Annotated in this window: 55 protein-coding genes and 1 tRNA gene (2 of these 56 running past the window's edge); 37 read left to right on the forward strand and 19 right to left on the reverse strand. The window is 70.4% G+C overall.

Going from position 1 to position 55,477, the window contains the following annotated elements; translation table 11 throughout:
- Together VPH61_RS18020 and pth are read left to right on the forward strand one after the other, a co-directional pair.
- Positions 1 to 529 carry the 3' portion of a 50S ribosomal protein L25/general stress protein Ctc gene (locus VPH61_RS18020; RefSeq protein WP_332064898.1) on the forward strand. The gene continues 104 nt to the left of window position 1, outside the view, so 529 of the gene's 633 nt are visible here — the last part of the coding sequence; the start codon falls outside the window, past its left edge; it ends in the stop codon at positions 527 to 529.
- Positions 530 to 685: 156 nt separating this feature from the next.
- Positions 686 to 1,270 (forward strand): aminoacyl-tRNA hydrolase, encoded by a 585-nt coding sequence (gene pth / locus VPH61_RS18025; RefSeq protein ID WP_332065021.1) that lies wholly within the window; start codon positions 686 to 688, stop codon positions 1,268 to 1,270.
- Between the two features lie 18 nt (positions 1,271 to 1,288).
- Here pth and VPH61_RS18030 read toward each other — a convergent pair whose 3' ends face one another.
- Positions 1,289 to 2,011 (reverse strand): RNase H family protein, encoded by a 723-nt coding sequence (locus VPH61_RS18030; protein WP_332064899.1) that lies wholly within the window; start codon positions 2,009 to 2,011, stop codon positions 1,289 to 1,291.
- Between the two features lie 178 nt (positions 2,012 to 2,189).
- On the opposite strand from VPH61_RS18030, the gene mfd reads away from it, so the two are divergent.
- On the forward strand, positions 2,190 to 5,921 hold the full coding sequence (gene mfd, locus VPH61_RS18035; RefSeq protein ID WP_332064900.1) for a transcription-repair coupling factor: 3,732 nt from the start codon (positions 2,190 to 2,192) through the stop codon (positions 5,919 to 5,921).
- On the opposite strand, the gene VPH61_RS18040 is transcribed toward mfd, so the two are convergent.
- From VPH61_RS18040 to VPH61_RS18050, 3 genes are all read right to left on the reverse strand, one after another.
- On the reverse strand, positions 5,918 to 6,214 hold the full coding sequence (locus VPH61_RS18040) for a hypothetical protein (protein ID WP_332064901.1): 297 nt from the start codon (positions 6,212 to 6,214) through the stop codon (positions 5,918 to 5,920). The two genes, mfd and VPH61_RS18040, sit on opposite strands and share 4 nt — an antisense overlap.
- A 145-nt stretch (positions 6,215 to 6,359) precedes the next feature.
- Positions 6,360 to 8,195 (reverse strand): sialidase family protein, encoded by a 1,836-nt coding sequence (locus tag VPH61_RS18045; protein WP_332064902.1) that lies wholly within the window; start codon positions 8,193 to 8,195, stop codon positions 6,360 to 6,362.
- Positions 8,196 to 8,496: 301 nt separating this feature from the next.
- Positions 8,497 to 9,696, reverse strand: coding sequence for a Na+/H+ antiporter NhaA (locus tag VPH61_RS18050; RefSeq protein ID WP_332064903.1), 1,200 nt, complete (start codon positions 9,694 to 9,696; stop codon positions 8,497 to 8,499).
- A gap of 167 nt (positions 9,697 to 9,863) precedes the next feature.
- Between VPH61_RS18050 and VPH61_RS18055 the strand changes: the two genes are divergently transcribed.
- The 12 genes from VPH61_RS18055 (at position 9,864) to VPH61_RS18110 (ending at position 20,965) form a co-directional block, all read left to right on the forward strand.
- On the forward strand, positions 9,864 to 10,508 hold the full coding sequence (locus tag VPH61_RS18055) for a LysE family transporter (protein WP_332064904.1): 645 nt from the start codon (positions 9,864 to 9,866) through the stop codon (positions 10,506 to 10,508).
- 15 nt (positions 10,509 to 10,523) lie between these two features.
- Entirely contained in the window at positions 10,524 to 11,177 is a 654-nt protein-coding gene (locus VPH61_RS18060; RefSeq protein WP_332064905.1) for a MazG family protein, read from the forward strand.
- An 80-nt stretch (positions 11,178 to 11,257) separates the two neighbouring features.
- A complete protein-coding gene (locus tag VPH61_RS18065) occupies positions 11,258 to 11,698 on the forward strand; it encodes a DUF6841 family protein (RefSeq protein ID WP_332064906.1) in 441 nt (146 codons plus the stop codon).
- A 68-nt stretch (positions 11,699 to 11,766) separates the two neighbouring features.
- Positions 11,767 to 13,035 carry a histidine--tRNA ligase gene (hisS, locus tag VPH61_RS18070; RefSeq protein ID WP_332064907.1) on the forward strand — a complete coding sequence of 423 codons (1,269 nt, stop codon included), beginning with the start codon at positions 11,767 to 11,769 and terminating at the stop codon, positions 13,033 to 13,035.
- Between the two features lie 101 nt (positions 13,036 to 13,136).
- Positions 13,137 to 14,417: a phosphopyruvate hydratase gene (gene eno / locus VPH61_RS18075; protein ID WP_332064908.1), complete on the forward strand. Its 1,281-nt coding sequence runs from the start codon at positions 13,137 to 13,139 to the stop codon at positions 14,415 to 14,417.
- A gap of 76 nt (positions 14,418 to 14,493) precedes the next feature.
- Positions 14,494 to 15,255 (forward strand): FtsB family cell division protein, encoded by a 762-nt coding sequence (locus VPH61_RS18080; RefSeq protein ID WP_332064909.1) that lies wholly within the window; start codon positions 14,494 to 14,496, stop codon positions 15,253 to 15,255.
- Complete coding sequence (locus VPH61_RS18085; protein WP_332064910.1) at positions 15,252 to 15,824, forward strand: DUF501 domain-containing protein; 573 nt, start codon at positions 15,252 to 15,254, stop codon at positions 15,822 to 15,824. The genes VPH61_RS18080 and VPH61_RS18085 overlap by 4 nt, the downstream gene beginning before the upstream one ends.
- Positions 15,824 to 17,152: a S8 family serine peptidase gene (locus tag VPH61_RS18090; protein ID WP_332065022.1), complete on the forward strand. Its 1,329-nt coding sequence runs from the start codon at positions 15,824 to 15,826 to the stop codon at positions 17,150 to 17,152. Before VPH61_RS18085 ends, VPH61_RS18090 begins: the two co-directional genes overlap by 1 nt.
- Before the next feature lie 49 nt (positions 17,153 to 17,201).
- Entirely contained in the window at positions 17,202 to 18,608 is a 1,407-nt protein-coding gene (locus tag VPH61_RS18095; protein ID WP_332064911.1) for an NAD(P)/FAD-dependent oxidoreductase, read from the forward strand.
- Between the two features lie 52 nt (positions 18,609 to 18,660).
- Positions 18,661 to 18,734, forward strand: a tRNA-Leu gene (locus VPH61_RS18100).
- A 132-nt stretch (positions 18,735 to 18,866) separates the two neighbouring features.
- Positions 18,867 to 19,976: a flavohemoglobin expression-modulating QEGLA motif protein gene (locus VPH61_RS18105; RefSeq protein WP_332064912.1), complete on the forward strand. Its 1,110-nt coding sequence runs from the start codon at positions 18,867 to 18,869 to the stop codon at positions 19,974 to 19,976.
- Positions 19,973 to 20,965 carry a glutathione synthase gene (locus VPH61_RS18110; protein ID WP_332064913.1) on the forward strand — a complete coding sequence of 331 codons (993 nt, stop codon included), beginning with the start codon at positions 19,973 to 19,975 and terminating at the stop codon, positions 20,963 to 20,965. Before VPH61_RS18105 ends, VPH61_RS18110 begins: the two co-directional genes overlap by 4 nt.
- Before the next feature lie 40 nt (positions 20,966 to 21,005).
- On the opposite strand, the gene VPH61_RS18115 is transcribed toward VPH61_RS18110, so the two are convergent.
- Both VPH61_RS18115 and VPH61_RS18120 read right to left on the reverse strand, forming a co-directional pair.
- Positions 21,006 to 21,446, reverse strand: a complete 441-nt coding sequence (locus VPH61_RS18115; RefSeq protein WP_332064914.1) for an iron chaperone — start codon at positions 21,444 to 21,446, stop codon at positions 21,006 to 21,008.
- 174 nt (positions 21,447 to 21,620) lie between these two features.
- On the reverse strand, positions 21,621 to 22,547 hold the full coding sequence (locus VPH61_RS18120; RefSeq protein WP_332064915.1) for a Ppx/GppA phosphatase family protein: 927 nt from the start codon (positions 22,545 to 22,547) through the stop codon (positions 21,621 to 21,623).
- Between the two features lie 85 nt (positions 22,548 to 22,632).
- On the opposite strand from VPH61_RS18120, the gene VPH61_RS18125 reads away from it, so the two are divergent.
- The 6 genes from VPH61_RS18125 to VPH61_RS18150 all read left to right on the forward strand — a co-directional run bounded on the left by VPH61_RS18125 (position 22,633) and on the right by VPH61_RS18150 (position 28,678).
- Positions 22,633 to 23,229 carry a TetR/AcrR family transcriptional regulator gene (locus VPH61_RS18125; RefSeq protein WP_332064916.1) on the forward strand — a complete coding sequence of 199 codons (597 nt, stop codon included), beginning with the start codon at positions 22,633 to 22,635 and terminating at the stop codon, positions 23,227 to 23,229.
- Positions 23,226 to 24,506, forward strand: a complete 1,281-nt coding sequence (locus tag VPH61_RS18130; protein WP_332064917.1) for an MFS transporter — start codon at positions 23,226 to 23,228, stop codon at positions 24,504 to 24,506. The genes VPH61_RS18125 and VPH61_RS18130 overlap by 4 nt, the downstream gene beginning before the upstream one ends.
- Complete coding sequence (locus tag VPH61_RS18135; protein ID WP_332064918.1) at positions 24,506 to 25,753, forward strand: amino acid deaminase/aldolase; 1,248 nt, start codon at positions 24,506 to 24,508, stop codon at positions 25,751 to 25,753. Before VPH61_RS18130 ends, VPH61_RS18135 begins: the two co-directional genes overlap by 1 nt.
- 93 nt (positions 25,754 to 25,846) lie before the next feature.
- Positions 25,847 to 27,160 carry a D-arabinono-1,4-lactone oxidase gene (locus VPH61_RS18140; RefSeq protein WP_332064919.1) on the forward strand — a complete coding sequence of 438 codons (1,314 nt, stop codon included), beginning with the start codon at positions 25,847 to 25,849 and terminating at the stop codon, positions 27,158 to 27,160.
- Positions 27,161 to 27,184: 24 nt separating this feature from the next.
- A complete protein-coding gene (locus VPH61_RS18145) occupies positions 27,185 to 28,024 on the forward strand; it encodes a helix-turn-helix domain-containing protein (RefSeq protein WP_332064920.1) in 840 nt (279 codons plus the stop codon).
- 63 nt (positions 28,025 to 28,087) lie between these two features.
- Positions 28,088 to 28,678 (forward strand): dihydrofolate reductase family protein, encoded by a 591-nt coding sequence (locus VPH61_RS18150; protein ID WP_332064921.1) that lies wholly within the window; start codon positions 28,088 to 28,090, stop codon positions 28,676 to 28,678.
- A gap of 29 nt (positions 28,679 to 28,707) precedes the next feature.
- Here VPH61_RS18150 and VPH61_RS18155 read toward each other — a convergent pair whose 3' ends face one another.
- Genes VPH61_RS18155 through VPH61_RS18165 form a run of 3 tightly spaced genes read right to left on the reverse strand, consistent with a single transcriptional unit; the run spans position 28,708 to position 30,910 of the window.
- On the reverse strand, positions 28,708 to 29,442 hold the full coding sequence (locus tag VPH61_RS18155; RefSeq protein WP_332064922.1) for an ABC transporter permease: 735 nt from the start codon (positions 29,440 to 29,442) through the stop codon (positions 28,708 to 28,710).
- Positions 29,439 to 30,257, reverse strand: a complete 819-nt coding sequence (locus tag VPH61_RS18160) for an ABC transporter ATP-binding protein (RefSeq protein ID WP_442879126.1) — start codon at positions 30,255 to 30,257, stop codon at positions 29,439 to 29,441. The genes VPH61_RS18155 and VPH61_RS18160 overlap by 4 nt, the downstream gene beginning before the upstream one ends.
- 32 nt (positions 30,258 to 30,289) lie before the next feature.
- Positions 30,290 to 30,910 carry a TetR/AcrR family transcriptional regulator gene (locus tag VPH61_RS18165; protein ID WP_332064923.1) on the reverse strand — a complete coding sequence of 207 codons (621 nt, stop codon included), beginning with the start codon at positions 30,908 to 30,910 and terminating at the stop codon, positions 30,290 to 30,292.
- Positions 30,911 to 31,042: 132 nt separating this feature from the next.
- Between VPH61_RS18165 and VPH61_RS18170 the strand changes: the two genes are divergently transcribed.
- Positions 31,043 to 31,609 (forward strand): LemA family protein, encoded by a 567-nt coding sequence (locus VPH61_RS18170; protein WP_332064924.1) that lies wholly within the window; start codon positions 31,043 to 31,045, stop codon positions 31,607 to 31,609.
- Between the two features lie 9 nt (positions 31,610 to 31,618).
- The gene (locus VPH61_RS18175; RefSeq protein ID WP_332064925.1) at positions 31,619 to 32,494 is read left to right on the forward strand and encodes a M48 family metalloprotease; all 876 of its coding nucleotides are present in this window, start codon (positions 31,619 to 31,621) and stop codon (positions 32,492 to 32,494) included.
- A 63-nt stretch (positions 32,495 to 32,557) separates the two neighbouring features.
- Here the strand turns inward: VPH61_RS18175 and VPH61_RS18180 are convergent, their stop codons facing one another.
- On the reverse strand, positions 32,558 to 33,766 hold the full coding sequence (locus VPH61_RS18180; RefSeq protein ID WP_332064926.1) for a winged helix-turn-helix domain-containing protein: 1,209 nt from the start codon (positions 33,764 to 33,766) through the stop codon (positions 32,558 to 32,560).
- Positions 33,767 to 33,871: 105 nt separating this feature from the next.
- Here VPH61_RS18180 and VPH61_RS18185 point away from each other — a divergent pair, with 105 nt between their 5' ends.
- Both VPH61_RS18185 and ilvA read left to right on the forward strand, forming a co-directional pair.
- On the forward strand, positions 33,872 to 35,092 hold the full coding sequence (locus VPH61_RS18185; protein ID WP_332064927.1) for an AI-2E family transporter: 1,221 nt from the start codon (positions 33,872 to 33,874) through the stop codon (positions 35,090 to 35,092).
- 5 nt (positions 35,093 to 35,097) lie between these two features.
- Positions 35,098 to 36,348: a threonine ammonia-lyase gene (gene ilvA / locus VPH61_RS18190; protein ID WP_442879127.1), complete on the forward strand. Its 1,251-nt coding sequence runs from the start codon at positions 35,098 to 35,100 to the stop codon at positions 36,346 to 36,348.
- Between the two features lie 41 nt (positions 36,349 to 36,389).
- On the opposite strand, the gene greA is transcribed toward ilvA, so the two are convergent.
- Together greA and VPH61_RS18200 are read right to left on the reverse strand one after the other, a co-directional pair.
- Positions 36,390 to 36,881 carry a transcription elongation factor GreA gene (gene greA, locus VPH61_RS18195; RefSeq protein WP_332064929.1) on the reverse strand — a complete coding sequence of 164 codons (492 nt, stop codon included), beginning with the start codon at positions 36,879 to 36,881 and terminating at the stop codon, positions 36,390 to 36,392.
- A gap of 84 nt (positions 36,882 to 36,965) precedes the next feature.
- Positions 36,966 to 37,376 (reverse strand): DUF4307 domain-containing protein, encoded by a 411-nt coding sequence (locus VPH61_RS18200; protein ID WP_332064930.1) that lies wholly within the window; start codon positions 37,374 to 37,376, stop codon positions 36,966 to 36,968.
- 97 nt (positions 37,377 to 37,473) lie between these two features.
- Here VPH61_RS18200 and VPH61_RS18205 point away from each other — a divergent pair, with 97 nt between their 5' ends.
- The gene (locus tag VPH61_RS18205; protein WP_332064931.1) at positions 37,474 to 37,785 is read left to right on the forward strand and encodes a hypothetical protein; all 312 of its coding nucleotides are present in this window, start codon (positions 37,474 to 37,476) and stop codon (positions 37,783 to 37,785) included.
- Positions 37,786 to 37,848: 63 nt separating this feature from the next.
- Here the strand turns inward: VPH61_RS18205 and trhA are convergent, their stop codons facing one another.
- On the reverse strand, positions 37,849 to 38,652 hold the full coding sequence (gene trhA / locus VPH61_RS18210; protein WP_332064932.1) for a PAQR family membrane homeostasis protein TrhA: 804 nt from the start codon (positions 38,650 to 38,652) through the stop codon (positions 37,849 to 37,851).
- Between the two features lie 73 nt (positions 38,653 to 38,725).
- Here trhA and VPH61_RS18215 point away from each other — a divergent pair, with 73 nt between their 5' ends.
- The 3 genes from VPH61_RS18215 (at position 38,726) to VPH61_RS18225 (ending at position 42,271) form a co-directional block, all read left to right on the forward strand.
- Positions 38,726 to 39,511, forward strand: coding sequence for an isoprenyl transferase (locus VPH61_RS18215; RefSeq protein WP_332064933.1), 786 nt, complete (start codon positions 38,726 to 38,728; stop codon positions 39,509 to 39,511).
- Positions 39,512 to 39,593: 82 nt separating this feature from the next.
- Positions 39,594 to 40,712 (forward strand): aminotransferase class V-fold PLP-dependent enzyme, encoded by a 1,119-nt coding sequence (locus VPH61_RS18220; RefSeq protein ID WP_332064934.1) that lies wholly within the window; start codon positions 39,594 to 39,596, stop codon positions 40,710 to 40,712.
- Between the two features lie 200 nt (positions 40,713 to 40,912).
- Complete coding sequence (locus VPH61_RS18225) at positions 40,913 to 42,271, forward strand: PhoH family protein (protein ID WP_332064935.1); 1,359 nt, start codon at positions 40,913 to 40,915, stop codon at positions 42,269 to 42,271.
- A 114-nt stretch (positions 42,272 to 42,385) separates the two neighbouring features.
- On the opposite strand, the gene VPH61_RS18230 is transcribed toward VPH61_RS18225, so the two are convergent.
- Positions 42,386 to 43,012: an MSMEG_1061 family FMN-dependent PPOX-type flavoprotein gene (locus VPH61_RS18230; protein WP_332064936.1), complete on the reverse strand. Its 627-nt coding sequence runs from the start codon at positions 43,010 to 43,012 to the stop codon at positions 42,386 to 42,388.
- Between the two features lie 95 nt (positions 43,013 to 43,107).
- On the opposite strand from VPH61_RS18230, the gene VPH61_RS18235 reads away from it, so the two are divergent.
- The 4 genes from VPH61_RS18235 to VPH61_RS18250 all read left to right on the forward strand — a co-directional run bounded on the left by VPH61_RS18235 (position 43,108) and on the right by VPH61_RS18250 (position 45,558).
- Positions 43,108 to 43,458 (forward strand): PadR family transcriptional regulator, encoded by a 351-nt coding sequence (locus tag VPH61_RS18235; RefSeq protein ID WP_332064937.1) that lies wholly within the window; start codon positions 43,108 to 43,110, stop codon positions 43,456 to 43,458.
- Positions 43,455 to 44,573, forward strand: a complete 1,119-nt coding sequence (locus tag VPH61_RS18240) for a hypothetical protein (RefSeq protein WP_332064938.1) — start codon at positions 43,455 to 43,457, stop codon at positions 44,571 to 44,573. The genes VPH61_RS18235 and VPH61_RS18240 overlap by 4 nt, the downstream gene beginning before the upstream one ends.
- Positions 44,574 to 44,646: 73 nt before the next feature.
- On the forward strand, positions 44,647 to 44,859 hold the full coding sequence (locus tag VPH61_RS18245) for a KTSC domain-containing protein (protein WP_332064939.1): 213 nt from the start codon (positions 44,647 to 44,649) through the stop codon (positions 44,857 to 44,859).
- A gap of 48 nt (positions 44,860 to 44,907) precedes the next feature.
- Positions 44,908 to 45,558: an HAD family hydrolase gene (locus VPH61_RS18250; RefSeq protein WP_332064940.1), complete on the forward strand. Its 651-nt coding sequence runs from the start codon at positions 44,908 to 44,910 to the stop codon at positions 45,556 to 45,558.
- 75 nt (positions 45,559 to 45,633) lie between these two features.
- Here the strand turns inward: VPH61_RS18250 and VPH61_RS18255 are convergent, their stop codons facing one another.
- From VPH61_RS18255 to xseA, 5 genes are all read right to left on the reverse strand, one after another.
- Positions 45,634 to 47,049, reverse strand: a complete 1,416-nt coding sequence (locus tag VPH61_RS18255) for a class II fumarate hydratase (protein ID WP_442879128.1) — start codon at positions 47,047 to 47,049, stop codon at positions 45,634 to 45,636.
- Between the two features lie 80 nt (positions 47,050 to 47,129).
- Positions 47,130 to 47,786 (reverse strand): carbonic anhydrase, encoded by a 657-nt coding sequence (locus VPH61_RS18260; protein WP_332064941.1) that lies wholly within the window; start codon positions 47,784 to 47,786, stop codon positions 47,130 to 47,132.
- A gap of 11 nt (positions 47,787 to 47,797) precedes the next feature.
- Positions 47,798 to 48,439 carry a DUF4245 domain-containing protein gene (locus VPH61_RS18265; protein WP_332064942.1) on the reverse strand — a complete coding sequence of 214 codons (642 nt, stop codon included), beginning with the start codon at positions 48,437 to 48,439 and terminating at the stop codon, positions 47,798 to 47,800.
- Positions 48,439 to 48,687, reverse strand: coding sequence for an exodeoxyribonuclease VII small subunit (locus VPH61_RS18270; RefSeq protein WP_332064943.1), 249 nt, complete (start codon positions 48,685 to 48,687; stop codon positions 48,439 to 48,441). The genes VPH61_RS18265 and VPH61_RS18270 overlap by 1 nt, the downstream gene beginning before the upstream one ends.
- A 1-nt stretch (position 48,688) precedes the next feature.
- Positions 48,689 to 49,990, reverse strand: coding sequence for an exodeoxyribonuclease VII large subunit (gene xseA, locus VPH61_RS18275; protein WP_332064944.1), 1,302 nt, complete (start codon positions 49,988 to 49,990; stop codon positions 48,689 to 48,691).
- Positions 49,991 to 50,078: 88 nt separating this feature from the next.
- On the opposite strand from xseA, the gene VPH61_RS18280 reads away from it, so the two are divergent.
- The 4 genes from VPH61_RS18280 to VPH61_RS18295 form a co-directional block, all read left to right on the forward strand.
- Positions 50,079 to 51,119: a 4-hydroxy-3-methylbut-2-enyl diphosphate reductase gene (locus tag VPH61_RS18280; protein ID WP_332064945.1), complete on the forward strand. Its 1,041-nt coding sequence runs from the start codon at positions 50,079 to 50,081 to the stop codon at positions 51,117 to 51,119.
- 170 nt (positions 51,120 to 51,289) lie between these two features.
- Entirely contained in the window at positions 51,290 to 51,976 is a 687-nt protein-coding gene (locus VPH61_RS18285) for a TetR/AcrR family transcriptional regulator (RefSeq protein ID WP_332064946.1), read from the forward strand.
- Entirely contained in the window at positions 51,970 to 53,703 is a 1,734-nt protein-coding gene (locus VPH61_RS18290; protein WP_332064947.1) for an ABC transporter ATP-binding protein, read from the forward strand. The genes VPH61_RS18285 and VPH61_RS18290 overlap by 7 nt, the downstream gene beginning before the upstream one ends.
- A protein-coding gene (locus VPH61_RS18295) for an ABC transporter ATP-binding protein (RefSeq protein WP_442879129.1) crosses the window boundary here: on the forward strand, positions 53,700 to 55,477 show its 5' portion. Its footprint extends 361 nt past the window's final position; the window shows 1,778 of its 2,139 coding nt (coding positions 1-1,778); its start codon is at positions 53,700 to 53,702; its stop codon lies off the right edge, out of view. The genes VPH61_RS18290 and VPH61_RS18295 overlap by 4 nt, the downstream gene beginning before the upstream one ends.

Below are 55,477 nucleotides of genomic sequence, written 5' to 3' on the forward strand. Positions count from 1 at the left end.
CCACGGCACCGAGCCGCGTCACATCGCGCTGCCCGCGCACCAGATCGGTCTGATCCTGCGCAAGGCCAACGCCGTGCTCGACCTGCAGATCGAGGGCAAGAGCCAGCTCGCCCTCGTGAAGGACGTGCAGAAGGACCCCGTGCACCAGGTCATCGAGCACCTCGACCTCATCGTCATCAAGAAGGGCGAGAAGGTCCAGGTCGAGGTTCCCGTGCACGTCGAGGGCGAGACCGCGCCCGGCACGATCGCCGACCTCGACCAGCACACGCTGTCGCTCGAGGCGGAGGCCACGCACATCCCCGAGAACGTCGTCATCAACGTCGAGGGCCTCGAAGAGGGCACGCAGATCCTCGCGGGCGCCGTCGAGCTGCCCAAGGGCTCGACGCTGCTCTCCGACCCCGAGGCGCTCGTCATCAACGTGCACACGCCGCAGAAGGTCGACCTCGGCGAGGAGGCCGCTGAGGCCGAAGCCGAGGGCGAGGCCACCGAGGAGGCAGCCGAAGCTGCTGCCGAAGAGGCCGCCGAGTAGATCTCGCAGCACCGCGACGAGGCCCCGCCTCCCGCATCCGGGTACGCTCGGAATGCGGGGCGCGGGGCCTCGCCCGTTCCATCTGTACAGAACCACCCGCTTGGAGGTCGCATGGGAATCCTCGACCTGCTGCGCCCGCGCCGGAAGGACGACGCCATGCCCCAGAACACCTGGCTGGTGGTCGGCCTCGGCAACCCGGGCGCCCAGTACGCCGGCAACCGGCACAACGTCGGCCAGATGGTCGCCGACGAGCTCGCGAGCCGCGTCGGCGCACCATTCAAGAGCCACAAGACGCCGTCGCGCGTGGCCGAGGGATTCCTCCGCCCCGGCGGGCCGAAGCTCGTGATCGCCAAGCCCAACAGTTACATGAACACCTCGGGCGGGCCGGTCTCGGCGCTCCTGAAGTTCTATTCACTGAGCCCCGAGCAGCTCATCGTCGTGCACGACGAGCTCGACCTGCCGTTCGACACCGTGCGCCTGAAGCAGGGCGGCGGCCACGGCGGGCACAACGGCCTCCGCGACATCCAGAAAGCGACGGATGCCGCGCCGTTCCTGCGTGTGCGCGTCGGAATCGGCCGCCCGCCCGGACGTCAGGACCCGGCCGACTTCGTGCTCAAGGACTTCTCGGGCGCCGAGCGCCAGATGCTGCCGAATCTGCTGTCGGATGCTGCGGACGCCGTCGAGGCGGTCGCGAGCGACGGGCTCGTGGCGGCGCAGCAGAAGTTCCACGCGCCGAGCTGAGCTCACGGCGGGAGTCGGTCAGATCAGCCCGCGGAGGAACTCCTCGGGTGAGAGGCCCTCGGCCTGCGCGCGAACCCGCAGCCGCTCGATCTCCTCGGTCGACAGCTCGAGCGTGATGCTGTGCCACGCCTCGGCGTCCTCGTCGAGGCTGAACAGGGCGTCGTCGACGTCGGAAGCACCGACGGCGAGTTCGGGGGCGCCGAGATCGGCTGGTTCGAGCGGCGCGGGCTCGGCGGCGGCCGGTTCGACGGCAGCGGATGCCGCGGAGTCGGACTCCACCCGGGCGTTCCACCCCGGCCCCGTGGGAATCTCTCGCCCGCGCTGATACGCCTCGGCGACGGCACGGGCGCGCGCGTCGGCCGCCTCGTTGAGTTCGTGGCCGATGTGGCCCTTCACCCACTCGAAGCGGTAGCGCCGGCCCGCGATGGCCTCATCGATCTCCTGCAGCAGTTCGACGTTCATGACGGCCTTGCCGTCGGCCTTGCGCCAGCCCTTGCGCTTCCAGCCGGGCATCCACTTCGTCACCGAGTTGATCACGTACTGGCTGTCGCACTGCACGAGGAGCTCGTCGTCGAGATGCGCCGTGGCGCGGAAGAGCTCGAGCACCGCCTTCAGCTCACCCTGGTTGTTGGTCGCGTGCTTCCAGCCGCCGGCAGCCCAGCAGGTGTCGTCGACGTACCAGGCCCAGCCGGCCGGGCCGGGGTTCCCGAGGGCGGATCCGTCGGCGGCGGCGATGATCATGTGCGGGGGCCTCCTGGCGTTTCGTCTGCGGCGCCCATCGTATCGGCCGATGGGTTTCGAGACGGCGCTGGCGCGCCTCCTCAACCCGCTCGACGTTCGTCTCGCGGTTTCGAGACGGCGCTGGCGCGCCTCCTCAACCCGCGGGGAGCGTGTCGGATGCGCCGCGTAGACTCGACGGGTGAACCTCCAGGGCTTTCTCACGGCGCTTTCGCGTGCCGAAACCATCGATGCGGCGCTCGCCGAAGCCCAGCGGAACGCAGACTTCTCGGCCCCCGCAGGGCTCGACGCGCCGCTCCTCGCCGGCCTCCTGCAGCGTCGAGCCGACGCCGGCCTGCCGCCCGCGCTCCTCGCCATCACCGCCACGAGCCGCGAGGGCGAGTCGCTGCGTGCGTCGCTCGCGCCCTATCTGCCGGATGCCGAGCTCATCGAGTTCCCCGCATGGGAGACGCTGCCGCACGAGCGACTGAGCCCCTCGGCCGAGACCGTCGGCCGACGGCTCCATGCCCTGCGGCGCATGCACGACTGGGCAGCAGAGGGCTCGCGGCATCCGCTCGTCGTCGTCGCCTCGGTGCGGGCCGCACTGCAGCCGCTCGCCGACAACCTCGCGTCGCTCGATCCGGTCGAGCTCGTCGCCAGCGGGCGCGGCTACAACCTCGCCGAACTCGCCGTGCGCCTCGTCGACCTCGCATATGCACGAGTCGACATGGTCGCGCGGCGCGGCGAGTTCGCGGTGCGCGGCGGCATCCTCGACGTCTTCCCGCCGACGGCCGACCACCCGGTGCGCGTCGAGTTCTTCGGCGACGAGGTCGAAGAGCTGCGCGCGTTCTCGGTCGCCGACCAGCGCTCGCTGCCTGACGTGGTCGAACGGGTGACGCTCCCGCCGAGCCGCGAGCTGCTGCTCACCGAGCCGGTGCGCCAGCGGGCCCGCGAGATGGTGCACGAGTTCCCGAGCCTCTCGGGCCTGCTCGAGAAGGTCTCCGAGGGCATCCCGGTCGAAGGCATGGAGTCGCTCGCCCCCGCGCTGCTCGAACGCCTCGTGCCGCTCGCGCACTACCTGCCGACGGGCGCTGCGGTCGCGGTGCTCGAGCCCGAGCGGGTCGCGGGGCGTGCGGTGAACCTCGGCGAGACGAACCGCGAGTTCCTCGCGGCAGCCTGGAACGCCGCGACGGTCGGCGCCGCTGCGCCGATCGACCTGGCCGCCGGTGACTTCCTGACGGTGCGCGAGCTTCGCGACGCCGTGCTGTTCAGCGCCCCGGGCCAACCCGACCCGCAGCGCGTGTGGTGGAACTTCTCGGGCTTCGACATGGGCGACGCCGCCGAGGTCGTCGCAGCGGCCGGCGGAGGAGCGGCCGGCGAATCGGCCGAGTCGCACCTGACGAGTTCGTCGGCGACCGTGCGACTCGCCGCGAACGCGATGCCGAGCTTCCAGGGCAACGTCGCCGGTGCCGTCGACCACGCCGCCGAGCGCCTGCGCGACGGGTGGACGCTCGTCGTGGCATCCGCCGGTCACGGTCTCGTCGAGCGCGCACGCGACGTGCTCGCCGAAGCCGGCCTCGCGGCGCGGCTCGTCGACGACGTGCCCGACGAACTCGAACCCGGCGTCGCGTACCTCGTGCAGGCCGACGCCGCACACGGCTACGAGGTGCCGGGCATCAAGCTCGGCCTCCTCGCCGAGTCCGAGTTCTACGGCCGAGCGGCGGGCTACGATGCCCGTCAGGGCAAGAAGCTCGCGAGCCGCCGCCGCAACGTCGTCGACCCGCTGCAACTGAAGGCGGGCGACTTCGTCGTGCACCAGACGCACGGCATCGGCAAGTTCATCGAGATGGTGCAGCGCGAGGTCGCGACCGGGGCTCGGCCGACCGGGCCGAGCCGCACCGCGGGCATCCAGCAGCAACCGACGGCGGTGCGCGAGTACCTCGTCATCGAGTACGCGCCTTCCAAGCGCGGTCATGCCGGCGACCGGCTCTTCGTGCCGACCGACCAGCTCGACCTGCTCTCGCGCTACGTCGGCGGCGAGGCGCCCTCGCTCTCGAAGATGGGCGGCAGCGACTGGGCGCAGGCCAAGGGCAAGGCCCGCAAGGCCGTGCGCGACATCGCCGTCTCGCTTGTGAAGCTCTACTCGGCCCGCATGGCGTCGAAGGGGCACGCGTTCGGGCCCGACACCCCGTGGCAGCGCGAGCTCGAAGAGGCGTTCCCCTTCACCGAGACGCCCGACCAGCTGCAGACGATCGACGAGGTCAAGGCCGACATGGAGCGGTCGATCCCGATGGACCGCCTGCTCGCCGGCGACGTCGGCTTCGGCAAGACCGAGGTCGCCGTGCGCGCCGCGTTCAAGGCGATGCAGGAGGGCAAGCAGGTCGCGATGCTCGTGCCGACGACGCTCCTCGTCAAGCAGCACCTCGAGACGTTCACCGAGCGCTACGCCGGGTTCCCGGTGCACGTGCGGGCTCTCAGCCGGTTCCAGACCGACAAGGAGGCGCGTGAGACGATCGCCGGGCTCGCCGACGGCACCGTCGACATGGTCATCGGCACGCACCGCATCCTCACCGAGAAGGTGAAGTTCAAAGACGTCGGCCTCGTCATCATCGACGAGGAGCAGCGATTCGGCGTCGAGCACAAGGACGCGCTCAAGAAACTGAAGACCAACGTCGACATCCTCGCGATGAGTGCGACGCCGATCCCGCGTTCGCTCGAGATGGCGGTCACCGGCATCCGCGAGATGTCGACGCTCGCGACGCCGCCCGAAGACCGCCACCCGATCCTCACCTTCGTGGGGCCCTATTCCGACCAGCAGGTGGCCGCCGCCATCCGGCGCGAGATGCTCCGCGAGGGGCAGGTCTTCTTCGTGCACAACCGGGTGTCCTCGATCAACCGGGTCGCGGCCCAGCTCGCCGAACTCGTGCCCGAGGCGCGCATCGCCGTCGCCCACGGGCAGCTCAACGAGCACGTGCTCGAGCAGATCGTCGTCGACTTCTGGGAGCGAAAGTTCGACGTGCTCGTCTCCACGACGATCATCGAGACCGGCCTCGACATCACGAACGCGAACACGATCATCATCGACCGGGCCGACAAGTACGGGCTCAGCCAGCTGCACCAGTTGCGCGGTCGGGTGGGTCGTGGTCGCGAGCGGGCCTACGGCTACTTCCTCTACGACCCGGCCAAGCCGCTCTCCGAGACCGCGCACGACCGGCTCTCGACGATCGCCGCCAACAACGAGCTCGGCAGCGGCATGCAGGTCGCGCTGAAAGACCTCGAGATCCGCGGCGCGGGCAACCTGCTCGGCGCCGAGCAGGCCGGTCACATCGCGGGCGTCGGCTTCGACCTGTACCTGCGCATGATCGGCGAGGCGGTGTCCGCGTTCCGCGGCGACGTCGCGACCGGCCAGACCGAGCTGCGGCTCGAGCTGCCCGTCGACGCGCACATCCCCGACGACTACGTCGACTCCGAGCGCCTGCGACTCGAGGCGTACCAGAAGCTCTCGGCCGCGAGCGGGCCGGCGGCGAAAGACGGCCAGATCGACCAGGTCGTCGAGGAGCTCGCCGACCGGTACGGCGAACCGCCCGAGCAGGTCAAGCACCTCGTGGCGATCTCGCGCCTGCGTCGCGAGGCGCAGCGGGCGGGGCTCTCCGACGTCATCGCGACCGGTTCGAAGCTGCGCATAGCGCCCGCGAACATCCCCGACTCGCGCCGCGTGCGGCTCGAGCGCATGTACCCGGGTGCCAAGCACTTCGCCCAGAACGACGTGATCCTCGTGCCGTTCCCCGTGACGAACGGCGAGCTGCCGAGCGACGCCGACCTCATCGACTGGGTGTCACGGCTCATCATCGCGATCTTCCCGGTTCCCGAGGCTCCGGCGACGGATGCCTCGGACGGCGCCGGTTCCGCGGTCGTCGACGGAGCCGCGGGTTAGACCTTCAGGTGGCCCCACTCGGCGAGGAACTCCTCGACCGACATCCGCTCGAGGTCGGCATTGATCGCACGGAGCAGCGCATCGGCCTCGTCGAGCGAACCCGCCCGCGTGCGGATCACCGGCGCGTCGGTCTCGGCGCGCACGACGACGAGATCGGCGATCGACGGCCCGCCGAGACCCGTGGCCTCACCCGCGATGAGCAGTGCGGCGTGCCAGGCCTTGCCGAGCCCGCGGCGGCGGGTCTCGCGGAGCTCTGCGCGGAGGAATCGGGCGGCGGGCGTGCTGTCGCTCATCGTTCGAGTCTGGCATGGGCGCGGATCGCGAGCGCGCGCCGCCACCGTTCCCGCCACGCTGTCGCGGTGACCACCGCGACGCGTGATGCGCTTCGGAGCGCCTGACGCCCCCCGAAGCGCATCATGCGCGGTGATGTACCGAGCGTCAGCCGCAGGCCAAGGCCGCGTACTCGGCCTCCACGACACCGGCATCGGGCACGGCGGCGCTGGCTGCCCCGCCCTCGAATGCGGCTGCGCGAGCGGCGAAGACGTGGAACGCCGACGCACCCGGCGCGACCGCCGCGAAGCTGCGTTCGCCGAACGGCGTCTGCAGGGTGAGGTCGACCGACTCGTCACCGGCATTCACGGCACGCACGGCAAGGTAGGCCCTGGCGCCCAGGCAGCGACCGCTCGCGGTCACCTCGACCGGTGCGGGCGCCGCGGCGAACGCGACGGTTTCGCCGGTGTGCTTCACGACGATCACGTTCGCGCCCGACGTCGACGTCCAGGTCGTGACGGGCGTGAAGCTGCCGGCATCGAGGTCGGCCTGCGTGATGGTGTGCTGGGCGGAGGTGCAGGTGTACGACCCATTCGCCGGGAGGTCGCGGTAGCGGCAGTTCGGCGCTCCGCCGGCCGGGTCGAAGCGCTCGAGGTTGCCGGTCGGGGAGACGGTCGTGACCGCGCTCGAGAGGTTGGCGACCCGGTACGTGTAGTTGAGCACGTCGCCGACCGCATAGCCGTCGGTCTGCGGGTTCGTCACGTTGCCGCCGGTGACCTCGATGGCGCCGGCATCGTTCGTGGGTGCCGAGAGCAGCCAGTCGAGGTCGAACTTGGCGAAGCGGATGCCGCCGCTGCCGCCGTTGGGCTCGTAGAGCAGCCCGACCTTGCCGTCGGGCAGGGTCGCGAGCGTCGAGTAGGCCATTCCGGCCGGCTGGAAGACCCGGGCCTTCGGCCAGGTGGCGCCGTCGTCGTAGCTGATACGGACGACGCCGTTGCTCCGCGACGACGAGGAAGCGGCGTTGGAGAACAACAGCACCTTCGCGGCATCCGACCCCTGCGGGGCATTGGGGTAGGCGCGGACGATCGCGGCGTTGTTGGTCGGGTCGGGCAGTTCGGTGTCGATGGTCACCGGCCCGTACGTGACGCCGCCATCGGTCGAGTACGCGACCTTGCGGAAGCCCGAGCGGGCGGAGTCGCGGGAGTTCAGCATGATGCGGCCGTCGGAGAGTTCGACGGTCTTGTTCTCGTCCATGCCGGTGCCGACCGGCGTGCCGGCATGCCAGGTGGCGCCGTGGTCGTCGGAGTACACCGAGACGGCCTGGAACTGGCCCGCCGCGTTGATGATCGTGTACTGCTGCAGCAGGCGGCCCGCATGCTCGCCGTAGGCCAACTGGATGCCCTGACCCGATGCGGCGAAGCGCGAGCGCCACCCGAGATCGGGCGTGATGTCGGCGGTGATGGTGCGGTGCGACCACGTGCGACCGTCGTCGGTCGAGGATGCGACGTTGGCCTGGATGACGTTTCGCGCGGTCGGGTCGACGCCGGGCTGGGAGCCGCCGAAGCCCGCGTCGAACGACTTCACGTGGAAGTTGAAGACGGTGCCGGTCTCGCGGTCGACGATGTAGCTCGGGTCGGAGTAGCCCTCGATCGGCGCGGTCGTCTTGCCGGCCGCGACGACCTCCTGCGGCGCCCACGTGGCGCCGTCGTCGGTGGAGCGCCGCTGCAGGATGAAGTTGGGCCCGGGGGAGTCCGCCCCGGTCGGGCGCCCGTCGTAGGAGGCGAGGACGTCGCCCGAGTTCGTGACGGTGAGCGCCGGGATGCGGTAGTTCGGGAACCCGCCCTGCCCATTGGTCGCGAGCTGCTGCTCGGTGTAGGTGCCGGCGCCGCCGGTCGCCGGGGCGACGTCGTAGTTCGGTGCGGGCGTCGAGTGATCCGCGGAGGCGGCGGTCGCAGGTGCGAGCACCCCGCCCACGATCGCGATGGCGGCAGCCAAGGTGATCATGGGCCGCGTGGCTCTACTCAGGTGTCCGGTCATTCCGTTCCTTCCGGTCGGTGCGGGCTCGATTGGTGCCGGCGGTGCGGTCGACGATTCGATGACTGGACATTCCGGCGGCATTGCCGAGCTGAGAGCGGACGTCTGATGTCTCACGTCCGATTTCAGACACTAGCGGCTGCGCGCGGAGACGGTCAAGGGTCGTCTCGCCTCAGGACGCGAGCTATCCCCGGGGTCGACGAAGGTGCGCGGCGACGGCCGAGCAACGCAGTGTGCCGGCCGCCCTACCCCGCCGCCGCGGCACCCGGCCTCAGCGCGAGAACGCCCCGCCGACGCCGGCATGACCGCCGCGCCGCTTGTACTGACGCGAGCGCAGGGTCACGACGATCGCCGAGACGACGATCGCGACGCCAGAGCCGAGCAGCACCGCGAGCGTGCCCTCGTCGGCGACCTCGGGCAGCCCGGCGAAGGCGAGCTCGTTCATGAGCAACGACACGGTGAAGCCGATGCCGCCGAGCGCGCCGACGACGAAGAGGTCGCCGAGCGTGAGCGGGGTGCCCGATCGGCGCCGGGCGACGAGGGCGCCGAGTCCGCCGGCCAGCATGATGCCGACGATCTTGCCCACCGGCAGCCCGATCAGGATGCCCCAGAAGGCCGGGTCGAGCTCGCTCGGCTGCACCTGCGGCACGGCGACCATCGCCGCCGAGAACGCGAACAGCGGCAGGATCACGCCGTTCGACCACGGCTCGAGCGAGTGCACGGCGCGCCCGCCCGGGCGGCGCGCCATCACGAGACCGAGTGCCACGCCCGCGATCGTCGCGTGCACGCCCGACTGGTAGACGAAGTACCAGGCGAGCGCGCCGAGCGCGATCAGCACGAGCACGATCGGCCATTGCGGCCGGCGCGAGAGGATCCAGCTCGAGCGCGGCTTCATCATGCGGCTCACCGCGCCGAACAGGGCGATCGCGATGCCCGCGAAGCCGATCGACGCGAGATTCGCGTCGGCCGTGAAGAAGAAGGCGATGATCAGGATCGCGATGAGGTCGTCGAGCACCGCGAGCGCGAGGAGGAACACCCGCACACGGGTCGGGATCCACGTGCCGAACATGGCGAGCACGCCGAGGGCGAAGGCGATGTCGGTCGCGGTGGGGATGGGCCATCCGTCTGCCGTCTCGGTGCCGGCCGTGAAGGCGAAGAAGATGAGGGCGGGCACGACGACGCCGCCGACCGCGGCGATCGCCGGCAGCAGGGCCTTCGACAGGCTGTTGAGCTCGCCGATGACGAGCTCGCGCTTCAGCTCGACCGCGACGATGAAGAAGAAGATGGCGAGCAGGCCGTCGCTGACCCAGTGGCCGGCCGACAGGTCGAGGCCGAGCCACGGCAGGTCGAGGTGGGCGTTCTTCAGGTCGATGAGCGCGGGCCCGAACGAGAGGTTCGCGACCAGGAGGCCGAGCACGGCGGCGATGAGCAGGAGGGCGGCGGCCCAGCGCTCGGAGCGGAGGAAGTTCATATCGGACTCCAGGAAGTCGCGTGCACGAGCTGCGTGAGAAGCGCGTGCGAGGTCGGTGGCACGGTATCGACGGTCTCCCGCCGGCCGACCAGACTTCCCGGCACTCCTCGGGCCAGTCTACGGGTGACGCGCGTTCGGGGGCGTGACGCCGCGCCTACGCTGGTGCCGTGCCACTCTCGCTCTGGGCGACGCTCCTCGCCGCCTGCTTCGTCATCAGCTTCACTCCAGGAGCGGGCGCGATCAACACGATGGGCAACTCCCTGAACGTCGGCTTCCGGCGTTCGATCTGGGGCATCCTCGGCCAGCAGGCCGCACTCGTCGTGCACATCCTGATCGTCGCCGCCGGCCTCGGGGTGCTCGTCGCCGGCTCTCCCGTCGCCTTCGAGGTCATCCGCTATGCGGGCGCCGCCTACCTCGTGTACCTCGGCATCCGGCAACTGCTCGCGAAGCCGCAGGCGCCGGCTGAGGGCGAGACGGATGCCGCGCTGCGGGCGCCGAACCCGGGCGCCGAGCCGCGCTGGTCGATGTTCCGCCGGGGCCTCTGGGTGAACCTCCTGAACCCGAAGGCGATCGTGTTCTTCCTCGCCTTCCTGCCGCAGTTCATCCGCCCCGAGCTGCCGCTCCTGCCGCAGTACCTGATCGTGGGGCTGACCGTCGTGGTCGTCGACGTGATCGTGATGTGGGGCTTCTTCGCGGTGGCGGCGCACGGCATGCGGCGCTTCACCCGTTCGGTGCGCGGCCAGCGCATCATGAACGGCGTCTTCGGCGCGCTGTTCATCGCCGTGGGCGTGCTGCTCGCCGTCGTGCACTGAGCCTAGGCTGCCGGTATGGGCGCAGCGCACTCCGGACTGAACGAACTCATCGACACCGTGGCCCTGCTCCGTGCTCCGGGCGGCTGCCCGTGGGACGCGGATCAGACGCACGAGAGCCTCGTGCAGTACCTCGTCGAGGAGAGCTGGGAGCTCATCGATGCGATCGAGTCGGGCAGCCGTGAGGAGATGATCGAGGAGCTCGGCGACGTGCTCTACCAGGTGCTCTTCCACGCCGACCTCGCCGCGAACACCGACGGCGAGCGCTTCGACATCGACGACGTCGCCCGGCACATGACGGCGAAGATGGTGTCGCGGCATCCGCATGTCTTCGGTGATCGCGAGGCCGAGACGGCCGCCGACGTCGTGGCCTTCTGGGATGAGCTGAAGGCCGACGAGAAGCCGCACCGCACGAGCGTGCTCGACGGCATCCCGCGGGGCATGCCGGCGCTCGCACTCGCGCAGAAGGTGCTCGGCAAGGCCGAGAAGGTCGGCGTGACGGATGCCTCGGTGCACGTCGCACCCGCAACGGAAGAGGAGCTGGGCCGGCATTTGCTCGGGCTCGTGGCATCCGCTCGCTCGCAGGGCCTCGATGCCGAGCGGGCGCTGCGCGCGGCCGTGCGCGCCCTCGAGGACGAGGTGCGCAGCGCCGAGGAGTCGCGCGCCGGCTGACGCGCCGGATCGGGTCTCGCGGAAGCCTCCGCGCGGGCGTAGCGTCGGACGCGAGGAGACGGCTCGTCGGAGGGGGACGCATGGGCATCGAGGACTGGCGGCTCGAGGAGTTCTTCGACGTCTACGCCGAGGCGCAGCGCGATTTCGACGCCGATGCGACCGCGCGCCTCTGGGGGCTGCCGGGCATGGTCATCACCGACGACTTCGCGGGCGCGCTCGAGAGCCGTGCCGACATGGCAACGGGCCTCTCGTCGTCCTACCCGCTCTACCGCCGGCTCGGCTTCGCGGGCATCGTGCCGGAGCTCCGGGCCGTGAGCTCGCTCACCGATGTCATCTCGACGGTTCGCGTGCGCTGGAGCTACCTCGATGCCGACGACCAGCTCATCGTGACGAGCGACGTCGAGTACCTCGTGCGAGACGACGCCGACGGGTTGCACGTCTACGTCGCCGTCGGCATCGACGAGGCCGACGCGCTGCGCCGGGCTGCGGCGGCGAGGGGCGTCGACCTCGACGCGGGCTGAGAGGGCCGGGTCGGCGCGCGACGGCCGTGCGCAGTACCCGGCGCCCGCGTGCTGGAAGAATGGTCGACATGGCTGCCTCCGTCACTCCTCCGCGCGGCATGCGCGACTTCCTCCCGGCCGAGAAGGCCCGTCGCGAGCACGCCCTCGGCGTGATCCGCGGGGTGTACGCGGTGCACGGCTTCGACGAGATCGAGACGCCCGTCATGGAGGACTCCTCGCGCCTGCACGCGGGGCTCGGCGGCGACAACGAGAAGCTCGCCTTCGCCGTCATGAAGCGCGCGCTCAGCGCCGACGATCTCGCGCGCGCCGCGGCATCCGGCGACGCACTCTCGCTCGCCGATCTGGGGCTGCGCTACGACCTCACGGTGCCGCTCGCCCGGTTCTACGCGACGCACCGGGCGGCGCTGCCGCCCGTGTTCCGCTCGATCCAGATCGCGCCGGTATGGCGTGCCGAGCGCCCGCAGAAGGGCCGCTACCGCCAGTTCGTGCAGTGCGACATCGACATCATCGGCGAGGCAGGGCCGCTCGCCGAGCTCGAACTGCTCACCGCCACCGTCGCGACGCTCGAGGCGCTCGGCCTTTCGGGGTGCACGATCCGGCTGAACGACCGGCGCATCCTCGCCGGCATCCTCGGCTCGTGGGGCGTGCCCGACGAACTGCGCGAGCGAGCGCTCATCACGATCGACAAGCTCGACAAGATCGGCACCGGGGGCGTGGCCGCCGAACTCGTCGAGCTCGGCATCGTCACGGGCGATGCGGATGTCGCGGCGGAACTCGAGGCGCTGACCACCGCCGACTGGCACCTGGCTGACGGCGTCGTTCCGCCGCCCTCGTGGCTCGACGGCGACGCCTACGCCGACCTCCTCGCCCTCCGCGAGGCGCTGCCCGGCGCAGCGATCGAGTTCGACCCGACGCTCGTGCGCGGCATGGGCTACTACACGGGCACGATCTTCGAGATCGCCCACCCCGACCACGGCTACTCGCTCGGCGGCGGAGGCCGCTACGACGGCATGATCGGGCGCTTCCTCGGCCAAGAGGTGCCCGCGTGCGGCTTCTCGATCGGCTTCGAGCGCATCGTCGACCTGCTCGCCGTGCGCGACGAGGAACGCCCGCGCGCCGTCGTGCTCGTCTATGACGCGGATGCCTCGCCGGCACGCCTGCTCGAGCTGAAGCGCGAACTCGTGGCATCCGGAGCCCGCGTGCGCCTCGAACGCCGGGTCAAGAACCTGCGCGCCCTGCTCGACCGCGTGACCGCCGACGGATTCGACGCCTTCGCGCAGGTCGGCGCCGAGACGACGGATGCCGCGTCGCTCGCGTTCCGCGAGCTCGGCGAGTAGGACCGCACCGGAAAGCACGAGGCATCCTCGACCTCTAGACTGGCTGGCGGATCACGACGGGGTCATCCGCTGCATACCCACCCATCACAGAGGAGTTCACTGTGGCAATCATCGAAGCTGTAGGCGCACGCGAGATTCTCGACTCGCGCGGCAACCCGACCGTCGAGGTCGAGGTGCTGCTCGACGACGGCTCGCTCGCCCGTGCCGCAGTGCCCTCGGGCGCATCGACCGGCGCCTTCGAGGCGTACGAGCTGCGCGACGGCGACAAGGACCGCTACCTCGGCAAGGGTGTGCAGAAGGCCGTCGACGCCGTGCTCGACGACCTCGGCCCCGCCATCGAAGACCTCGACGCCGCCGACCAGCGCCTCGTCGACGCCGCCCTCATCGAAGCCGACGGCACCGACAACAAGAGCCGCCTCGGCGCCAACGCCATCCTCGGCGTGAGCCTCGCGGTCGCGAAGGCCGCCGCCGACTCGGCCGACCTGCCCCTCTTCCGCTACCTCGGCGGCCCCAACGCCCACGTGCTGCCCGTGCCGATGATGAACATCATCAACGGCGGCGCGCACGCCGACACCGGCGTCGACATCCAGGAGTTCATGGTGCTGCCGATCGGCGCGCCGAGCTACTCCGAGGGCCTCCGCTGGGGCGTCGAGACCTACCACGCGCTCAAGAGCCTGCTGAAGGCCAAGGGCCTCTCGACGGGTCTCGGCGACGAGGGCGGATTCGCCCCCGACTTCGCGTCGAACCGCGACGCGCTCGACTTCATCTCCGAGGCCGTGCAGAAGGCGGGCTTCACGCTCGGCACCGACATCGCCCTCGGCCTGGATGTCGCGGCGAGCGAGTTCCACGAGAACGGCGTCTACAAGTTCGAGGGCAAGGACCGCACGTCGGCCGAGATGAGCGCGTACTACGCCGAGCTCGCCGCCGCGTACCCGCTCGTGTCGATCGAGGACCCGCTCGACGAGTCCGACTGGGACGGCTGGGCGCAGCTCACCGCCGAGCTCGGCTCGAAGCTGCAGCTCGTCGGCGACGACCTCTTCGTCACCAACCCGAAGCGCCTCGCCCAGGGCATCGCCCAACACACCGGCAACTCGATCCTCGTCAAGGTGAACCAGATCGGCACCCTGACCGAGACGCTCGACGCCGTCACGCTCGCGCAGCGCTCGGGCTACACGGCCGTCATGTCGCACCGTTCGGGCGAGACCGAAGACACGACGATCGCCGACCTCGCGGTCGCGACCGACTGCGGTCAGATCAAGACGGGCGCGCCCGCCCGGAGCGAGCGGGTCGCCAAGTACAATCAGCTTCTGAGGATCGAAGAGGAACTCGGTGAGGCCGCGGTGTACGCCGGCCGCACGGCGTTCCCCCGCTACACGGCCTAAAAAGCACACGCGTGACGGGGGCGGCCGAGTGGCCGCCCCCGTCAGTCGTTTCCGGGCCTGATGACGAGGAGGGGCGATGCGCGACGACACCGGTCGCTCCGGCAGCGTCCCCAAGCGTCCGGCAGTGCCGACGCCGAAGCGCGGCGCGCAGCCCTCGAAGCCCGGCTCCAAGTCGAGTGCGTCGGCGAAGTCGGCCGGGTCCGCGACGTCGAGTGCGTCCGCGAAGTCGAAGACGTCCTCGAAGCCGAGTTCGTCCGCGAAGTCGGGCGCGTCGGCGAAGCAGGCCCCGGGCAGGAAGCCCGCGAAGCCGGCTGGCCGGGCCCCCGGCCAGCAGGGCGCCGCGGCCCGAGCAGGCTGGCTCAGCGGCATCCGATTCTCAGGTTTCTCCCTCATCATGATGGGAGTGCTCGTGCTCGCCGTCGTGGTGCTCGCGCCGACGATCGCGGCGTTCGCACAGCAGCGGCAGCAGATCGCCGAGCTCCGCGCCGCCGTCTCCGCCCAGGAGGAGGAGGTGCAGCGGCTTCGCGACGAACGCGAACGCTGGAACGACGACACGTTCATCGTGACCCAGGCACGCGAGCGCCTGTACTACGTGATGCCGGGCGAGGTGAGCTACCTCGTCATCGACGACCGAACGGCAGCGGCGAAGGCGGATGCCACGGCCGAGGTCTCGGCCGAAGTGACCGAATCGAAGGGCGACTGGATGACCACCCTGCTCGGCTCGGTGCTCACCGCGGGCCTCGCCCCCGACGCGGTGCCCCCGGCCGAACCGGCCGAACCGGCCGACGACCCCACGATCACGCCGCCCGCCGACCCAGCAGCCGAGGAGACCCGATGACCCGCCCGCCCTTCGAACCGGTGAGCGAGCGCGACGTGCGCATCGTCTCGGCGCAGCTCGGGCGCCCCGCCCGCGACGTCGTCGGCATCGCGGCGCGCTGCGTGTGCGGTGCCCCGACGGTCGTGGCCACGGCTCCGCGCCTGACCGACGGCACGCCGTTCCCGACGTTCTACTACCTCTCGCACCCGGCGGCGACCGCCGCGATGTCGTTCCTCGAGGCGGCGCAGCTCATGGTCGAGTGCACCGAACTGCTGGCCGCCGACGCCGAGGTCGCCGAGGCATACGGCCGCGCCCACCGCGACTACCTCGCCGATCGCGAGTCGATCGCCGTCGTGCCCGAGCTCGCGGGCATCTCCGCGGGCGGAATGCCCACGCGCGTGAAGTGCCTGCACGCGCTCGTCGCGCACTCGCTCGCCGCAGGGCCGGGGGCGAACCCGATGGGCGACATCGCGCTCGAGCGCTCGACCTGGTCGCCCGACGTGTGCCGCTGCCCCGACTACGGGGTCGACGAGGCGCCCGCAGCGGACGATGCGCAAGCTGCCGAGACCGCAGAAGGACCCATCGGGTGATGCTGTCGACGCGCTGGGGCCGCACCGAACGCACGTCGCGTTCCGGGCGTTCCGGGCGCGCCCGCCGCCCGTTGTCGCTCGTGGCGCGCGCCACCGCCACGCTCGCGGCCGCCACGATGCTCGCCCTCAGTGGTGCGGGCGCCGCTCACGCCGACCTCGTGCGCGACTACGAGTACTGGCTCGCCGACTACGGTTTCACCACGGCCTGGAACACCACCAAGGGCGAGGGCGTCACCGTCGCGGTCATCGACACCGGCGTCAACGGCAACGTCGCCGAACTCCGAGGTGCGGTCACCGGCGGCACGGATGTCTCGGGCCTCGGCACGCCCGACGGCCAGACCCCTGTCGGCGACGATGAGACCCACGGCACGATGGTCGCCGGCCTCCTCGCCGGCCGCGGCACGGGGGAGGGCAGCGGAGTGATCGGCACCGCCCCCGAGGCCGACCTGCTGACCGTGTCCGTCGCGTTCGGCCAGGACACGGGTGCCGTGGCATCCAACGACGACCAGATCGCCGAGGCCGTGCGCTGGGCGGTCGACAACGGCGCCGACATCATCAACATGTCGCTGACGCGCAACACCCCCGACTGGCCCGAGAGCTGGGACGACGCGTTCATGTACGCGTTCGAGCACGACGTCGTCATCGTCGCGGCCGCCGGCAACCGCGGAAGCGGCACGAGCCAGGTCGGCGCACCGGCCACGATCCCCGGCGTGCTCACCGTCGCGGGCGTCGACAAGGCGAAGAACGCGAGCCTCGACGCGAGCTCGCAGGGCATCACGATCGCCGTGGCCGCGCCGAGCGAAGACCTGGTGGGCGTGCTCCCCGACGGCAGCCACGTGCAGTGGGACGGCACGAGCGGCGCGGCCCCCATCGTGACCGGTCTCGTCGCGCTGATCCGCTCGGAGTACCCCGACCTCGACGCGGCGAACGTCATCAACCGACTCATCTCGACTGCCGACCCCAACGGGCAGACCGTTCCGAGCGCCCTCTACGGGTACGGCCTGATCGATCCCGTCGCCGCCCTGAAGGCCGACGTGCCCGAGGTCGACGAGAATCCGCTCGGCAGCCTCGCCGACTGGATCACCCTGCACCGGCGCGCGGAGGTGGAGGCGCCCAACGAGAGCACCGTCGAGCAGCCCATCGTGCCCATCGCCGATCCGCCGCTGCCGCGGTCCGACGGCGCCCAGACCTTGCTTCCGACGCAGTGGACCCTCGCCTACATCACCGTGCCGCTCTCACTGGTCGCAGGGTTTGGTACGCTAGCAGCGCTGTTGGGCATCGGCGCCACTCGGCATACCAAGCGGACTGTCCGCATTCGCGAGCAGTGATCGCACGCAAATCAGCCCGCACGTTCCAAAACTGAGGAGTCCATTCACCGTGCCCAAGATTCTCATCGTCGGCGGTGGCTATGCGGGGTTCTACACGGCGTGGAAGCTCGAGAAGTGGTTGCGTGCCGGCGAGGCCGAGGTGACGATCGTCGACCCGCTGCCGTACATGACGTACCAGCCCTTCCTTCCCGAGGTCGCCGCGGGCTCGATCGAGCCGCGCCACTCGGTGGTCGCGCAGCGCCGCCACCTCAAGAAGACCAACGTGGTGACCGCGAAGGTCACGCGCATCGACCACGCGGCCAAGACCGCGACGATCACGCCCGAGCTCGGTGAGCCGTGGCAGTTCGACTACGACGTGGTCGTCGTCACGGGCGGCGCGGTCTCGCGCACCTTCCCGATCCCGGGCATCGCCGACAACGCCATCGGCCTCAAGTCGGTCGAAGAGGCCGTCGCGATCCGCGACCGCGTACTCACCAACTTCGACAAGGCCTCGAACCTTCCCCCCGGGCCCGAGCGCGAGCGCCTGCTCACGTTCGTCGTCGTCGGCGGCGGGTTCGCCGGCATCGAGGTGTTCGCCGAGCTCCGCTCCTTCGCGAGCTCGCTGCTCGAGTACTACCCGCAGCTCACCTTCGACGAGACGCACTTCCACCTCATCGAGGCCATGGGGCGCATCATGCCCGAGGTCTCGCTCGAGACGAGCCACTGGGTCATCAAGCACCTCGCCCAGCGCGGCGCCGAGATCCACCTCGACACGCAGCTCACGAGCGCGGTCGACGGCGTCATCGAGCTGTCGACGGGCGAGAGCTTCGAGACCGACCTCATCGTCTGGACCGCCGGCGTCATGGCGAACCCCGCGATCGTGCGCTCGAGCGACCTGCCGGTCGAGGAGCGCGGCCGCATCAAGACCCGTGCCGACCTGCGCGTGGGCGACGACGAGGAGTTCGTGGCCGACGCCTGGGCTGCCGGCGACATCGCCGCGGTTCCCGACCTCACGGGCGGCGGCGTCGGCGGCTACTGCGTGCCGAATGCCCAGCACGCCGTGCGTCAGGGCAAGCTGCTCGCGAAGAACATCGTGGCGGTGCTGCGCGGCGAGGAGCCGAAGCAGTACTTCCACAAGAACCTCGGTGCGGTGGCCGGCCTCGGCGTCGGCTCGGGCGTCTTCCAGTCGGGCAAGATCGCGATCAAGGGCCTCCCCGCCTGGTTCGCCCACCGCGGCTACCACGGCCTGGCCATGCCGAGCTGGGAGCGCAAGTTCCGGGTGTTCTGGGGCTGGTGGAACAACTTCTGGCTCGGGCGCGACATCGTCTCGCTGAGCGCCGTGCAGCAGCCGCGCGCCCAGTTCGAGCTGTTCGCCGCTCGTCCGAAGCCGCCGGCGGTCGAGGCTCCGGCGCCCGCTGCCGCGCCTGCCGCGAAGGCGGAGAAGCCGGCCAAGCAGGAGGCCGTCGCCGCCAAGTAGCGACCGCTCCTGACTAAGCTGTGACGCGGCGTCGCCCTTCGGGCGGCGCCGCGCTCCCGTAGCCCAACCGGCAGAGGCAGGCGACTTAAACTCGCCTCAGTCTGGGTTCGAATCCCAGCGGGAGCACCGAAGAGGCTCTGCGTGCAAGGGGTGGGAACCGCCGGCACGCGTTGATATGTTCGTGACATGTCGTCACCCGCCGAGCGGTTGGGGCCCGCAATCGACATCGACGCCCGGCTCACCGAGATCGAGCGTCGTGTGAACCTGCTCGTCAACACCACGCCGCTGAACGCTGCGGAGGCATGGGCGGACTTCGAACGAAGCGACTTCGGCACCGCGCCCACGCTCCGGCTGCGGCCGTTGGACTTCGACCCGGACCTGGCGGAACGCGAGCTGTACGACCTCGAGGTCGAGAACGTCGACGACCCGGCGCTGCACACGCTCTTCCGGGCGAAGCGGGACGAGATCTCCCGGCAGATCACCGCGTTGGAGGACCGTGACACGTCGCGGTTCCTCTACGGGTCGCTCCAGCTGTATGGAACGGTGGCCCCTCCGCTGGTGGCGGCGGCGGAGGAGCTGCTCGAGACCATCCCCCCGCAGTCACCGAGCACCCGGACGGTCACGGCCGGGGCGTTCGCCGACGCCGCCCGTGCGGAGTTCGAGCGCTACCGCGCCGAGTATCCGGACTTCCCGGTGCGCGTCGAGGTACGGGAGGACGTCGCCGAGCTGATGGTGTCGTTCGGCAGCCTGCTGATCCCGGCGTCCGCCGCCTTCCGGGCCGACCGGGTCGAGGCATTGCTGCACCACGAGGTCGGCACCCACGTGGTCACCTTCCAGAACGGCGCTCGGCAGCCACTGAAGCTGCTGACGATCGGTCTGCCTGGCTACGACGAGACCCAGGAGGGCCTCGCAGTGCTCGCCGAATACCTGACCGGCGGGCTGGACCCGCGGCGGCTGCGCGTGCTCGCGGCGCGAGTGGTCGCGGTCGGCAGCATGCTCGACGGTGCCGGCTTCCTGGACATCTTCGAGTCGCTGCGGGCCGAGTATCGCATTCCCGTCCGGACCGCGTGGTCCATCGCCATCCGGGTGGTCGTCGGGGGAGGGTCGGTGAAGGACGCGATCTACCTGCGTGGGATCACGCGCATCCTCGACGCTCTCGCCGAGGGCAGCAGCCTCGATGTCCTGCTCGTCGGCAAGCTCGCGCTGGACCACATCCCCCTGGTGCAGGACCTCCTCGACCGTGAGGTGCTCCAAGCGCCATGGGTTCGGCCACGATGGCTCGACGTGCCGGGGGCGCAGGAGCGCCTCGAGAGGCTGCGCGCGGGCGCGTCGGCCACCGACCTCTACGAAGGAGACGTGACGGCATGAAGCTCGCATTCCTCGTCAACGACGTCGACACCGAGGTGGACGAGTACACGACCACGCGGCTGGCGAGGGCCGCAGCCAGGGGCGGGCACGAGACCTGGTACGTCGGAGTCGGGGACCTCGAGCTCGGCAGCAGCGACGGATTGTTCGCGGCCATGGCCCGCGTTGCGAGGTGGCAGAGCGACGACACCCTCGCGAGCTTCATGGAGCGGATCAAGGCGCGCGACGCAGAGCGGATCGTCGTGGACGAGCTGGATGCACTCGTGCTGCGCAACGAGTCCATCGACGACCTGCAGGAGCGGCCGTGGGCCAGCCCGATGGGCGTGGTGTTCGGGCAGATGCTCGCGGACCGCGGGGTGACGGTCGTCAACGACCCGAACACGCTCCATCGAGCGACCAGCAAGCTCTACCTCGAGGAGTTCCCCGAGAGCGTCCGGCCCCGGTCGCTGGTGACACGGAGCAAGGCGGCGATCGAGCGGTTCGTCGACGAAGTGGGCCACTGCGTCGTCAAGCCGCTGTACGGCGCCAAGGGTCGCAACGTGTTCATGATCGAGGGCCCGGGGGAGACCAACCTCGCGCAGATGACGGAGGCGGTCCTGCAGGACGGCTACGCCATCATCCAGGAGTTCATCGACGGAGCCGAGGACGGCGATGCCCGGATCTTCCTGCTGGAGGGCCGCCTCCTCGAGCGCGACGGCAGGCCGGCCGCCTTCCGACGCGTCCCCACCGGCAAGGACCCGCGCGCCAACATCAGCACCGGCGGTCGGTCGGTGCCCCTCGAGCTCGGTGACGCCGAGCTGGGCATCGTCGCCGCGATGGGCGACAAGCTCGTCGCCGACGGGATGTTCTTCGTCGGCATCGACGTGATCGGCGGCCACGTGGTCGAGATCAACGCGGAGAGTGCCGGCGGGTTCCAGAGCGTCGAGCGGCTCTACGACATCGACATCGCCGAGACCGTCATCGAAGCCCTGGAGCGCCGGGCCTGCCCGTGAGCCGGCGTCGCGCCGGCTCACGGGAGATCGGGCATCGTCGTCAGCCGACGGCCTTCCGCACGAGCTCCGCGATCTTCGCCTCGACCTCCGGCGTCCAGTTGCGCACGGCGAAGCCGATGGGCCACAGGTCGCCGTCGTCGAGGTTCGCCCGATCCTCGAAGCCGATGGTCGCGTAGCGGGTCTTGAACTTCGCGGCCGCTTGGATGAAGACGACGATCTTGCCCTCGGCGTTCGCGAAGCCCGGCATGCCGTAGTAGGTCTTCGGCACGAGGTCGGGTGCGACCTCGGTGACCACCTTGTAGAGGCCCTCGGCGAGCGACCGGTCAGCGGGTTCCATCTCGGCGATGGCGTCGCGCACCGCCTTGTCGCCGGCGGCTCGGTTCTTGCCGGCCTTCTCCTGCTCGCGGAGTTCCTTCGCGCGCTGCTTGACGGCGTCGCGTTCCTCCGCGCTCAGTCCTCCGGACGTGTCTGCCTTCGCCATCTCGTGGTCCCTTCCTCGGATCCTCATCGGTGCCGCCGCGTCGGCGGGCTGTCGATGTCAGGCTATTCGGCGGCGAGCGTCGTGTGCTTCTCCATTCCTGATCGATGCCGGCGGGTGCTGATCGACGACCCCTGATCGACTACTACAGCAGCAGCAGCAGCAGCAGCAGCATCGTCAGCTCAGCCGGTCGAGACGCCGGAGGATGAGTCCCTCGCGGAGCGCCCACGGCGACACCTCGAGCTCGTCGACGCCGAAGGCGCGCATCGTCTCGGAGAGCACGACCGCGCCGGCGACGATCTGGAAGGTGCGGTCGGCCGTGATGCCGGGCAGCGCCGGCCGTGCGTCGGCTGGAATGCGCGCGAGCCGGGGCGTCCAATCGTCGAGGCCGTCGCGGGTCAGGATGCTGCGCTCGGTAGCGCCGAAGCCGTCTTCGACGCTCCCGGCCAGCCGGGCGAGCGAGCGGATCGTCTTGGAGGAACCGACGACGTGGTCGGGCGACGGCAGGGCTTTGAAGGGCTCGACGGCCTCCGCGAGCACCTGGCGCGCATGGGCTCGGAGGCGCGCGACCTGTTGGGGCGAGGGCGGGTCGTCGGGGAGGAACGAGATGGTCGAGCGCCCGGCGCCGAGGGGCAGCGACCGCGCGACATCCGGCACCTCGTCGATGCCCTGCGCGAGTTCGAGCGAGCCGCCGCCGATGTCGAAGAGCAGCAGTCGCCCGGCCGACCAGCCGTACCAGCGGCGCACCGCGAGGTAGGTGAGGCGCGACTCGTCGTCGCCCGAGAGTACCTGCAGTCGCACGCCGGTATCGCGCTCGATGAGATCGAGCACCGCCTCGCCGTTCGCCGCCTCGCGGATCGCCGAGGTGGCGAAGGCGAGCAGTTCCTCGATGCCGGCTTCACGAGCAGCGGATGCCGCGCCGCCCACCGCGGTGACGATGGCGGTGACGCCCTCGGCGCTGATGGCGCCGTCGGGCTCCAGATAGCGCATGAGACGCAGCACCGACTTGTGCGAGGCTGTCGGTATGGGGCGTGCGCCGGCGTGCGCTTCGACGACCAGCAGGTGCACCGTGTTGGAACCGACGTCGAGGACTCCGAGGCGCATGCTGCGAGCGTAACGGTTTTCGTGCATACTGATGCGACTGGGACGATCGTCCCACTTCAGTCGTCGATGGTGCCGAAGGAGTCGCATGGCCCGCATCCCCGCTTCGGAACGGCGTGCCGCACTCGTGCAGGCGGCGCTCCGCGTGGTGTCGCAGCGCGGCATCGCACATGCGACGACTCGGGCGATCGTGGCCGAGGCCGGCATGTCGCTCGCGAGCTTCCACTACGCGTTCGATTCCCGCGACGAGCTCATCGACGAACTCATCGCGACGGTCGTCGCACGCGAGCAGCAGGCCGTGCTGCCCGACGGCCTCGAAGGTCACGACCTCCGCGACCTGCTCGAGGCCGGGGTGCTGCGCTACTTCGACCACCTGCGCGCCGACCCCGAGCACGAGCAGGCGATGCTCGAGCTCACCCAGTACGCGCTGCGCTCACCCGAGCGCCATCCGCTCGCCGTCGCGCAGTACGACAAGTACACCGAACTCGGCGCTCGCTCGCTCGCGGCTGCCGCCGAACTCGCGGGCGCTCGCTGGACCACCCCGGTCGAACAGGTCGCGCGCGTGCTCATCGCCTTCACCGACGGGCTCACCCTCACGTGGCTCGTCACCCGCGACGACGACGTCGCACGAGCGGTCGCACATGCGGCCGCCGACGCCCTCTCGAGAATGGCCGAGCCCCGATGACGAGTCTCGATTCCGCGCCCCTCCCGGCCGAGCCCACCACGGCCGCGCTCGGCGAGCCGGTCCGCCGCGTCTCCGCCGGCTGGATCGCCTCGTTCGCGACGGTCTGGCTCGGCATCTGGATGGCGCAACTGACGCCCGTGCAGTTGCTGCTGCCCGCGCAGATCGACGCCCAGCTGAAGCCCGACAACTGGGTCGACAGTGTCGTCGCGTTCGGCATCATCTCGGGCATCGCCGCGATCGCGACGATCATCGCCTACCCGCTGACGGGCGCGCTCTCCGACCGCACGACCTCGCGATTCGGCCGTCGCCGCCCCTGGATCGCGATCGGCGCGGTCGTCTTCGGGCTCTCGCTCGTCACGCTCGGCGGGCAGACCGAGATCTGGGCGATCGGCGCCACGTGGGTCGCGGCATCCGTCGGCTTCTGCATCATGACGGCCGCGCTCACCGCGACGATCTCCGACCAGGTACCCGTGAACCAGCGCGGCTTCGTCTCGGGCTGGATGTCGGCGCCGCAGGCGGTCGGCATCATCGTGGGCCTCGTGCTCGTGACCGAGCTCGTCACCGACGCCTCGCTCGGGTACATCCTGCTCGCGGTGATCCTCGTCGTGCTGGCGGTGCCGTTCCTCTTCCGGGCCGACCAGCCGCTCGCGCCGACCGAGCGCGTGCGCGTCACGGCCAAGGGGATCCTCAGCGGCTTCTGGATCAGCCCTCGCAAGCACCCCGACTTCGGCTGGACGCTGCTGAGCCGCGTGCTCGTCTCCGTCGGCAACGCGCTCGGCACGAGCCTGCTGCTGTACTTCCTGATGTTCCAACTGAACGACGCGAACGCCGAAGACAACCTGATCGTGCTCACGCTCATCTACATGGTGTTCGTGATCCTCGCGTCGCTCCTGCTCGGGAAGCTCTCCGACAAGCTCGGCCGGCGCAAGATGTTCGTCTTCGTCGCCTCGGCCCTGCAGGGCGTCGCGGCGCTGCTGCTCGCCCTCTTCCCCGACCTGACGGTCGCGATGGTCGCAGCCGGTCTCCTGGGGCTCGGCTACGGCTGCTTCCTCTCCGTCGACCAGGCGCTCGCGACGCAGGTGCTGCCCGACGCCGCGTCGCGTGGCAAAGACCTGGGCATCATGAACATCGCCTCGGCCGTGCCGCAGGCCATCGCCCCCATGATCGGCGCCGCGGCGGTCGTCGTCTCGGGCTCGTTCATGCTCGTCTTCCTGCTCGGCGCCGCGTTCTCGTTCGCCGGGGCCTTCGCCGTCGCCCGAGTCAGGAGCGTGCGCTGATGACGATCGACCTGCGCAAGACCGGTTCGCCGGTGTCGGATGCCTCGGACTGGCTGCACCCCGAGCGGTACTGGCCGTCGCTGACGGCGGCCACCGCTCACCTCGACGCCCCCGTCGGGGTGCTGCACCTCGGGGCGCTGCGCCACAACGCCCTCGACATGCTGCGCCGCGCGCACGGCACGCCGATCCGCGTGGCCTCGAAGTCGCTGCGCGTGCGCGGCATCGTCGAGGCGCTGCTCGCCATGCCGGGCTACCACGGGGTGCTCGCGTACACGCTCGCCGAGGCGCTGTGGCTCGCCGAGACGGTCGACGACGTCGTCGTCGGCTACCCGACCGCCGAGCGCGCCTCGATCCTGCGACTCGCGACCGATCCCGAGTTCGCGAGGCGCGTCACGCTCATGGTGGACTCGCCCGGCCAGCTCGATGTCGTCGACGCGGTGCTGCCTCCCGGCAGGCGCGAGTCGATCCGGGTCTGCCTCGAGCTCGACGCCTCGTGGAACGCGCCGCTGCTCGGCCACCTCGGCGTGCGCCGCTCGCCCGTGCACGCCCCCGAAGACGCTGCGGCGCTCGCCGCGTACATCGTGAAGCGCCCCGGCTTCGAGCTCGTCGGCATGATGGCCTACGAGGCGCAGGTCGCGGGCGTCGTGAACGAGCCCGCCGGCCGGCCGGTCGACGGAGCGGTGAACCGCTGGATGCAGTCGCGCTCGGTGCCCGAGCTGCACGAGCGCCGCGGGCGCGCCGTCGCAGCGGTGCGCGAGATCGTGGAGCTCGAGTTCGTCAACGGCGGCGGCACCGGCTCGCTCGAGACCACGGCGGCGGATGCCTCGGTGACCGAGATCGCGGCCGGCTCCGGCATCTTCGGCGGGCATCTCTTCGACGGCTACCGGCACTTCACGCCCGCGCCGGCCGCGGCCTGGGCGCTCGACGTCGTGCGCCGCCCGAGCCGCGACCACGCGACGATCCTCGGCGGCGGCTGGGTGGCCTCAGGGCCGCCCACCGCCGATCGACTGCCGAGGATCGTCTGGCCCGAGGGGCTCGTGATGGAGCCGCGGGAGATGGCCGGCGAGGTGCAGACCCCGGTCAGCGGCCCCGCCGCCCGAGGCATGAAGGTCGGCGACCGGGTGTGGCTGCGTCACACGAAGTCGGGCGAACTGGCGGAGCACCTGAACGAGTTCGCCCTCGTCGATGCGGGCGAGGTCGTCGACACCATCCCGACGTATCGGGGAGAAGGGAAGGCGTTCCTGTGACCGCGACTGCTTCCCGAAACGAGGAGATCCTGTGACCGCGACTGGAGCCGTCTGGCACGTGTGTACGGGTCGTGCAGGAATCGAGGTTCTCCGATGACCGCGACTGGAGCCGTCTGGCGTAACTGGGGTCGCACGGAATCGGTGCGGCCCCTTCGCGTGGAGCGCCCGGCCTCGGTCGAGGCGGTGCAGCGAGCGGTCGCCGCCGCCGCCGCATCCGGCCTCGCGATCAAGCCCGTCGGCTCGGGCCACAGCTTCACGGGCATCGCGGTCGCGCCGGGCGTGCAGCTCGACATGACCGATGTCTCGGGCGTCATCGACGCGGATGTCGCCACCGGCCGCGTCACTCTGGGCGCCGGTACCCGGCTGCACGAACTGCCCCAGCTGCTCGCGCCCTACGGGCTCGCGCTCGCGAACATGGGCGACATCGACCGGCAGACGATCTCGGGCGCGACGTCGACCGGCACGCACGGCACGGGCCTCGGCTTCGGCGGCCTCGCGACGCAGATCGTCGCCGCCCGGCTCGTGACCGGCACGGGGGAGCTCATCACGGTCAGCGAGACCGAGCGCCCCGAGCTGCTCCCCGCGGTGCGCCTCGGCCTCGGCGCCCTCGGCGTGCTCGTCGACGTGACGCTGCAGCTCGTGCCGAGGTACGTGCTGCACGCCGTCGAGAAGCCCGAGCCGCTCGGCGAGGTGCTGGGCTCTTGGCAGGAGCGTGTACGGGCCGCCGACCACTTCGAGTTCTACTGGTTCCCGCACACCGAGGCGGCACTCACGAAGACGAACACCCGATTGCCGGGCGATGCACCGCGGCGGCCGCTCGGGCGCCTCTCGCGCTGGGTCGACGACGAGCTGCTCGCAAACGGCGCATATCGCGCCGTCTGCGCGCTCGGCACGGTCGCCCCGGCCGTCGTGCCGGCCTTCGCCCGCCAGGTCGAGAAGCTCACGGGCGACCGCGACTTCGCCGACTTCTCGCCGAGGGTCTACGTCACGAACCGCACCGTGCGGTTCCGCGAGATGGAGTACGCGGTGCCACTCGACGCGGTGCCCGCGGCCCTGCGCGAGGTGCGCGAGCTCATCGAGCGGAAGGGCTGGCGCATCAGCTTCCCGATCGAGGTGCGGGCCGCGGCATCCGATGACAACTGGCTCTCGACGGCCCACGGCCGGGAGTCGGGCTACATCGCCGTGCACCGCTACTTCCGGGAAGACCCGACCGAGTACTTCGCCGCCGTCGAGGCGATCATGCGCGGCTACGGCGGCCGTCCGCACTGGGGCAAGATGCACACTCGCGACGCCGAGTCCCTCCGCGAGGTCTACCCCCGCTTCGACGACTTCCTGCGCGTGCGCGACGAGCTCGACCCCGAGCGCCGCTTCGCGAACCCCTACCTCGACCGGGTGCTCGGCGCGTGATGGGCCGTCGGCCATACTGACAGCGTGGAGTACGCATCGAGGGTGCCGGGTTCGCCGCTCGACGGGCTGATCGACGATCTCTACTACCTGGAGGGCGTTCCGCCGTACTCCCGGTTGCTGTTGCCGGCCGCGCCCGCGCCGTTGCTGATCATCAATCTCGGAGCGCCGTTCCTCATCCGCGCAGGCGCCGACGCGGAAGCCGTGGAGTTCGCCGACGGCTGCGCGGTCGCCACGCCCACCCGCGCGTGGGAGTTCGGTTACCCCGCCCCGACCCGGTCCGTGGGCGTCCATTTCACGCCGTGGGGGCTGGCGCCGTTCCTGCCGATGCCTGCAGCCGAGCTCTGCGACCGACCTGCGACGGTGGAGCAGATCTGGGGCCGGCCCGCCGCCGCTGGGTTGCGACAGCGGCTGGCCTCGGCGGCAGCACCGCACGACATGCTGACGGTGCTCGAGGAGGAACTGGTGCGACGGCTGCGGCCGGTCGACGGCCTCGACCTCGTTCGCCAGGTGAGCCGCGCCATCGCGGAGACCGGCGGAGCGGTGCCGATCAGCGACCTCGGTGCGGCAGCCCGCGTCGGCAGCACGTACTTGGCGAAGCGATTCAAGGAGATCGTCGGCGTCACGCCGAAGCGGCTGGCGCGCAGCTCTCGATTCACGCTCACCGTGTTGGCGATCGACGTGACCGCACCCATCGACTGGGGTGATGTCGCCGTGCGAGCGGGCTACTTCGACCAGGCCCACTTCAACCACGAGTTCCGGGAGTTCACCGGGCTCACGCCGACCCGGTACATCGAGGTCCGGCAACGCTTCCTCCGCGAGCATCCCGACCACGCGCTCGACGGCTGGCCGCTGCCGGCCGAGTGATTTCCTACAAGAGCGACCAGCCACCGCGCGGAAGACTGGGACTTCCGATCAGAGGAGGAACCCATGGGCAGAGTGGTCATGAACGCGTCGGTCTCGGTGGACGGCTTCATCGCAGCTCCGAACGACGACCCCGGTCCGCTGTTCGAGTGGCTGGTCAGCGGTGACGTGCCGTTGGACGACAGCGGCGTCCTGAACGTGTCGCAGGCGTCCTACGACCACATCCGGCCCTACTGGGACGAGATCGGGGTGACCATCGCCGGCCGCCACGTCTTCGACCTCACGGACGGCTGGGACGGGAAGCCTCCGAGCGGCATCGACCACGTCGTCGTCGTGACGCACCGGCCGGCGCCCGAGGGCTGGGACCCCGGCGCGCCGTTCCACTTCGTCGACGGCATCGAGGCGGCCGTCGAGAAGGCGAGGGAGCTCGCGGGTGACCGCACCGTCGAGGTCGCCGCCGGCGATGTCGGCGGCCAGATGCTTGCCGCCGGTCTGGTCGACGAGGTGCGAATGGACGTCGCACCCGTCGTGCTCGGGGCCGGCAAGCCCTACTTCGGCTCAGTCGACTCAGCGCAACTGCTGGAGGACCCGGACGTCGTCGTTCAGGGCACCCGGGTGCTTCACCTGCGCTACCGGGTGCGTCGTCGACCGAGCTGAGTGGGAACCGCCTGTGCGTGCATGCGGCGTCAGGGCGTGCGGCGGTGCAGGGTGATCGAGCCGAGCACGATCGATCCGACGATCCACGCGAGGATGACGAGGAGCTTCGCCGTGATCCACTCGGCGCTCTCCGAGTCGGCGGCGACCGCCTGCAGTGCGTCGATCGCGAAGCTCAGCGGCAGCCACTCGCTGATCGCCTCGAGCGCCTCGGGCAACTGGTCGCGCGGAATGAAGATGCCGCCGAGCAGGATCTGCGGGAACACGATGAGCGGCATGAACTGCACGACCTGGAACTCCGAGCGGGCGAACGCGCTCGCGAGCAGCCCGAGCGCGGTGCCGAGCAGCGCATCGGCGACGGCGACTGCGAAGAGCAGCCAGAGCGAGCCCTCGATCTCGAGGCCGCACACCCACACGGCGAACGAGACGGCGATCGCGGTCTGGAAGACGGCGAGCAGGCCGAACGCGAGCGCGTAGCCGAGGATGAAGTCGCCCTTGCCCATCGGCATCGAAAGCAGCCGCTCAAGGGTGCCGCTGCGGCGCTCGCGCAGCGTCGAGATGCTCGTGACGAGGAACATCACGATGAACGGGAAGAGGGCGATCATGGCGGGGCCGATGTCGGTGAAGACGTCGGTGTCCACGAAGATCCAGGCCACGAGGCCGATCAGCAGGCTCGGCACGACGAGGAGCAGGGCGACCGTGCGGTGGTCGTGGCGGATCTGGCCGAGCACGCGTCCGGCGGTCGCGAAGGTGCGGGTGAGGTTCATCGCTCCGTCTCCGTCGTCGTCTTCGTCTCCGTGGTCGGCCGCAGATCGGGTTCGCCGCGTTCGATGAGGCGCAGGAACGCCTGCTCGACGTCGTCGGTGCCCGTGATCTGGAGCACGCCCCGCACGGTGTCGTCGGCGAGCAGCGCGCCGTCGCGGAGCAGCAGCAGGCGATCGCAGCGCTTCGCCTCGTCCATGACGTGGCTCGAGATGAGGAGCGTCGCGCCGTCGTCGGCGAGGCTGCGGAACAGCGCCCAGAGTTCGACCCTGAGCACGGGGTCGAGGCCGACGGTGGGCTCGTCGAGCACGAGCACCTCAGGGTCGCCGAGGAGCGCCGCCGCGAGCGAGACGCGGCTCCGCTGCCCGCCCGAGAGCGAGCCGACGAGCCTGCCGGCAACCGAGCCGAGATCGGTGCGTTCGATGACGCGATCGATGTCGGATGCCGGTGCGCCGACGATGCGGCGGAAGTAGGCGAGGTTCTGGCGCACCGAGAGGTCGTCGTAGACGCTCGCCTGCTGGGTGACGTAGCCCATGCGGGTGCGGAGCGCCCTGCTGCCCGCGGGAAGACCCAGCACCTCGATCGTGCCCGACTTCACGACCTGCACGCCGACGATCGCGCGCATGAGGGTCGTCTTGCCGCTGCCGCTCGGGCCGAGGAGGCCGATGATTCGGCCGCGCGGCACGGCGAGGGAGAGCCGGTCGAGCACTGGCGTGCCGCCGCGGACGACCGTCAGGTCCTGCACGATGACGGCCGCGGCGGATGCGGCGCCCGATGCCCCGCCGGACACCGTGCCCGAGGCATCCGAGTTATTCATCATGTGCTGAATCTTTCGCCGCCGCGGCGGCGCTGTCAAGGGGTCGCGGGACTCCCGGTCAGATGCCACTGCACCGCCGGGCCGACCCGGCGCACGAGCTCGTCGACGTCAGTCGAGGCGACGGGCTCGAACTCGAGCACGTAGCGCACCATGATGACCCCCACGAGCTGCGAGGCCGCGAGCTCGGCCCGGAGGTCGGCGTCGTCGGCGTCGCCGAGGGTCGCGGCGATGCGCTGCATGATCTCGTGGCGGAGGAACTCGCGGAGCATCCGGGCGACCGGCCCCTGCCCGATGGCCGAGCGCAGCGCCGCCACCGCGGCCGGGCGAACGGCGCCGGAGTCCCAGGCCGTGAGCACCGCGCGCACGAGCCGGGCCCCGAGCTCGTCGACCGGCGCGGTGAGCGCCTCGCCCACGATGCGATCGGGGCGCAGCGGCACCTCGACCACCTCGGCGACGAGCGCCTGCTTGCTGTCGAAATAGTGGTGCACCAGCGCGGGGTCGACGTCGGCGCGTCTCGCGATGGCCCGCATCGACGTCGCCTCGTACCCGTGCTCGGCGAACTCGGCCGTCGCGGCGGCGAGGATGCGCGCCCGGGTGTCGCCCGCGTTCGCACCGCGGGGCCGGCCGCGCCGGCGGCGTTGCGAGTGCTCCGTCACAGCCTGAGCCTATGCCCGGAGAACGCCCTCCGCTTCCTCCGAGTCTCATGGGAAGCACAGCTCACGCGGAGGCTCGCTCGGTACACTGAATCCACACAGCAACCAAGCTCAGAGCGCTTAGGAGTCCGTGCCATGGAATGGCTCATCCCCGTCATCATCGTCGTCGCGCTCGTGCTGATCATCGGCATCTACCTCTGGGCCACCTACAACTCCCTCGTCACGCTGAACGTGCGCGTCGACGAGGCGTGGAGCGACATCACGGTGCAGCTGAAGCGCCGTGCCGACCTGATCCCGAACCTCATCGAGGCGGTCAAGGGCTACGCGGCCCACGAGAAGTCGGTCTTCGAGTCCGTCACACAGGCGCGCGCCGAGACGCTGTCGGCGCAGGGGCCCGCAGAAGCCGGTGCCGCTGAGAACCACATGCAGCAGGCGCTGAAGTCGATCTTCGCCGTCGCGGAGGCCTACCCCCAGCTGCAGGCGAGCCAGAACTTCCTGCAGCTGCAGTCGGAGCTCGTCGACACCGAAGACAAGATCCAGGCCTCGCGCCGGTTCTACAACGGCGGCGTGCGCGAACTGAACACCAAGATCAAGGTCTTCCCGAACACGCTGTTCGTGCGCAGCCTCGGGTTCCACGAGCGCGACTTCTTCGAGGTCACGGAGCCGGCGGCCATCGCCGAGCCTCCGCGCGTGCAGTTCTAAGGGCCGGCGTTGTACCGCGCGATCGCGAAGAACAAGCGCAACACCGTCTTCATCGTCCTGTTCTTCCTCGCCATCATCGGCGGGCTGGGCTGGCTGGCGGCGGCCATCTACCAAGACGTCACGATCGTCATCGTCACGCTCGTGATCGCGACGGCGTACGCGCTGTTCCAGTACTTCACGGCCGACCGTCAGGCGCTGTCGATGTCGGGCGCCGTCGAACTGCACTCCAAGGCCGACCACCCGCGACTCTGGCGCACCGTCGAGAATCTCTCGATCACGACCGGCACCCCGATGCCGCGGGTGTTCGTGATCTCCGACCCCGCGCCGAACGCGTTCGCCACGGGCCGCGACCCCGAGCACGCCGTCGTCGCCGCGACGACGGGCCTGCTCGAGATCATGGACGACGCAGAGCTCGAGGGCGTCATGGCCCACGAACTCGGCCACGTGCGCAACTACGACATCCGCCTCTCGATGGTCGTCTTCGGCCTCGTCGTGGCCGTCGGGTTCATCTCCGACATGCTCGTGCGCATGGCCTTCTTCGGCCGCGGCAACAACAACGGCAACCCGATCGTCTTGATCTTCGGCCTCGTCGCGATGCTCATCGCGCCGCTCGTCGCGAGCCTCGTGCAGCTGGCCGTCTCGCGCCAGCGCGAGTACCTCGCCGATGCCACGGGCGCGATGACGACCCGGCACCCCGACGCACTCGCCCGGGCCCTGCTGAAGCTCGAGACCTACGGGCGCCCGATGCAGCGGCAGAACTCGTCGATGGCCCACCTCTGGATCGCCGACCCGCTGAAGCCCGGCGTCATGGACAAGCTCTTCGCCACCCACCCGCCGATCGCCGATCGCGTCAAGCGCCTCGAAGAGATGGGCGGCGCGTTCTGAGCCCCCGGCCTCCGGACGCACTCACGAGTGCTCGGCGGCTCTCGAGTACGCTCGCGCTCGCGCTCACGCCGCGCTGAGCTCGGCGGCCAGCGCGGGGGAGAGGTCGCCTCGACCGGTGACGCTCACCTCGCCGAGCCCCTGCCAGGCCGCGGCGCGCTGCAGCACGGGAACGAGCCGTGCCGCTGTCTCGGCCGGAGCCCCTGGCTCGCTCCACGCCGACTGCACCCGCAGCACGCCGGCCTGCCGGTCGCTCTTCAGGTCGACCCGGCCGACCACGCGATCGTCGATGAGCACGGGCAGCGAGTAGTACCCGAACTTCCGCTGGGGCTCGGGCGTGTAGATCTCGATGCGGTAGTGGAAGTCGAAGAGCCGCTCGGTGCGGGGCCGGAACCACACGACGGGATCGAACGGCGAGAGCACCGCGGCCGTCTCGATGCGGCGCGGGCGCTTCGCATCGCGGTGCAGCCAGGCGGGCGTCGGCCGTGACCCGTTGCTCCACCCGGGCACCTCGACCGGCAGCAGCACGCCGGCCTCTTCGAGCTCGGTGATGGCCTGTCGCACGGGCGCGCGCTTCATGCGCCAGTAGTCGGCGAGGTCGGCCTCCGTCGCGATGCCCTGAGCGGATGCCGCGAGCCCGACGAGCTCGCGCACGGCATCGGCCTCGGGCGGGGCCGTGCCCAACAGTTCTGCCGGCAGTGCCTGCTCGGGCAGGGCGTAGACGCGCTCGAAGCGGCGCCGCTCGACGCACACGACGTCGCCGGTGCGGAACATCATCTCGAGCGTGCGCTTCACGTCGGACCAGCCCCACCACGCGCCGCGCCGTTCGTTCGCGTCGTGCTCGATCTCGCTCGCCCGCATGGGGCCGTTCGCGGCGAGCTCGGCCCGCAGCCACTCGGCGAGCGGCGCGTCTTGGGCGACCCATCCGCCCCAGTCGCTGCCGCTCGCCCGGAACGCCGTGCGGCGGAACTCGAAGAGCGGCCAGAGCTCTCGGGGAATGTAGGCCGCCTGATGCGCCCAGTACTCGACCATGCGCCCGCGCCGACCCGTGGTGATGCGATCGAGCGCGGCGCGGTCGTAGGCCCCGACCCGGCTGAAGGCGGGCAGGTAGTGGCTGCGCTCGAAGACGTTCACCGAGTCGATCTGCAGCAGCGCCAACCGATCGATGACGCCGTTGACGGCACGGGTGCCCGGTGCCTCGGGCAGCGGGCGCGCGAAACCCTGCGCGGCGAGTGCGATGCGGCGAGCGAGGGCGGGGCTGACGACGTCGACCATGATGGCTCGACGATAGCGGGAGCGACCGACACTGACCGATTCGCTGGCGCGCGGCATCCGCTCGCCCATGCCGCCCCGTTCATACGCCCCGCCTAGACTGGAGCGATGACGGACTCCACGGGGCGGAAACGGGGCCGGTTGTCGAGGGGCGCTGCGGAGTCGCCGCCGGCGGCGCAGGCGGAGTCAGCGCCGCGCGAAGCGGCCGACAGCATCCCCTTCGGCGTGCGACTGGCCGCCGGATGGTCGTGGCGGCTGCTGCTCATCGGCGGCGTGCTCGCGGTCGTCGTCTTCCTGATCATCCAGCTGCGATTGATCGTCATCCCGATCCTCGTGGCCGTGCTCGTCGGGGCACTGCTCGTGCCGTTCTCGGGCCTCCTGCAGAAGCACCGCTGGCCGAAGTGGCTCGCCGTGACGACCGCCATGCTCTCGGCGCTGATCGTCGTCGGCGGCCTGCTCACGCTCGGCATCACGCAGATCGTGCGCGGCTCCGACGAGCTCGCCGCGCAGTCGCTCGTGGCGTGGGACGACTTCCGCGAGTGGCTCCTCGAAGGGCCGTTCCACATCACCGAGTCCCAGTTGAACGAGTGGGTCGATCAGATCATCCAGTCGGTGCAGCAGGACAGCGGGCTCCTGGTCAGCGGCGCGCTCTCGCTGAGCTCGACGCTCGGGCACTTCCTCGCGGGCCTGCTGCTCGCGCTCTTCGCGACGCTCTTCATCCTCATCGACGGCCGCGGCATCTGGAACTGGATCGTCGGCATCTTCCCCCGCCGGGCCCGAGCCGCCATCGATGGCGCGGGCAACGCCGGCTGGGCGACGCTGCAGAACTTCGTGAAGGTGCAGATCCTCGTCGCCACGATCGACGCGATCGGCATCGGGCTCGGCGCGTTCTTCCTCGGCGTTCCCCTCGCAGTGCCGATCGCGATCCTCGTCTTCCTCGGCTCGTTCATCCCGATCGTCGGTGCCGTCGCCACCGGCGCGCTCGCCGTCTTCGTCGCCCTCGTCTACAACGGACCGGTCATCGCGCTCATCATGCTCGGCATCGTGCTGCTCGTGCAGCAGGTCGAGGGTCACGTGCTGCAGCCGCTCATCATGGGCACGGCCGTGAAGGTGCATCCGCTCGGCGTCGTCGTCGCGGTCGCGACCGGATCGCTCCTCGCCGGCATCCCCGGTGCGCTCTTCGCGGTGCCCGTCGCCGCGGTCGTGAACGTCATGATCCTCTCGGTCTCGAGCGGTGCGTGGAAGAACGACGACGCCCCGCCGCCGCAGCCCCGATCGGCGCTCTGGCGCACGGTGCCGCAGCGCCCTGGTTACAAACGAGGAGAATGAACGAGTTGACGAGCACGAGCACGAGCACGATTGCAGGGCCGAGCCTCGCCGACTTCGAGCGTGCGCGAGGCGTGGTCTCCGCCGTCGCTCGGCAGACGCCCATGGAGTCGTCGCGATTCCTCGCCGATCTCCTCGGCGTGCCCGTGCACCTGAAGTGCGAGAACCTGCAGCGCACGGGCTCGTACAAGCTGCGCGGCGCCTACCACCGCATCGCCGCCCTGACCGAGTCGGAGCGCGCACGCGGTGTCGTCGCCGCCTCGGCGGGCAACCACGCCCAGGGCGTCGCGTTCGCCGCCCGAGAGCTCGGCATCAGCGCCACGATCTTCATGCCAGTCGGAGTCGCCCTGCCGAAGCTCGAGGCGACCCGCGCCTACGGCGCCGACGTCGTGCTCCGCGGCGACTCCGTCGGCGAGACGCTCGAAGCCGCCGCGGTCTTCGCCGACGAGACCGGCGCGGTCATCATCCCGCCGTTCGACCACCCCGACGTGATCGCGGGGCAGGGCACGCTCGGCCTCGAGATCCTCGAGCAGACGCCCGACGTCGCGACGATCATCGTGCCGATCGGCGGCGGCGGCCTCGCCGCGGGCATCGCGAGCGCCGCCAAGCAGCGCGCCGCCCAGCTCGGGCGCACCATCCGCATCGTCGGCGTGCAGGCCGAGAACGCCGCGCCCTACGTCGCCTCGCTCGCGGCGGGCTCGCCGCAGCGGGTGCCGGTCGTGCCGACGATCGCCGACGGCATCGCCGTCTACCGGCCCGGCGAGCTGAACTTCGAAATCATCCGCGAGGCGATCGACGAGATCGTCACGGTCTCCGAAGACGACATCGCACGGGCGCTCCTCGTGCTGCTCGAACGCGCGAAGCTCGTCGTCGAGCCGGCCGGCGCGGTCTCGGTGGCGGCGATCATGACCGGCCAGATCGCCTCCGACGGCCCCGTCGTCGCCATGCTCTCGGGCGGCAACATCGACCCGCTCCTCATGCAGCGCGTGATCGCGCACGGGCTCGCGGCATCCGATCGCTATCTCACGCTCCGCATCGGCATGCCCGATCGACCCGGTCAGCTCGCCCGCATCGCCGAGCTGCTCGCCGAGGCGAACGCGAACGTCATCGAGGTGCTGCACACGCGGCACGGGTCAGGGCTGCAGATCTCGGAGGTGGAGCTCAAGCTCTCGATCGAGACCCGCGGCCCAGAGCACCGGGCCGAGGTCGTCGAGGTATTGCGACGAGCCGGCTACGAGCCGGTCGTCGACAACGACTGACGGGCGCCGCCAACCCAATACAGGCCTACCGGCCTACCGGCCTACTGGCCGCCCCAGGTCTCGACGCTCGTGATCTCGACGGCGATCTCGCGGCCGTTGGGTGCGGTGTAGCTCGTCTTCTCGCCGACCTTCAGGCCGAGGATCGCAGCGCCGAGGGGGCTCTGCGTGCTCCACACGTCGAGCTCGGAGTCGCCGGCGATCTCGCGGCTGCCGATGAGGAAGGTCTCTTCATCGCCCGCGATCATCGCGGTGATGACGGTGCCGGCCTCGACGACGCCCGACGACTGGGGTGCGTCGCCGACCTCGGCCGTGCGGAGGAGCTCCTTCAGCTGACGGATGCGGGCCTCCATCTTGCCCTGCTCGTCCTTCGCGGCGTGGTAGCCGCCGTTCTCCTTGAGGTCGCCCTCTTCGCGCGCGGACTCGATGCGCTTGGCGATGTCTTCGCGGCCGTGGGTGGAGAGCTGCTCGAGCTCCGCTGCCAGGCGGTCGTAGGCCTCCTGGGTGAGCCAGGTGGCGGTGACGTCCTGCGCCATGATGCACACTCCCGTGTCATGCAGCCTCGGCTGCACTCCGTATAGACGTGTCGCCCCGACGGATGTCGGAGCGAATCCCCCATGTTAGGTGAGCCAGCAGCCGTAAATCAAACCCGTGTTCGCCTCCTGGGCGACCCGCACGGTCTCGGTGAGACTGCGCAGGTGCCGATCGGAGGCCGGGATCTCGACGATCTTCCAGCCCACGACGGTGAAGTCCTCGTTGAAGGCCTGCACGGCGCACGCGGTCTCGTTGCCGGGCGGCACCGACAGGGTCCAGGTGACCTCGACGGCCCGCTGCTCGTTCATGAGCCGGTGCCCCGTGTCGGTGACCTCGATCTGCGGCTTCTGCCCGTCGAGGCCGGCCCAGACGACCCAGGCGACGAGCACGATCGCGAAGGCGATGGCGCCGCCGATGAGCAGGAGCCGATCGCGACTGCGGTGCGTGCGGGTGCGCCCGTAGCGTGCGTCGAGCACGTCGTTCCGGGGCGCGGTCACCGCAGGCTCCTTCGAGGTCGATCGTCTAGGCTTGAGTCAAGCCTAACGCGCCCAGCCAGGGCCGAATCCCGCCAGTGCACGCGTGAAAGAGAGTCCGATGCTCGTCGTTCCAGCCCTGACCTTCCTGGCGGAAGACGAGGAGTTCGACCCCAACACGGTCACGCCCGGCGTCTGGGGCTTCGTCATCACGTTCCTCATCATGATCGTGGTGCTGCTGCTCGTGCTCGACATGGTGCGCCGCATCCGCCGCACGAACTACCGCATCGAGGTGCGCGAGCGGCTCGAGGCCGAGGCACGCGACGCCGAGATCGCCGAGGCCGACGGTCAGGCGACGGATGCCTCGGGCGCCCTGCCGCCCGTCGAACCCGGTGCGACCGACGACGGGCCCGACGAGGCATCCGCTCGCTGAACCCGGCTCGCTGAGCGGGTCTCGATACGCTCGCTTCGCTCGCTACTCGACCGGCGTCAAGCGTCAGCCGACGTGGTAGACGGGCGCGATTGCGATGAGCAGCGTCGCCGTCCAGTGGCACATGAAGGCGAGCACCGTGGCGGTGTGGAAGATCTCGTGGAACCCGAAGACGCCCGGCCACGGGTTCGGCTTCTTGAGCCCGTAGACGATGGCGCCGCCCGTGTAGAGCAGCCCGCCGACGATCACGAGCACCATCATCGCCGCGTTCGCGGCGAGCAGGTCGCCGAGGTACATCACGGCCGCCCACCCGAGCAGCAGGTAGAGCGCCACATAGAGCCAGCGCGGAGCGCCGATCCAGAACACACGGAAGCCGATGCCCGCGAGCGCCCCGGCCCAGACGACGCCGAGCAGCAGCCAGCCCTTGTCGGGCGGCAGCGCCAGCACCGCGAGCGGCGTGTACGTGCCCGCGATCAGCAGGAAGATGTTGGCGTGGTCGATGCGCTTCAGCACGAGCTTCGTCTTCGGCTTCCAGTTGAAGCGGTGGTAGAGCGCCGAGTTGCCGAAGAGCAGCATCGAGGAGAGCACGAAGACGGCGGACGCCCACTTCGCCGGAGCGCCCTCGGCGAGCACGATGAGCACGATGCCCGCCGCGATCGTGACGGGGAAGGTGCCCGCGTGGATCCAGCCGCGCCACGTCGGCTTGACCTCTTCGGGGTGTGCGAGCGAGTCGTCGAGCAGGGGGATGTTCGGCAGGTCGGAGCCGTGCTCGGCATGCGAGACGGCGAGATCGCCGGGGTCCTCCGCCGCGACGGGGCGGGAGAGTTCGTCCACGGCATCGCGTGATGCGCGGCGGCGCTTCGAGGTCATGCTCACAGCGTATGACGTCGCCGGTCACGACCGGCTGTGAGTGTCGGATGCCGCGGAGGGGTAGCGTAGTCCCGTGCAGACGAGCGATCAGCCCCTCGGTCGCGGCATCCTCTACCGCCTCTACCAGAACCGGCTTCGGCGCGGACTCGACCCCGAGGACATGCCGCGCCATGTCGCGATGATCATCGACGGCAACCGCCGCTGGGCGAAGCAGCTCGGCTACGACACCGCGGCGCACGGCCACCGAGCGGGCGCGGCGAAGATGCGCGAGTTCCTCGAGTGGTGCGACGACGCCGGCATCAAGACGGTCACGCTCTACCTGCTCTCGAGCGACAACCTCGGCAACCGCCCCTCGGCCGAGCTCGCCGACCTCATCGAGATCATCGCCGAGCTCGCCGAAGAGCTCTCGCACTACCGCGACTGGCGGGTGCAGCACGTCGGGTCGGATGCCGGGCTTCCCGAGCCGCTCGTCGCCGCCCTCGACGCCGCGGAGCACCGCACCGCCGACAAGCACGGCCTGCACGTCAACCTCGCCGTCGGCTACGGCGGCCGCAAGGAGATCACCGACGCGATGCGCTCCATCGTCGCCGAGCATCACGCCGAAGGCCGCAGCCTCGACGACCTCGCCGAACGGCTGACGCCCGACCTCATCGGCCAGCACCTCTACACGGGCGGCCAGCCCGACCCCGATCTCGTCATCCGCACGTCGGGCGAGCAGCGGCTCAGCGACTTCATGCTCTGGCAGTCGGCCCACAGCGAGTTCTACTTCGTCGAGGCGCTCGGCCCCGACCTCCGCAAGGTCGACTTCCTGCGGGCACTCCGCGACTACACGAAACGACATCGCAGATTCGGCGGATGACGCGCGCCGCCCTCGTCTGCGAGACTATGCGCGCCGACCGATTCCGCCTCGAACTGCGCCTCGACGAAGGGGGCACCACCACGTGACCATCGACGACTTCACCGCCGGATTCACCCAGGAACCCGGCTACCTCGACTACGGCAGGGTCGGGCCGCTCTCGACCGCCGCCGCCGAGGAATCGCTCGTCTTCACCCAGGTGCTGCAGCGCGCCCGTCACGGCAGCCTCGACGAGTTCCGCGAGCAAGACGCTCGCGTGCGTGCGGCGGCGTCGGCGGTCACCGGGTTCCCGGCCGACCAGATCGTGTTCCAGCCCAACGCGACGACCGGCATCATGCACGCGATGTTCGGGTTGACCGGCGGCGTGCTGCTCTCGGCCGACGAGTTCCCGAGCCTGCCCATCGCCGCGGTGCGCGCCCAGGAGGCGCTGCACACCGTGCAGCCCGTGTGGCTCGAGACCGACCACGGCAAGGTGACGCCTGGCCAGATCCGCGAGCAGCTCGAGTCGAACGTCGCCGCCGTCGCGGTCAGCCTCGTCGACTCGCGCTCGGGCTATCTCTGCGACATTGAGGGCGTCAGGCAGGTCATCGGCGACCGGCTGCTGATCGTCGACGCGATCCAGGGCTTCGGCGTCGTCGACGCACCTTGGGAGGTCGCCGACGTCGTGCTGACCGGCGGGCAGAAGTGGTGCCGCGCCGGCTGGGGCACGGGGTTCATGGCCCTGTCGCCGCGCGCGCTCGACCAGCTCACTCCGGTGTTCTCGGGCTTCACCGGCACTGAAGAGGACGAGCCATGGGGCGAGGTGCCGCCGCCTGCGGCCGGTGCACGCGCGTATCGGATCTCCAACCCCGACCCGCTCGCCGAGGCCAGGTTCGCGGCGAGCCTCGAGGAGATCGCCGGTGTCGGCGTCGCCGAGATCAACGCCGCGGTGACCGAGCGGGTGAGCCGGACCATCGAGCTCGCCGACGAGTTCGCGATCGCCGTCGTCTCCTCGCGCGACGAGCGCGAGCGCGCCGGCATCGTCGTGCTCGAACCCCCGACCGAGCAGGTGACCCTGCTCACCGCGTCGCTGCACAACCACGGCGTCACGGCGACGATGCGCCAGGGCCGCATCCGGCTCTCGGTGCACGCCGCGACCTCGGACGAGACGCTCGACATGCTGCGTGCCGCGTTCGTCTCATACGGCACCGCGGCGAGCTACTGAACGGGCACTGGCGCGCCGCGGCATCCGCTCGCAGGTGAACGGCATGTGTCGTGCCGCGTGTCGCTGAGCCCGATTCGCCGGCACCGTCGTAGCGTCTGTGGCATCGGACAAGTCGTCCGATCGAGTCGGCTCGTGAACCGCTCGTGGGAGGATCGCCGCCGGCCCGGAATGCCGAGCTGAAGCTCGGGGCGGGAGCTGGCGTGTCACTCTCTACCTCCAAGTCGACCGAAGCAGCGCGCGACGTCTCGGCGGTCGCCGCGACAGAGCAATCCGAGCGCACGTACGTGCTCGACACCTCGGTGCTGCTGTCCGATCCGAAGGCCCTGTTCCGCTTCGACGAGCACGCCGTGGTGCTGCCCGTCGTCGTGATCACGGAGCTCGAAGCCAAGCGGAACGACCCCGAGATCGGCTACTTCGCCCGTCAGGCGCTGCGCATCCTCGATGAGCTGCGCATCGAGCACGAGCGCCTCGATTTCCCCATCCCGGTCGGCGATGGGGGATCGCTCCGCGTCGAGCTGAACCACAGCGACCAGAGCGTGCTGCCGTCGGGGCTGCGGCTCTCCGACAACGACTCCCGGATCCTCGCCTGCGCGCTCAACCTCGCCAACGACGGGCTCGCCGTCACGGTCGTCTCGAAGGACCTGCCACTGCGCGTCAAGGCCGCCTCGATCGGCCTCGACGCCGCCGAGTACCGGCACGAGCTCGCGATCGATTCGGGCTGGAACGGCATGGACGAGCTCGACCTCGGCTCGAACGACATGGCGAAGCTCTACGAGCACGAGCACCTCACGATGCCCACGGACCTCGGGCAGCCGATCAACACGGGGCTCGTCATCCACTCCGACCGCGGCTCGGCGCTCGGCCGTGTCGTGGGAGAGCGCGAGGTGCGGCTCGTGCGCGGCGACCGCGAGGTCTTCGGGCTGCACGGCCGCTCGGCCGAACAGCGGCTCGCGATCGACCTGCTGCTCGATCCCGAGATCGGCATCCTCTCGCTCGGCGGCCGGGCCGGCACGGGCAAGTCGGCGCTCGCCCTCTGCGCGGGCCTCGAGGCGGTGCTCGAGCGGCAGCAGCACAAGAAGATCATGGTGTTCCGCCCGCTGTACGCGGTCGGCGGGCAGGAACTCGGTTACCTGCCGGGCGACCAGGGCGAGAAGATGAACCCCTGGGGCCAGGCGGTGTTCGACACGCTCGGCTCGGTGGTCTCCGACAACGTGCTCGAGGAGGTCGTCGAGCGGGGCATCCTCGAGGTGCTGCCCCTCACGCACATTCGCGGACGCTCGCTGCACGACGCGTTCGTGATCGTCGACGAGGCGCAGTCGCTCGAGCGCAACGTGCTCCTCACGGTGCTCTCCCGCATCGGCCAGAACTCACGCGTGGTGCTCACGCACGACGTCGCCCAGCGCGACAACCTGCGGGTGGGTCGCCACGACGGCGTCGCGAGCGTGATCGAGACGCTGAAGGGGCATCCGCTGTTCGCCCACATCACGCTCAGCCGCTCGGAGCGCTCGGCGATCGCGGCGCTCGTCGCCGAGATGCTCGACGGGCACGAGCTGGCGTAGCGGGAGGAGAACGCTGGATCGGGAGGACCCTTCGGCGGAATCGGTCCTCCCGAAACGCCGATCTCCTCCCGGCGACACCGCAGCGCGGGTTTCGAGCAACTGGGGCCCGAGAGATCAGCCGTAGAGCTTCGCGTCGTACGCGGGCCCGTAGTACGCGTCGAGCGCCTCGACCGATTCGTTCGGGCGCTCGAGGGTCTGCGCGATGACCGCGCGGCGGGGCGCTGCCTCGGGGTTCCAGCTCTCGGGCTTCCACGTCTGCGACCGCAGGAACGCCTTCGAGCAGTGCGAGAAGATCTCCTCGATCGCGACCTCGAGCACGAGGGCCGGTTCGTGCCCGCGCACCTGCAGGCGATCGGCGTACGGCGCATCGCGGAGGATTCGGCCGCGGCCGTTGATACGCAGGGTGTCGCCGCGGCCCGGAATGACGAAGAGCAGGCCGACGTGCGGGTTCTCGAGCACGTTGTGGAAGCCGTCGGCACGGCGGTTGCCCGGCCGCTCGGGAATCGCGATCGTCGTGTCGTCCAGCACGAGCGCGATGCCCGCGGGGTCGCCCTTGGGGGAGACGTCGGCGTTGCCGGCGGCATCCGCGGTCGACACGAAGCAGAGTGGGGATGCCGCGAGCCACTGCCGGTCGAGTTCGTGCAGTCGAGCGCGCGACTTGTCGCGAGCGGCAGGCAGCGGGTGGCCGATGATCTCCTCGAGTTCGGCGACGGTCGTGACGGTGGTGCCTCCGTGGTCCATGGCTCCAACCTACGCCCGTGCTTCGTGGCGGTCGGAGCGGGGAGCCGGGAACGGGTGCGTTGCCTCGGCTATCTCTATATAGCTAGAGTTCGAGCATGGAACCCCTCAGTCGCATCACCGACGCCACGGTCGACGTGCTGCAGTCGTTGCTCGATGCACCCGGCCCGAGCTGGGGGCTCGCCCTCGTGAAGGCGTCGGGCCGGCCGGCCGGCAGTGTCTACCCGATCCTCGAACGACTCGAGCGAGCGGGCTGGCTCGAGAGCGAGTGGGAGCAGGATGCCGCGCGGCCCGGGCCGCGACGCCGGTACTACACCCTGAGCGAGGGCGGCGCGGCGGCGGCCCGGCAGACGATCGCCGCTCGAGCGGCCCGCGCCGCGGCCGGGGCATCGGGCGCGAGCGTGCGGGTCATGCCGGTCGTACCCGCCGCTGCTGGAGGAGCCGCATGAGCGGGCGCATCACGCGCGGCGCGCTGGCCATGGCCGTGCGGCTGCTGCCCGACGCCCGGCGCGAGCGCTATCGCGAGGAGTGGTCGGCCGACCTACGGGATGCGCCGGCCGCGGGCGTGCCGACCTCGCAGCTCGTCGCCGGCGCGTTCGGCGTGGTGCTGCGCACCCCGCGCTCGCCCGAGGCGTTCGGACTCTCGCAGGGCTCGCTCGCCGGCAGGCGCTTGCGCTGGTCGGCCGCCTGGATCGCCGCCGCGGCCACCCTGGCCCTCGGGAGCATGTTCACGAGTCCGTTCCTCGACGGCGGCGCGTTCGGCCAAGCGCGCTCGATCGTGCTCGCCGTCGTCGCGCTCGTCGGGGGCGTCGGGCTGATCTGGCTCGCCGCTGCCTTGCACGGACTGCTCGCGCAGCGCAGGGCCGCCCTCCGGTGGACGGTGAGCCTCGGCATTCTCCTCCTCTCCGTACCGGTGCTCGCAGCGCTCGCCTTCACCGTGATGCCGATGATGATGCTCGGCGGCATGGTCGCCGGCGTCGTTACCCTCGTGTTCACCTGGGCGCTGCCGGCCGACACCGATCCCGAACGTCGACGCACCTGGCCCGGTCTGCCCGCACGCCTCGGCACGCGTGCGACGGCGCTCATCGGTGCGCTCGTCGTGCTCGGCGGCGCCGCGTTCGCCGTCGTGCACATCCTCGTCTGGAACCCGCTGTCGAAGGTGCCGGGACTCGCCCTGCCGGAGCTCTACGCCCAGATGGCGGACCGGGGCGAACCCGCCGGTGCAGCCGTGGCCTGGGCCGTCGTCTGGGGCGCGACGTGGGGGCCGCTCGGGCTGCTCTTCCTCGCGACCGCGATCTTCGGCAACCGCGGCATCCTGCGCCGCCTCGACGCCCGTCGTATCGCCCGGGCGACGCTGGTGGCCGTCGCCGCCATCGGCTTCACGCAGTGGGTCGCCGGATTCTCGATGGGGATGTCGGTCGCCGACGCGTTCGCTGTGGGCGGCGGCGACAGCGCGCTCAGCGGGTTGCTGCTGACGGTCGTGGCGACCGGCGCCGGCCTCATCGTCGCGCTGCGCGTGCTGCCACCGGCATCCGTCGCCGCCGCGTCTCCGGCGACCCGCTGAGGCGTGCCCTGCCGGGGTCGTGCGCCACGCGCAAGGGGTTCCGCACGCGGGGGGCGAGTGCTTCGCTGAGGGCATGGCCCTTCGTCCTGTCTCGTCGGACGCGCTCCGAGCGGTCTCCTACGATCGTGAGCGACGTGTGCTCACGGTGCAGTTCGAGTCGGGGTCGCTGTACGAGTACTTCGAGGTCGAGCCTGAACTCCACGACGAATTGCTCGCCGCCCAGCCGCATCCGTGGCAGGTCGTCGGCGACCGGGTGAAGCGGCACCGGTTCCGCCGTCTCACCTGAACGGTGCTCCGATTTCGCGGAGTGCTCGAAGGCTGCGAGGCTGATCGCATGGCGATCAGGCGTGCGGTGCTCTTCGACGTGGACGGCACCCTCATCGACGCCTTGGCCGGGCAGCGGCGCATCTGGCACGAGTGGGCCGAACGATTCGACCTCGACCCGTCGCTCGTGTACGAGACGGCGCTGCGCACCCGACCGGTCGACACCGTGAGCGAGCTGCTCCCGGGGCGAGACCCGCTTCCGCTCGTCGCCGTGTTCGACCAGCTCGAGAACGTGGAGGCCGAGCACGGGCCGCTCACCGGCATCGACGGAGCGGCGCTGCTCCTCTCGGCGCTCGAGCCGAACACCTGGGCGCTCGTCACGTCGAACGCCGAACGACGGGTGTCGGTGCGCTTCCGGAGGCTCGGGCTGCCGTTGCCCGGCGTCATCGTCGACAACCTGGCGACCCGCGCAGGCAAGCCGTCTCCCGACCCCTACCTGCTCGCAGCACATCGCCTTGGCGTCGACCCTCGCGACTGCCTCGTCATCGAGGACGCCCCGTCGGGCGTCGCCGCAGGGCTCGCCGCCGGCATGACGGCCTGGAGCGTCAACGGCGAGTTGCCGGTCGGGGGCGCCCATCGCCATTTCCGTACGCTCGCCGACGCGGCGGACGACATCCTCGGTTTCCTCGCGGGCCACGACGTGCACGCGGCATCCGTCTGACGCTTCGACCTCGGCGACGACGAAGCGCCCCGCCGGATCGGCAGGGCGCTTCGGTTCGGTTGAGGTGCCGGGCGACTACTTCGCCTGCGGCGGACGCGTCATCGACAGCAGGTCGAGCGCCGTGTCGAGCTGCTCGATCGTGAGGTCGCCGCGCTCGACGTAACCGAGATCGATGACGGCCTCGCGCACGGTGATGCCCTTGGCGACCGAGTGCTTCGCGATCTTCGCGGCCGCCTCGTAGCCGATGAGCTTGTTGAGCGGGGTCACGATCGAGGGCGACATGCCCGCGAGGGCGGTCGCGCGCTCGACGTCGGCCTCGAGGCCGTCGATCGTCTTGTCGGCGAGCACGCGCACCGAGTTCGAGAGCAGTCGGATCGACTCGAGGAGGGCGGTGCCCATGACCGGGATCTGCACGTTGAGTTCGAACGCACCGGATGCACCGGCCCACGCGATGGTCGCGTCGTTGCCGATGACCCGTGCGCACACCATGAGCACGGCCTCGGGGACGACGGGGTTGACCTTGCCCGGCATGATCGAGGAGCCCGGCTGCAGGTCGGGGATGCGGAGCTCCCCGAGCCCGGTGTTCGGGCCGGAGCCCATCCAGCGGAGGTCGTTCGAGATCTTCGTGAGGCTCACGGCGATCGTGCGCAGCGCGCCCGAGGCGTCGACGAGCCCGTCGCGGTTGGCCTGGGCCTCGAAATGGTCGGCGGCCTCGGTGACCGGCAGTTCCGTCTCGGACTGCAGGAGCGAGATGACGAGCTGCGGGAAGCCGGCCGGCGTGTTGATGCCGGTGCCGACGGCGGTGCCGCCGAGCGGAACCTCGGCGACGCGGGGGAGTGCCGTGCGAACGCGCTCGATGCCGAGGCGGATCTGGCGGGCGTAGCCGCCGAACTCCTGGCCGAGGGTGACGGGCGTGGCGTCCATGAGGTGCGTGCGGCCGGCCTTGACGACGCCGGCCCATTCGACGGCCTTCGCCTCGAGGGCGACCGCGAGGTGATCGAGCGACGGGATGAGCTCGTCGATGAGCGCCGCCGTCACGGCGATGTGGACCGAGGTCGGGAAGACGTCGTTCGACGACTGCGAGGCGTTCACGTGGTCGTTGGGGTGCACCGCGCTGCCGAGCTTCGCCGTCGCGATGGTGGCGAGCACCTCGTTCATGTTCATGTTCGAGGAGGTGCCAGAGCCGGTCTGGTAGACGTCGACCGGGAAGTGCTCGGTATAGCTGTGAACGCCCGCGATGACCTCGTCGGCCGCGTCTTCGATCGCCTTCGCGATCGCGGGGTCGAGCACGCCGAGCTGCGCGTTCGCCTGCGCGGCGGCCTTCTTGATGCGTGCGAGCGCCTGGATCTGCTGCGGCTCGAGACCTGCGCCCGAGATCGGGAAGTTCTCGACGGCGCGCTGCGTCTGCGCCCGGTAGAGCGCCGATGCGGGGACCCGCACCTCGCCCATCGTGTCGTGCTCGATGCGATAGTCGGCGGCGTTGTCCACCACGGTGTGTTCCCTTCGATGTGCGTGCCGGATGTCCCGGCCTTGCCGCTCGTTCGGTCGGCTGGAGCGTCAGCCCGAACCGATCAGACCGAGCCGACGACGATGTCGGTCTCGACGCGACCCTCGAAGAGTCGGTAGTTCGCTCCGACGATAGCCAGCGTACCCGCTGCGATCGCGTCGCTGATCATCTCGGAGGAGGCGACGAGCTCGGTCACGGTGTTGCGCAGGTGCTCGCGGCCGACGAAGCCGGTGTCGACGTGCGCCGGGTCGACCGGTTCGTCTGCGGCGCCTCCGGCGACCTTGCGCACGGCGGGCACGATCTTCTCGACGAGGCCGGCGATGTGCACCGGCAGCGGGGCCGCGTCGGAGGCTTCGGAATCGATGGCGGCGCGCACCGCGCCGCACTCGTCGTGCGCCAGCACGATGACGAGCGGCACGTGCAGGAGGCCGACCGCGTACTCGAGCGAGCCGAGCGCCGACGGGGTCACGACCTGACCGGCATTGCGCACCACGAACGCGTCGCCGAGGCCCACGTCGAAGATGATCTCGGCCGCGAGGCGCGAGTCGCTGCATCCGAAGATCGCGACGAGTGGTCGCTGCGAGTGCGCGAGCGAGGCACGGCGGTCGACGTCTTGGCGGGGGTGGAGCGGCTTGCCCGCGACGAAGCGGGCGTTGCCGCTGCGGAGCTCGCGCCAGGTCTCGGCCGGAGTCTGCGGGAGTTCTTTCGGCTTCGTGGTCACGTGGTGCCCTTTCAGTCCTGCGCCTCGATCGTCGGCGTGAGCGCCGACGCGAGCGTCTCGAATTCTTCGGGTGTCGCGGTGCCGAGCAGCACGAACGTGCTGCCGCCGGCTTCGGTGGTGAGACCGTAGCGGGCGTTGCCGACGTCTTCTGGTGACTCGCGGTTGTCGTAGACCGTCCACTCGACGCCGTCGATCGTGGTGGTGCCCACGGCGAGGGTGCGGGCCAGCAGCCCGGCGACCCACGTGGGGTTCGCGTCGAGGCCCTGGTAGAGCCCGATGAACTCGTCGCCCGGCGTGAGGTAGCCCACGTACCAGGCGGTCACCTCGTCGGCCTGGCTGACGCGGAGCTCGGCGGCGTTGGCGCGCCAGCCCTCTGGCAGCTCGGGCACGGCGAGCGGGTCGACGCTCGCGGCCTGCGCCTGCTCGGCGAGGGATGCCACGTCGACGTCGCGCTCGATGGGGGTGTCGCTGCGCGGCACGAGCAGCACGATGACGAGCATGATCGCGAGGCTCGCGCCGAGCGCGAGCAGGAGGTTGCGCAGCGTCTGGCGCTGGCGATGCTTCAGGGAGTTCTCGGCCTTGCGGGCCGCCGTCTCCTCGGGGGTCTCGGGCCGGCCGAGTTCGGCGACGACCCGGGGTGCGCGCTGCGCCATCAGCGGTCGCCGCTGTCGTCGGAGGCCGCGCGCGACGAGCCCGCGCGGGCGGCCTCGAGGCGCGCCTTGGCGCCGATGAGCCATTCCTCGCAACGTGCGGCGAGGGCCTCGCCGCGCTCCCACAGCGCGAGCGACTGCTCGAGCGTCGCCGAACCCTGCTCGAGCTCGCCGACGACCTGCACGAGTTCGTCGCGCGCCTGCTCGTAGCTCAGCTCGGAGACATCGGTGGGGGAGGGCATGAGGTCCATTCTATTCGGCGGGGCCGACAGCCCCGCCCCGTGCCGCGATCGCCTCGGGCCCAGGCTCGGGCCCGGGTTCGGCAACGAGGTCGTGCACTGATGGAACGGCGCCGCGGGAGACCGCTGCGAACGCCCCCTCGGCGAGCGTCACGGTCACTTCGGCACCGTCGGGCGCCGCCGCCGGACCCCGCACCACGTGTCCGTCGGCGCCCTGCACGATCGCGTAGCCGCGGTCGAGCGTGGCCTGCGGCGACAGCGCCCGCAGGTGCCCCCGCAGCTCGGCGACACGGTGGGTCTGGCGGTCGATCGTGCGCTCGACGAGTTCGGCGCCGCGCGCCACCCATCGGGTCAGGTCTTCGGCGCGGCGGTCGACGATCCACGAGGTCTCGGCCAGCGCGGGGCGCGACCGCAGGTGGCCGATGCGATCGATCTCGCGGGAGAGGATCGCCTGCAGCCGCATGCCGAGCCGGGCGCGGGCCTGCTCGACGCGCACGAGCTCCTCGTTGACATCGGGCACGACGCGCTTCGCGGCATCGGTCGGGGTCGAGGCACGCAGGTCGGCGACCTCGTCGAGGAGCGGCCGGTCGGCCTCGTGCCCGATCGCCGAGACGATCGGAGTGGAGGCCGCTGCAGCCGCCCGCACGACGCGCTCGTCGCTGAACCCGAGCAGGTTCTGGAAGTCGCCGCCGCCCCGGGCGACGATGATGACCTCGACCTGCGGGTCGGCGTCGAGCCGCTCGATCGCCGCGACGACCTCCGAGACGGTGCGATCGCCCTGCACGGCGGCGTGCACGACCCGGAACTCGACGGCGGGCCAGCGCAGCCTGGCGTTTCGCAGCACGTCTTTCTCGGCGTCGCTGTCTTTGCCCGTGATGAGGCCCACGACCCCCGGCAGGAACGGCAGTCGTCGCTTGCGACCGGCGTCGAAGAGCCCCTCGGCCGCGAGCTGGGCGCGAAGGCGCTCGAGCCGCTCGAGCAGGTCGCCGAGCCCGACGTGCTTCAGTTCGAAGACCTGCATCGAGAGCGAGCCGCCCTTGACCCACCAGTTGGGCTTGACGAGGGCGATGACCCGGTCGCCCTGCTTGAACTGCTCGTCGAAGCGCGCGCGCACCGACGACCACACCTGGAAGGAGAGGGTCGCGTCGGCGTCGAGGTCTTTGAGCTTGCCGTAGACGTTGCCGCCCGAGACCCCCCACTGGGTGATCTCGCCCTCGACCCACACCGTGCCGAGGCGATCGATGTACTGCTTCAGCTTGCCCGAGAGGAGCGCGACCGGCCACGGAGCATCGCGTGTCGCCGGTGCATCCGTCATGAGGCCTCTCAAGCCGCTCGCCCAGCTTCCGCCGCGTAGGATGGGAACCGTGACGAGCACTACGGAATCCCCGCGAATCGGCCTTGGCATGCCCCGAGTTCCGGGCGTGCGCGGCCGGCTCAAGGATAACCCGGTCCCCGGACAGAAGCGGGTGCTCCTCGCGGCCCCGCGCGGCTACTGCGCGGGCGTCGACCGCGCCGTCATCGCGGTCGAGAAGGCGCTCGAGCACTACGGCGCCCCGGTGTACGTGCGCAAGCAGATCGTGCACAACATCCACGTCGTCACCGAGCTCGAGGCGCAGGGCGCGATCTTCGTCGAAGAGGTCGACGAGGTGCCCGAGGGCGCCCACATCGTCTTCAGCGCGCACGGCGTCTCGCCGGCCGTCGTGAACGCCGCCGCCGACCGGGGCCTCCACGCGATCGACGCGACGTGCCCGCTCGTGACCAAGGTGCACCGCGAGGCCGTGCGCTTCGCGCGCGACGACTTCGAGATCCTGCTGATCGGCCATGAGGGCCACGAAGAGGTCGAGGGCACGGCGGGCGAGGCGCCCGACCACGTGACGATCGTCAACAGCCCCGACGACGTCGACAACATCGTCGTGCAAGACCCCGACAAGGTCGTCTGGCTCTCGCAGACGACGCTCTCGGTCGATGAGACGATGGAGACCGTGCGCCGCCTGCGCGAGCGGTTCCCGAACCTTCAAGACCCGCCCTCCGACGACATCTGCTACGCCACCCAGAACCGCCAGGTCGCGATCAAGAAGGTCGCTCAAGACGCCGACCTCGTGATCGTCGTGGGATCGGCCAACAGCTCCAACAGCGTTCGCCTCGTCGAGGTCGCACTCGAGTACGGCGCGAAAGCCGCCTACCGGGTCGACTACGCGAGCGAGGTCAAGCAGGAGTGGCTCGACGGTGTCGAAACGGTCGGCGTGACGAGCGGGGCATCCGTACCCGAAGAGCTCGTGAAGGAGCTGCTCGACGCCCTGTCCGACGCGGGCTACGGTTCGGTCGCCGAAGTGAAGACGGCCGAGGAGGACCTCATGTTCTCGCTGCCGAAGGAGCTGCGCAAAGACCTGCAGGGCAAGACCGACGAGCGCGCGCTCGGCGGCCGAGGTCGCGCGCAGCGCTGATCAGACCCGACGAGCGGATGCCGCGTGGCATCCGCCGTTCACGCCGCGCGACACGGGCGAGCGGATGCCGCGGCTCACGCGTTCCGCCATCGGCGAACTTCGCTCGTCGACGGCGGATTCTGGTGCTCCCGGTGATGGAGTGAGCGCTCACTCCGCGTAATATCGCCCGCATGATCTCGACCACCGAGCGAACGACGCGCGCGAGGCCGATGCCCGTCGAGGAGCGGCGATCGGCGATCGCGCACGCGACCCTGCCGCTGCTCATCGCCCACGGCCGCGACGTCACGACGCGGCAGATCGCCGAGGCATCCGGTGTCGCCGAGGGCACGCTGTTCCGCGTGTTCGACGACAAGGAGGCGATCATCGACGCGGCGGTCGAGCACTACCTCGACCCCGAGCCGTTCCGTGCGGCGCTCCGCAGCATCGACCCGTCGTTGCCGCTCGAGCTGAAGGTCGAACTCGTGCTCGCCCGATTCCTCGACCGGTTCAGCGGCATCTTCGGGGTCTTCGCGGCTCTCGGCGGCCGGCCCCGCCCGCCGGCGCAGAACCTCGAGATCCTCACGGGCATCTTCGACGAACTGCTCGCCCCCGACCTCGAGGCGCTGCGCGTGCCGCCCGCCCAGGTCTTCAAGTTCGTGCGGCTCGTCGCGTTCTCGTCGGCCATGCCGCAGTTCGCCCCGACCATCGGACTCGACACCGGCGAGCTCGCGCACCTCATCGTGCACGGCATCGCGGCGCAGGCGGGCGAGTCTGCGCACGCGGCATCCGCTGCTCCGGCTGTCGATGCGATCGCCGAACCGATCGTCCCGACCGCCCCGACCATCTCGACCAGCCCGATGGGAACCACACCATGTTGATGAAACTGCTGCGCCGGCATCTCCGGCCGTACTGGGCTCTGCTCCTCGGCGTCGTCGTGTTCCAGCTCGCGCAGTCGATCGCCTCGCTGTATCTGCCGACGCTGAACGCCGACATCATCGACGACGGTGTCGCCACGGGCGACACCGGCTTCATCATCTCGACGGGCGGGGTGATGCTCGCCATCACGCTCGCCCAGGTGGCGTGCGCCATCGCCGCGGTCTACTTCGGCGCGAAGGCGGCGATGGCGTTCGGCCGGGATCTCCGCGTCGCCGTGTTCCGCAAGGTCGCCGACTTCTCGGAGCAGGAGGTCTCGCGCTTCGGCGCGCCGAGCCTCATCACGCGATCGACGAACGACGTGCAGCAGGTGCAGATGCTCGTGCTCATGTCGTGCACCATCCTGGTGTCCGCGCCGATCCTCGCGATCGGCGGCGTGATCATGGCGCTTCGCGAAGACCTCGCCCTCTCGTGGATCATGGTCGTCGCGGTACCCGTGCTGCTCGTCTCGGTCGGGCTCATCATCAGCCGCATGGTGCCGCTCTTCCAGTCGATGCAGAAGCGCATCGACGGCGTGAACCGGGTGCTCAGGGAGCAGCTCACCGGCATCCGCGTCATCCGGGCCTTCGTGCGCGAGGGCGTCGAGAGCGAGCGCTTCGACGAGGCCAACGACGCGCTCACCGACACCGCGCTGAAGGCGGGGCGCCTCTTCGCGCTCGTCTTCCCGGTCGTCATGCTCGTGCTGAACGTCTCGAGCATCGCGGTGCTCTGGTTCGGCGCCTACCGCGTCGAAGACGGCTCGATGCAGATCGGCTCCCTCACCGCGTTCCTCAGCTACCTCATCCAGATCCTCATGGCGGTCATGATGGCGACGATGATCGCATTCCTGCTGCCCCGCGCAGCTGTCTCGGCCGGCCGCATCGGCGAGGTGCTCGAGACGTCGTCGAGCGTCGTCGATCCCGAGCAGCCGGTCTTCGCGCTCACGGCGCCCGGCACCGTGGAATTCCGCGGCGTCGACTTCGCGTACCCCGGCGCAGAGGAACCCGTGCTGCACGACCTGAACTTCGTGGCCGAACCCGGGCAGGTCACGGCGATCATCGGTGCCACCGGCTCGGGAAAGACGACCATCGTCAACCTCGTCGCGCGCCTGTTCGACGCGACGGGCGGCACCGTGCTCGTCGGCGGCGTCGACGTGCGCGAACTCGACCCCGAGGTGCTCGGCGCCCAGCTCGCCCTCGTGCCCCAGAAGCCCTATCTCTTCGCCGGCACCGTCGGCTCGACGCTGCGCTACGGCGACCCCGACGCGAGCGACGCCGAGCTCTGGAGCGTGCTCGAGACCGCACAGGCGCGCGACTTCGTCGCCGCGATGCCGGGTCAGCTCGATGCGCCCATCGCCCAGGGCGGCACGAACGTCTCGGGCGGGCAGCGACAACGACTGTCGATCGCCAGGGCCCTCGCGAAACGACCGCCGATCTACCTCTTCGACGACTCGTTCTCGGCCCTCGACACGGCGACCGACGCACGCCTGCGGGCGGCGCTGTCACGCACGGTGTCGGAGGCCACGATGATCGTCGTCGCCCAGCGCGTCGCCACGATCGTCGGCGCCGACAAGATCCTCGTCGTCGAAGACGGCCGCATCACGGCGCAGGGCACCCATGAGGAACTGCTGGCGAGTTCCGAGGCGTACGCCGAGATCGTCGAGAGCCAGCTGAGCGTGGAGGAGGCGGCATGAGCGCGTCGCAGGGAAAGTCCCAGGAGCCCGCCGAGTCGCAGGGCACGCAGGCGGCTGCAACACCCTCGACCGCTCCGGCTCGCCCGGTCGGCCCGCCCCGGCGCGGCCCGATGGGCGGCGGCCCGATGGGCGGCATGGGCATGCCCGCCGAGAAGTCGATGAACTTCTGGCCGTCGGCCAAGCGCCTGCTGCGCCGGCTGAAGCCCGAGCGGGCGCTCGTGGCGGCCGTGGTGCTGCTCGGCGTCGTCAGCGTCGTCTTCTCGGTGCTCGGCCCGAAGATCCTCGGCGAGGCGACGAACATCATCTTCGAGGGCTTCCTCTCGTCGCAGATGCCCGCCGGCGCCACGCAGCAGCAGGTCGTCGACCAGTTGCGCGCCTCGGGCGACACCCAGCAGGCCGACATGGTGTCGTCGATGAGCCTCGTGCCCGGGCAGGGCATCGACTTCAGCGCACTCGCAACGGTGCTGATCTGGGTGCTCGCGCTGTACGTGCTCGCCTCGCTCTTCAGCTGGGCGCAGGGCTACGTGCTGAACGGCGTGACCCAGCGCACCGTCTACCGGCTGCGCCAGGAGGTCGAGGACAAGCTCCACCGCCTGCCGCTCTCGTACTTCGACAAGATGCAGCGCGGCGAGCTGCTCTCGCGCGTCACGAACGACATCGACAACGTCTCGCAGTCGCTGCAGCAGACGATGAGCCAGTTGCTGACCTCGCTCCTGACGGTCATCGGCGTGCTCGTCATGATGTTCGTGATCTCGCCGCTGCTCGCCGCGATCGCGCTCGTGACGATCCCGCTCACGATCCTCATCACGACGGTCATCGCCAAGCGCTCGCAGAAGCTCTTCGTCGCGCAGTGGGCCCACACCGGCACGCTCAACGCGCAGATCGAGGAGGCGTACTCGGGCCACGCCCTCGTGCGCGTCTTCGGCCGTCGCCGCGAGGTCGAGCGCGGTTTCGACGACGAGAACGACCAGCTCTACGAGGCGAGCTTCGGCGCGCAGTTCGTGAGCGGCATCATCATGCCCGCCATGATGTTCGTCGGCAACCTCGTCTACGTCGCGATCGCGGTCGTCGGTGGGCTCATGGTCGCCGCGGGCGGCATCAGCCTCGGCGACGTGCAGGCCTTCATCCAGTACTCGAGGCAGTTCACGCAGCCGCTCAGCCAGCTCGGCTCGATGGCGAACCTCCTGCAGTCGGGCGTCGCGAGTGCCGAGCGGGTCTTCGAGCTGCTCGATGCCGACGAGCAGGTGCCCGATCCGGTCGAGCCCGAGGCGGCGGCGCCCGCGAGCAACACCGAGGGTGCGGCATCCGGTCGCCTCGTCTTCGACGACGTGTCGTTCAGCTACGACCCCGAGAAGCCGCTCATCGACGGCCTCTCGCTCACCGCGGAACCGGGGCAGTCGATCGCGATCGTCGGCCCCACGGGCGCCGGCAAGACGACGCTCGTGAACCTCATCATGCGCTTCTACGAGCTCGACTCCGGCCGCATCACCCTCGACGGCGTCGACATCACTCGAATGACGCGCGACGAGCTGCGCGGCCGAATGGGCATGGTGCTGCAGGACACCTGGCTGTTCACGGGCACGATCCGCGAGAACATCGCCTACGGGCGACCGGATGCCTCGGAGGACGAGATCCTCGAGGCGGCCCGGGCGACCTACGTCGACCGCTTCGTGCGAACGCTGCCCGACGGCTACGACACAGTGCTCGACGACGAGGCGTCGAACCTCTCGGCCGGTGAGAAGCAGCTCATCACGATCGCCCGCGCGTTCCTCGC

The sequence above is a fragment of the Agromyces sp. CCNWLW203 genome (genome assembly GCF_036576125.1).
Taxonomy (GTDB): domain Bacteria; phylum Actinomycetota; class Actinomycetes; order Actinomycetales; family Microbacteriaceae; genus Agromyces.

Excerpts from the sequence above, each read along its gene's own strand:
- pth (WP_332065021.1), top strand. The coding sequence starts at position 686 with ATGCCCCAGAACACCTGGCTGGTGGTCGGCCTCGGCAACCCGGGCGCC.
- VPH61_RS18030 (WP_332064899.1), bottom strand. The coding sequence starts at position 2,011 with ATGATCATCGCCGCCGCCGACGGATCCGCCCTCGGGAACCCCGGCCCG.
- VPH61_RS18040 (WP_332064901.1), bottom strand. The coding sequence starts at position 6,214 with ATGAGCGACAGCACGCCCGCCGCCCGATTCCTCCGCGCAGAGCTCCGC.
- VPH61_RS18045 (WP_332064902.1), bottom strand. The coding sequence starts at position 8,195 with ATGATCACCTTGGCTGCCGCCATCGCGATCGTGGGCGGGGTGCTCGCA.
- VPH61_RS18050 (WP_332064903.1), bottom strand. The coding sequence starts at position 9,696 with ATGAACTTCCTCCGCTCCGAGCGCTGGGCCGCCGCCCTCCTGCTCATC.
- VPH61_RS18060 (WP_332064905.1), top strand. The coding sequence starts at position 10,524 with ATGGGCGCAGCGCACTCCGGACTGAACGAACTCATCGACACCGTGGCC.
- VPH61_RS18065 (WP_332064906.1), top strand. The coding sequence starts at position 11,258 with ATGGGCATCGAGGACTGGCGGCTCGAGGAGTTCTTCGACGTCTACGCC.
- hisS (WP_332064907.1), top strand. The coding sequence starts at position 11,767 with ATGGCTGCCTCCGTCACTCCTCCGCGCGGCATGCGCGACTTCCTCCCG.
- VPH61_RS18080 (WP_332064909.1), top strand. The coding sequence starts at position 14,494 with ATGCGCGACGACACCGGTCGCTCCGGCAGCGTCCCCAAGCGTCCGGCA.
- VPH61_RS18085 (WP_332064910.1), top strand. The coding sequence starts at position 15,252 with ATGACCCGCCCGCCCTTCGAACCGGTGAGCGAGCGCGACGTGCGCATC.
- VPH61_RS18090 (WP_332065022.1), top strand. The coding sequence starts at position 15,824 with ATGCTGTCGACGCGCTGGGGCCGCACCGAACGCACGTCGCGTTCCGGG.
- VPH61_RS18110 (WP_332064913.1), top strand. The coding sequence starts at position 19,973 with ATGAAGCTCGCATTCCTCGTCAACGACGTCGACACCGAGGTGGACGAG.
- VPH61_RS18115 (WP_332064914.1), bottom strand. The coding sequence starts at position 21,446 with ATGGCGAAGGCAGACACGTCCGGAGGACTGAGCGCGGAGGAACGCGAC.
- VPH61_RS18120 (WP_332064915.1), bottom strand. The coding sequence starts at position 22,547 with ATGCGCCTCGGAGTCCTCGACGTCGGTTCCAACACGGTGCACCTGCTG.
- VPH61_RS18125 (WP_332064916.1), top strand. The coding sequence starts at position 22,633 with ATGGCCCGCATCCCCGCTTCGGAACGGCGTGCCGCACTCGTGCAGGCG.
- VPH61_RS18130 (WP_332064917.1), top strand. The coding sequence starts at position 23,226 with ATGACGAGTCTCGATTCCGCGCCCCTCCCGGCCGAGCCCACCACGGCC.
- VPH61_RS18135 (WP_332064918.1), top strand. The coding sequence starts at position 24,506 with ATGACGATCGACCTGCGCAAGACCGGTTCGCCGGTGTCGGATGCCTCG.
- VPH61_RS18140 (WP_332064919.1), top strand. The coding sequence starts at position 25,847 with ATGACCGCGACTGGAGCCGTCTGGCGTAACTGGGGTCGCACGGAATCG.
- VPH61_RS18150 (WP_332064921.1), top strand. The coding sequence starts at position 28,088 with ATGGGCAGAGTGGTCATGAACGCGTCGGTCTCGGTGGACGGCTTCATC.
- VPH61_RS18155 (WP_332064922.1), bottom strand. The coding sequence starts at position 29,442 with ATGAACCTCACCCGCACCTTCGCGACCGCCGGACGCGTGCTCGGCCAG.
- VPH61_RS18160 (WP_442879126.1), bottom strand. The coding sequence starts at position 30,257 with ATGATGAATAACTCGGATGCCTCGGGCACGGTGTCCGGCGGGGCATCG.
- VPH61_RS18170 (WP_332064924.1), top strand. The coding sequence starts at position 31,043 with ATGGAATGGCTCATCCCCGTCATCATCGTCGTCGCGCTCGTGCTGATC.
- VPH61_RS18180 (WP_332064926.1), bottom strand. The coding sequence starts at position 33,766 with ATGGTCGACGTCGTCAGCCCCGCCCTCGCTCGCCGCATCGCACTCGCC.
- VPH61_RS18185 (WP_332064927.1), top strand. The coding sequence starts at position 33,872 with ATGACGGACTCCACGGGGCGGAAACGGGGCCGGTTGTCGAGGGGCGCT.
- greA (WP_332064929.1), bottom strand. The coding sequence starts at position 36,881 with ATGGCGCAGGACGTCACCGCCACCTGGCTCACCCAGGAGGCCTACGAC.
- VPH61_RS18205 (WP_332064931.1), top strand. The coding sequence starts at position 37,474 with ATGCTCGTCGTTCCAGCCCTGACCTTCCTGGCGGAAGACGAGGAGTTC.
- trhA (WP_332064932.1), bottom strand. The coding sequence starts at position 38,652 with ATGACCTCGAAGCGCCGCCGCGCATCACGCGATGCCGTGGACGAACTC.
- VPH61_RS18230 (WP_332064936.1), bottom strand. The coding sequence starts at position 43,012 with ATGGACCACGGAGGCACCACCGTCACGACCGTCGCCGAACTCGAGGAG.
- VPH61_RS18235 (WP_332064937.1), top strand. The coding sequence starts at position 43,108 with ATGGAACCCCTCAGTCGCATCACCGACGCCACGGTCGACGTGCTGCAG.
- VPH61_RS18240 (WP_332064938.1), top strand. The coding sequence starts at position 43,455 with ATGAGCGGGCGCATCACGCGCGGCGCGCTGGCCATGGCCGTGCGGCTG.
- VPH61_RS18245 (WP_332064939.1), top strand. The coding sequence starts at position 44,647 with ATGGCCCTTCGTCCTGTCTCGTCGGACGCGCTCCGAGCGGTCTCCTAC.
- VPH61_RS18250 (WP_332064940.1), top strand. The coding sequence starts at position 44,908 with ATGGCGATCAGGCGTGCGGTGCTCTTCGACGTGGACGGCACCCTCATC.
- VPH61_RS18265 (WP_332064942.1), bottom strand. The coding sequence starts at position 48,439 with ATGGCGCAGCGCGCACCCCGGGTCGTCGCCGAACTCGGCCGGCCCGAG.
- VPH61_RS18270 (WP_332064943.1), bottom strand. The coding sequence starts at position 48,687 with ATGGACCTCATGCCCTCCCCCACCGATGTCTCCGAGCTGAGCTACGAG.
- xseA (WP_332064944.1), bottom strand. The coding sequence starts at position 49,990 with ATGACGGATGCACCGGCGACACGCGATGCTCCGTGGCCGGTCGCGCTC.
- VPH61_RS18280 (WP_332064945.1), top strand. The coding sequence starts at position 50,079 with ATGCCCCGAGTTCCGGGCGTGCGCGGCCGGCTCAAGGATAACCCGGTC.
- VPH61_RS18285 (WP_332064946.1), top strand. The coding sequence starts at position 51,290 with ATGATCTCGACCACCGAGCGAACGACGCGCGCGAGGCCGATGCCCGTC.
- VPH61_RS18290 (WP_332064947.1), top strand. The coding sequence starts at position 51,970 with ATGTTGATGAAACTGCTGCGCCGGCATCTCCGGCCGTACTGGGCTCTG.